We start from the raw sequence: 50,153 nt of genomic DNA on the forward strand, positions 1-50,153 counted from the left end.
CGCTGGCCCAGCTTCAACTCCCTGCGGTGGCCACCGGGCCGAACGTGCGGGCGCTGGTAGGTCCTCTGGTTCCGGTAGGACAACTGGATCCTCGTACTCTGGGTGAGGCGACGGTTTCCAACGACTTCAGACCGGACCGCGTGCAGAGCTGGAGTTTCGGGTTCGAGAGGTCCCTCACCAAGAACGCGGCGTTTGAGGCCCGTTATGTGGGCAACCATGCCACGGACCTCTTCCAGTCCGTAAACGCCAATCCCATGGTTGGCTCGGCCGCGAACCCCGGTCTGGCGCAGTTCTTTCCTAACCTGCTGCCGCCGGGAACAACGGCATGTGCCGATGCCACGGCGGTTGGATTTGGCCGCGTCAACTGCGATCAGGGAATCGTTTTGCAGCGCAACAACGGCGGTTACTCTGACTACAACGCCCTGCAGTTGAATTTCCGCGCCAACAACCTATTCAGGCAGCTGACTCTGAACACCGCTTACGCCTTCAGCAAGACCACGGACAACGTAAGCGAGATATTCAACACGTTCGGGGGCGGCAACACCGTTTCGCTGGCCCAGAACCCCTTCAACACCACCACCGCCGAGCATGGGCTCTCCGGGGTGGATATCCCGCACCAGTTCACCATCAACTTTGTGGAGCAGTTGCCTTTCTTCAGAGACCAGCACGGCTTTGCTGGACATCTGCTCGGTGGCTGGGCAATCTCCGGCGATTACATTTGGAACTCCGGACAGAACTACACCCCGTTCATGGCGGTGTTCGCCAACCTTACGGCTGCTGGTGATTTCTATGACCAGGGCTTCCTGAACAACTTCAACGCCGGCGGCCTGGGCGTGGCCCGTCCGTTCCTGGGCAACGCCAGCGCTCCGGTCAACACCGTGGGCATCTTCGCAGGCGATGCTTGCTTGCTCTTCGGCGGCGGCTGCGCGCTTCCGGCCACGCAATTGGTAAGCCTGAATGCGCTCAACGCCAACAACCCTGCGGTGGTCTCGGTGACCAAAGACCAGGTGCACTTCATCGCCAATACCGGAGTCGCCCAGACCGTATTTGGGACGCCGTTCGGAAACGTCCCGCGCAACGCTCTGCGTGATGCTCCCAGCAATTTCCTCAATCTCAGCGTCTATAAGCGCGTCAAGCTGGGTGAACATGTGGCCTTTGAGTTCCACACTACCTTCTTGAACGCTTTGAACCATGCCAACTTCCTGGGCGTGAATCCCTTTGTGGAGAATGCCGGCAACCCCAACTTTGGGAACGTTTTTGCCACCCCGAGCAAAGACATTGATCTCTTCAACGGCGGCACGGACGGCATTCCGGGCTCCACCCTGGCCGCGGCTCGTCGCATTTATTTTGGAGGAAAGATCACCTTCTAAGGCTGTTTCACTTTGCTGACTCAAAGGCCCGTCGTTCCGGCGGGCCATTTTTTTTCGGCGAAGCTCGCGGTGAAGAAAAGGTCGGGTCGAAACGCGGTCAGGGCACGGGATCAACAGTGCCGAAGGGTACCGCACGCGTGCAGGAGGAAAGGCGTTTGACGGACATCAAGACGCCCCGGCGGATGCCGTACTTGCGCACGGCTTCCACCGAATACTCAGAGCATGTGGGCGAGTAGCGGCAGGCCACAAACTTCCTGGAAAGGGGCCGTCCAAAGTGCTGGTAACCGTGGACTGCCCCCACAAAGAGCCTGCCGGTTATTTGCCGGTCCGGCGGACGTAGCGAATCCGCAGCCGCCAGCCCCAGCAGGGCCAGCATCAGAACCAGGTAAGTTGCCGGCTTCTTTAAGCGTTCCCGCAATGCGGACATTTGGCGCTCGCCTGCAGCCGCTTGTTGTTGCAACTGGCACACTGAATCAGATTGCCCTGGGGCCGCGCAAGGATGTAGATGACCAATCCAATGAGGCCGGTGAACATCACCAGGATCATCCACAGGACTGCATTGTCCAGCCCGCGGTTCTTGGCGTCCTTCGCCACCCAGACCAGTAGTGCGATGTTGAGCGCCAGAATGGCGATGAAGATGAAGATCATGAACGCACCGCAGCCAAAACAGCCTGCTGCGGCGGCAGCGTCGTCAGGATTACTCTGTGCCCAGAGGGCCTGACTCAGCAAAAGCATCGGTAGAACCAGCAAGAACCCACGCAATTTGTGCATTTAGTTTCCCCCAGGAGAGTTTCGAACGCGGCGAGTGCGCCATTCCTCGTTCATCGGTTTCAAAATGCCACTCACTCTACCGGAAGGGCGAAGTTGTTGGCAAGGGAAAACAGGGTTATGAGCGCAGGAAGGTGAATCCCCCTGCACATTGCGCGCGCGCGTCGAAGAACGTGGCAACTTCTTCCGCCGCTCCCGCCTTGTGCAGGTCTTAATTGGATGGGTAAAGGGCCGATGCCGCGGCCGGTCAAAGGTCACAGTCAGCGAGTGATCCCGTGTCGTGCGTGACACGTCCGTCTCCCAACTGACACAAGATTATCTCTTCGAATCCCGTCAATTTCGGCCTTTCCGCCGCTTCTTCAACTTGGACAACAAAATGCTTCTCTCCCACGCGAAGCGTGGACCTATGGAGAGCAAAAAACACAGCAGCAAAGAAACTGCGAGAAAACATGGCGGCTACCTCGCCGCAAGTTGTATAGTCGCAAGTCGAGCCATGAAAGCCTTTGCCCGCTTGAAGTGGCGATATGTGATCGCGCTGGCCCTGGGCCTTGCCGTGGGTTCGGTGGGCCTTGTGTATTGGCAGGCAAGCAGAGCTTTGCGGGTGGCGACCCATGAGGTCCGCGTGCAGGACGACTTGCCCTTCGTCACCGCCCGCCTCACGCCTGTCAGCAGCAGCTTTGAATGGATCAGCGCGCCCGCGGCCTTCACCGGCGCTGCCGTCTACAAAGGCGACTTCTACCTCTGTGGCGCTTCCGGGCTCTTTCAGTATGACGCCCACGGCGTGTTGCTCAAGCACTATCGCCCCGGACAGGACCTCCCACCCGCTCCCCTTCTGCGCATGGCCAGCGGAGTGTTAAAAGACTCTAAAGAGCCAGAGCTTTTCCTCACCACGGCCGGCCAGGGCGTTCTGGTCTTCAACGGAACAGACTTCCGCCAGTTCCTGCCCACCGCACCTGAGCTGCGGACCATCACCTCTATTCTTCCTTTGAGTTCCGGGCAGTTGCTGATCGGCACCCGTAAACGCGGAGTGCTGGTGTATGACGGAGTCCAGCTCAAGCAGTTTCACCCTGCGCTTGCCGCGCTGCACGTGACCGAACTGGCCGGCAGCGAAGCCGATCTGTGGGTCGGGACGCAGGACCAGGGCGTAGTCCATTTTCAGGCGGGACGAGCCGAGGCTTTCGCTGAAGCCCAGGGCATGCCTGATCCGCAAGTGTTCTCCATTGCCTTGCTGGACAGCAAAACCTACGTGGGCACGGCCGCGGGAATCGCAGAATTTGACTCCGGCCGCTTTGTCCGCGTGCTGGCGCCAGGAATTTTCGCCCGCGCTCTCTACGCCGGCGGAGCCAGCGTCCTTAGCGGCGGCCCCGCGCAGGGGATTGCCGAGATCAATCCTGAGCCGCGGCGGCTCAAAGGCCTGCTGCAGACCACGGCGACCACCATGTCTGACGTCGAACAGATCTTCCGGGAAGGTGACACGCTCTACGCCGTCACTCCCCGCGCGCTCTTCGCCAAACAGGGCGAACATGGCAACTGGCGCCGCGTCCTCTCGCCCGACGCCACCCTCCTGGCGGACCGCAACATCTCAGCCCTGGCCTTGGACTCCGGCAACCGTCTCTGGGTGGGCTACTTTGATCGCGGCCTCGACCTGTTTGCCCCTGACCTGCGCTCCGCTACGCATATAGAAGATGACAACGTTTTTTGCGTGAACCGCATTGTGTCCAATTCCGCATCTGGCGCCATGGTTGTAGCCACGGCCAATGGCCTAGTTCTGTTCGACCAACTCGGACGCAAACAACAAGTGCTGGGCCGCAGTGACGGCCTGATGGCTGACCACATCACGGACGCGGCCCTTTATCGCGGCGGCATGGTGCTGGCCACGCCCGCCGGACTCACTTTTCTGGATGCCAGCGGCCCCCACAGCCTGTATGCCTTCCATGGCTTGGTCAACAACCACGTTTACACCGTAGCGGCCGACGGAAAAGAAGTTGTGGCCGGCACGCTGGGCGGAATCTCCGTGCTGGAAGACGAGAACGTTGCCGCCAACTACACCGTGGCCACGCGCGGGCTCACCCACAACTGGATCTCTGCCGTGGTCCGCGATGGACATGATTGGATTGTTGGCACCTACGGCGGAGGCATCGTGCGCCTGCTGGCCAACGGGCGATTTGAGCCGTTTGAAGTCGCCACCGGCAAGTTTGAGGTCTATCCCAACGCCATGCTGGCCACCGGCAATCATGTTCTCGCCGGGACGCTGAGCCAGGGACTTTACGTTTACAACCGCAACTCTAATCGCTGGACGGTCATCACCGAAGGCTTGCCGTCGCTTACGGTGACCGCGCTGGCCTACGGCAACGGAACCATTTACGTGGGCACAGACAACGGTCTGGTCCGCATCCCGGAGCAAAATCTGCCATGAAACGGCTGCTGGTCATGCTGCTGATTTTCTGCGCGCTGTCCCCCGCCGGCTGGGGCGATGCCGGCGTTCTCATTCCTCGCGACAAGGCCCAGCCGGACGCGGCCATTCTCTCGCTGGAGGAGATGGAGATCACCGTGCGCATTGACAATCGCGATGCGCGCGTCTTCGTGAAACAGATCTTCGCCAACCACACCGGGCGCATCGAAGAAGGGAACTACGTCTTCGCGCTCAACAGCCGCGCCGTGGTCTCTGACTTCGCCACCTGGGACGGCCCTGTCCGCCTTCCCGCGGTGATTCTGGAACGCAAACGCGCGGAAGAGATTTACACCAATCTGAAATGGCAGGCCATTGATCCCGGCCTGTTGCAGATGGGCGAGCGCACCGCTGACGAAGCCAGCAAGACCGCCGTCTTCAGCGCCAAGATCGTTCCCATTCCCGCCTACGGCACCAAGCGCCTGGAGTTTGAATACCATGAGAGCATTCCGGTGGAGAGTTTCAAATCGTATTTCGCCATCGCGCTCAAACCGGAAGCCTATCATTCGCAGACCGCGCGGCGTCTGACCATCCATTTTGAACTGCGCTCGGAACACGCCATCCGCGACTTCAAGCAAATCAGCGCGGCTTATCCGCTCAAGATCACGCAGAAGAACGCCAACAGCATCACTGGCGAATTCACCGGAGACAACGTTGTTCTTGCGGAAGACTTCAACGTCCAGTATGACCTTGACTCTGGCGGCGGGGACACACTGCATGTGCTGACGTATCGCAATCCTGATTCCGGCCAGCCTGATCCCACGGAGACCTCGCCACAGCGCAGCACGAACGAACCCGGCTTTGTGGAAGTGGAAGCCTTGCTGGCGGCGAAGAGCAGCGGTGCGCAGGCGGCGCGTCCGCCCCACAACGTGGTGGTGCTGTTTGATAACTCGCTCTCCATGCAGTGGGACAAGCTGGAGCGCAGTTATGAAGCAATGCAGAAAGTGCTGCATTCGCTCACTACGCAAGACAAGTTCAATTTGCTGCTGTTCAACAGCAAGATCGCTAACTTCCAGCCGGCCCCCGCCGCAGTGACTCCGGTGAGCTTGCAGCAGGCAACGGACTTTGTCCGCAACAGCCGCTTGCGCGGCGGGACTGATCTTCAACATGCCCTGGAAGCAGGCATGGCGCAGTGCGCGCAGGGCTCCAACAACTATCTGGTCGTCCTGACGGACGGCGACGCCACCCGCGGGACCATCCACAGCGGCAAGCTTGCTGCCTGGTACGCGGAGAAGTGGAAGGCGCTGCCGGATGCCAACCGCCCCAAATTGTTTGTCTTTGCCGTGGGCGACGACGCCAACCTTCCTCTGCTGCGTATGCTCACCCGCAATGACGGGCTACTCGAAAACGTGCTTTCCACTGAGTCGGCGGACTTCAAGCTGAATGCCTTCATTTCTAAGATGGGCCTGAACCCGATCGGCCAGTTGCGTATGGACGTGGATCCGCAGGCGGCGCTCGACCTTATTTATCCTCTGCAGGACACCTCGTTCGCCGGCTCCATGGCCGCCTGGGTCGGGCAATACAAGTCGCCCGCCGGCAAGGTCAACTTTGACGTCCGCGGCGTGCGCGAAGGCCAGGCCTTTGACATTCACGGCTCAGCCTCGTTGCCGGAGAAATCGCTCGACCACCCGCAGCTTCCGCGCTTGTGGGCCAAGGCCCGGGTGGACGCATTGCTCGAGAAGATGGAGCGCGACGGCGAAGACCGCGCCAGCATTGATGAGATCATCCGCCTGGCGCGCAAGTACAAATTCGTTACGCCCTATACTTCATTCCTCGCCGTGCCCCGTGCGCTGTTGCGGCCACGCGTGATTCGCCCCGGCGATCCGGTGCTGCGCGTGCGTACCGATCCGGAGATTGTTTCCGTAGTCGCTCTGTTCCCGTTCGGTCTCACCAAACCTCTGCGCTATCTGGCCAAAGAAGACATGTGGCAAACGCGTTTCCTCGCTCCGGTGGACATGGAAGACGGCACGCACGCGGTCCGGCTGGTGCTGCGCGACCGCAGCGGCAACGTGTATCGCGAATCCAAGACCTTTGTGATCGCCAGCAAGCCGCCCACTCTCAAGATTGTGCTGGACCGCAAACGCTTCCGAAGAGGCGACGCCATCCATCTCAAGATCAACGCTTCGGCCAGCACGCGCACGCTGATCGCGCAACTGGAAGGCGCTGCGCCCGTCCGGTTGCGCTGGAATCCGGACGCATCCGCCAGCACCGGTGACGTGATGGTCCCTGACGAACTTGCTCCCGGCACGTATCGCCTGACGGTCACCGCGGAAGATATGGCCCACAACATCGGCGCGCAGGAGGTGCAAATTGAAGTTCTCCCGTAAAGTTTTCATTCAATCCTCCATCGTTGCCGCGGCGGTTGTTGCCGGTGCGATGGCGGCGCGGGCTGCCCTCCCCGAGTGGATACAGAACATAGAAGCGCGCTCGCTGATTGAGGGCGCCATCTTCCGCACCATGCAGTTGCCCGGCGGGCCAACCGCGGTGCGTCGTCCGCCGGCAGAGACCGTTCCTGCATTGGGTGAGCTGATCAAGCAGCGTCCGCAGCAAGCCGATCTCTACTCGCTGAAAGCGCTGGAGGAAGAACAGAAGCTGGACTTCTCCGCGGCGGAGTCCGATTGGAAGCTGTACCTGCAGAATTCCTCTGACAAAGCCCCGGCGCAACTGGCGCTGGCCGACTTCTACCATCGTCGCCATCGCCCGCAGGATGAAGTCAACGCGCTCTCCGCCTTGGGACGCCTGCCGTCACCGCCAGCGGAAAAGTTCACCAGCGTGACTGACCAGCAATCCTGGCGCGCGTTTGAGCGAATCTTCCAGGTTATTTCCGCGCAGGCCCTGGGAAGAAATATCTCTGAAGAGCAATACAACGCGTGGATCGCACGCTATCCGCAGGAGCGCGGCCTCTATGGCCGCTATTTCGAGTACCTGTTGAACGAGAAAGACTTCAAGTCCGCGAACGACCTGGTCGCCAAGTACCACGCCAAGTTTCCTGACGACGAAGTCTTCCCAACAAAGACGCGCGCTCTGCTGGCCTACCGGCAAGGCTCGGTGGAAGAAGGCTTGGCGGTCTATGACAAGAGCTTCCAGCCGCTTTGGCCGCCGGAGCTGGTAAAAGATTATTTTGACCTGCTGAAAGAGACGCGCAGCCAGCGCAAGTTTCTCGATCAGTCGCGCGCCGCGCTGGTCCGCAACCCTGACGACCTGAACGCCGCCGCCCGCATCTTTTATTACTACCAGCAATTGGGCAACTTCCAGGCTGCACAGCAGACCATAACGGACTATCGCCTGCAGAAGGACGCTCGCAAGGCGCAGTGGACTTCGCAGGAGCTCTACACCTTCGCGCGCCTGCTGGAAGACGTCCATCTGTACCCGGAATCTGCGCGCTATTACTACGCGCTCTACAACGGTGCAGGGCCTGATGCCTCAGCTCCAGAGAAAGCCCTTGCCGGGCTGTCGCGCATTCTGCTGACCGCGCCGGAGCAGCAGATTCGCCTGGGGTCGGGCGACTTGTCCATGTATCGCGACATCGCCAACATGGACACCGGCCCCGGCTACTTGAACGGCATACTGTCTTTGCTGCTGAACACCACGCAGCCGGCCGCGCATTATTCTGAGGAAGAGCAGCGCGCCGTGCCGTATTTCCACCGCTCACGCGCTGCTGAACTTCTTGCGCTGCTGGACAAACGCTTCCCCAGTTCGTCCTCCCGTCCCGAATTGCATGCCCGGCTGATTGAGGCCTACGCGGGCTACGGCCAGAGTGACGCCGTGATTCGCGCTGGACGCGAATTTCTGTCGGGGTTCCCGTCAGCCCCGCAGCGCAACCAGGTCGCGCTGTTGATGGCGGACGCCTTTGCCCGCACCAACAATACCAAAGAAGAATTTGCCATTTACGATTCCATGCTGCAGGAGCTGGCGCGCAAGGCGGAAGGTGTCCCGCTGGGAGAGCGCTTCAATGAAGCTCCCGCAGCTCCGCAATACCAGGACAACACGCAGAACAACCAGAATGACGCCGAAGGCGAAGGTGACGACGAATCCGGCCAGCGGCCCACGCCGCGCGGCAGACCGATTTCGCAGCAAGGCGCGTTTGCTGTCTCGAAGTCTCCTTCTGCCACACAGGCCGGTGTTCGCTCGCCCGAGTACCAGCGCGTTCTGGACCGCTACATTGGACGGCTCGTCTCGCTTAAGCAGATTCCCGCCGCGCTGGTAGTCTGGCGGCAGGAGTTGGACCGCAATCCCAACGACCCCGGTCTCTACGAGCGATTCGCCGCCTTTCTGGAGAGCAACCGTCTGGGGACCGAAGAAGAAGCGGTGTACAAGCGCGCCATCCAGCAATTCCCGGGCAAGAACTGGTATCACAAGCTGGCGCGTTGGTATTTGACCAAGAAGCGCAACCAGGACCTGCAAGCGTTGTCGTACCAGGTGCTGAAAATCTTTTCCGGCAGCGAGCTTGAAGCTTATCTGGACAACGTTGCCGGCCAGCCGGGCCAACTCAGCCTGGAGTTCAACCAGTTCGCCCATGAACGCTTCCCGCACAATTTGGCTTTTGTCCGCCACTTGATGGAACTCTATCGATCCAAACAGTTCCGGAATGACGCCTTATGGGAAGCTGTGCTTCGCCAGCACTGGTTTGAAGATGACGCGTTGCGCAACCAGTTCTTTGAATTCCTGTCTCGCACCGGAAAGTTGGACGCCGAACTCCAGGGACTCACTGCCAGCGCGTCTCCGGCAAAAGGGGACTGGACGGCCCCGGCGGTCGCGAATCCTGGGGGAGTGCGCTTCATAGCCGAAGCCGAGCTGTGGCGTTCGCACTTTGAGGCGGGAGCGCCCGTGGTCGCCGCCGTAGCGCAACAATATCCAGCCGACGCCGGTCTTGGACGCCGCGCTGCTTCGGTCTACCGCTCGCTTGCGTACTTTGAACCGAAAGACACTGAAGTCGCGGTGCAAATTGAATCCAACTTGCTGAAGGCCTCGCCCGCGGACCGCGACACGCTGGCCCGCATCGGCGACATTTATTCTGACCGTGAGCTGTTCAACAAAGCCGTGCCTTACTGGAACCAGATGCCGGGCACCGAACCCGGCAAGCCGGCCAGCTACGAAGAAGCCGCAACCGTCTTCTGGGATTATTACTTCTTTGACGACGCGCTGCGTCTGCTGAACCTGGGCCGCACCAAGCTAAGCGACGATTCGCTTTACAGCTATCAAGTGGGCGCCATCTACGAAAACAAGCGCGACTACTCGCGCGCCGTGGATGAATACGTAAAAGGGTCATTGGTGAGCGGCGCCTACTCTGAGTCACGCGGCAGGTTGTTGCAGCTGGCCACGCGCAAATCGTCGCGCGACTTGGTGGATGCGGCCACAGACAAAGCCGTCATCGCCTCCAAGTACGATCTTACGGCGATTGACCTTCGTGTGGCCGTGTTGGAAGCGCAATCGCGCAAAACTGACGTTGCCGTTTTTCTGAATACCGTGCTCGATCGCAGCAACTCGGTTGAGGTGCTGGAAGCCGTCGAAAACATGGCTAAAGAGAAGTCGCTGGAAGCTGTGCGCCAGCACTCGCTGGAACGGCAGGCGGCGGTGAGCAATGATCCCATCCGGCGGCTGGAGTTGCGCTACGCCCTGGTGACTTTCTACGAGCAGAAGAAGGACGTGGCCGCGGCCCAGCGCAACGTGGATGCGCTCTACCAGGAGAATCCCAAGATCATGGGCGTGGTCCGCTCCACCGTGGACTTTTATTGGCGCAACAGACTCCAGCAGAAAGCCATTGACGTTCTGTTGCAGGCGGCCAACAGCGCTTATCCTGCTCTGAAAACGCAGTTCACCTATGAGGCCGCGCGGAAGATGACCGAGACCGGCCAATATCAGCCGGCCCGCAAGCTGTTGCTGGGGTTGCTGGAGAACAATCCTTACAACGCTGAGTACCTGGCTGCCGTGGCCGATACTTATGCCCGCTCCGGCGACCAGGCCGGCTTGCGCGACTTCTACCTGGAAAAGATCAAGCTTTTCCAGAAATCCACGCTCTCCCAGGATGAGCGCAAGGCGCGCATTGCCGCGTTGCGTCGCGGGCTGGTTCCCGCGCTTACCTCCCTCAAAGACTACGCCGGCGCTGTGGACCAGTATGTGGAGATCATCAACGCCTATCCAGAAGATGCAGGCCTAACCACGGAAGCGGCGTATTACGCGCAGCGCTACCAGCGCAAAGACCAGCTATTGAGTTTCTACGCCAAAACTGTCGCGGCGTCCCCCAAAGATTCGCGCTGGGCCGTGGTGCTGGCGCGCGTGCAAGCCAACTATGAAGATTTTGACGCTGCCATCCGCACTTATTCGCAGGCCATCAAGGTGCGGCCGGACCGCACGGACCTGATGACCGCACGTGCCGCGCTGGAAGAGCGCTTGTCGCGCTTTGATGACGCCGCCGCTGACTACGCGTCTCTGTACGAACTGGCGTATCACGACACCAAGTGGATGGAGAAAGTCGCTGAGATTCGCGCGCGCCAAAGCAAGCCCGACCTGGTGGTCCAGGCGCTAAAGACGGCTTTGCTCGATGGACGTCCGGAAGCTGCGGGTAAATATTTTACTGTCGCAGAACGGCTGGATGGCTGGGGCATGCTGGCGCAAGCGCGCGAGTACGCGGAGAAAGGCGTCAGCGTTGCCGGCGACGATCTGCTGGCCAACTCTGACAACCACGCCGGAGCCCAGGTGTACACCCGCATCATGACCCGGCTGCGGCAACAGGAAGCTGCTTACCAGAGGTTGCAGGCCGGCGTCGCCGGCGCGCAGCAGTTGCCGTCTCTGGCGCAGCAGGTGGGCAAGAACGGTTTGGATGCAGTCACCAACGCGGAGCTGCGCAAGAACCTGCTGCTCACGCGCACTAGCAACGCCCACAGCGGAATGGCGGCCTGCATGCGCGAGATGGGAACAGTCGCCGCCAAATATTTCACGCCGGAAGAAAAGCTGGCGATGGCGCGCGCGCTGGATGCCAAGAACGCCGCCCTGTCGCGCGAACAGGCGTATGAGTACCTGATGCCGTTGGCCGAGAAGGCCGGGTTCGCGGAGTTCCAAGTCAAGCTGCTGTATGAACAAGCGCAAGCCGGAAGACAAGATCGCCCCTGGTTGCAGACCCTGGAGCCGCTTCAGGTGCGCCGCTTGCGGCTGATGGAACTCGGCGGACAGTGGGAACGCATTGCCGGCGCTAGCCGTCAAGAAACGAAGATGGGTTATCTGCAGCGTTCCGCCCAAACGTTCAACATGGCCGGCAGCAGCGACGACGAGTTGCGCGTCTACCGCAAAATGGACGCCATCAGCCCGCTCTCGCAGGACCGGTATTTTGAATTGCTGCTGGCCAAGGCGCCGCAGGAACTGGAAAGCATGGCCGCGAGCAAGCTTCGCCGCGATGCCGTCGCCAACTTCCTTCTGGCGCACTCGGACTTGAACCGGAGTCTGTCCGCCATCCACGCCGGACGCCTGGAGCGTCCCGCCGTGTGGGATTCGGCTTATAGTGCGCTGGCTGGTTTGTATTTCACTGATCTTGATATCAAAGCCGCGTCGTCGCAAACCCAGAGCGCTTTCCAGACCGCTCTGAGCGACCGCACCATCGGCGAGCGTCTGGGCAAGCCCGTGGACCGCAACCAGGCTTTGGCCGGCGACATATGGTTCTACTACGGTTCGCGCTACGGCGAGTACCTGGGCGCCACCAAGAAAGGCGATCCTGAAGATTTCTTGCCGGCGGAGATGGAGCACACTCCGGCGCGGCCGGCTGCGTACTTTAGCGCTGCTTTGTACTATGAGGACTCCGGCGACCAGGCGCGGGCCATTGCGGACTACCAGCATGTGATGGAACTGGCTCCGCAGCGCCTTGACGTCCACAACCGGCTGGCCGGGATTTACTGGAAGCAAAAGAAAAACGACCAAGCCATTGCCGAATGGAAACGCGTGGTTGAGTTGTTGAAGGCGCAGGCCGGCACGCGCGGCACGCCGGAAACATTCTGGGGAGATTACTCGGCCACCGTCAACAATCTGGCCACAAGGCGCCTGCTGGCGCAGTTCCAGCCGGACATCGTGGAGATTCTGCATGCTTACGTCCGCAACAACGGCGTGTACCGCGTCCTGCCTCTGTTGCAAAGCACGCTGCCCAAGCTGGAGAACTCGGCCGCGGCCACGGCGCTGGCGCTGGACCTGGCCAACGATTCGCCGGAGAAGCTCTCATTCCTGCGGCGAGTAATCTCCGCCACCAATCTCCATCTTGATCCCGAGCCTCTGTACGCCCGAATTCTAACGCTGGCCCAGGAGCAGGTAGAGAAATCAGAAGGCGGCACGCGCGAGTATGCCCAGGGCCAGCTTGAGGGATTGCGCGTTGAGTGGCTGCAATATCTCTTCAAGACCAAGCAGTACGACCGCGCGCGCGGCGAGCTGAGCGCGTTGCCCAAGGAAATGTGGGATTCGCAGCAGGCCGCGCTGGTCCCCCTGCAGCTCAAGCTGGCAGCGCTCAACAATACGCTGGGACCCCTGATTGAAGGCTATCGCGCGGACGCAGAGCACGCTCCGGCCAGCGACGTTCTGCGCAAGACGGCGACTGAGCTGCAGCAGGCGGGCGACAAGCAATCCGCGCGCACGATTCTGGAATTTGTGTTTGCCCGGGAAATTGAGAACCACAATCTCACCGCCGCCAACATGCTCGGCCTGGCGGACATCCGCATACAGTCCGGCGATCTGGAGAGCGGCGCGGCGCTGTTGCGCCGCATGGCCCTGGTGGTTGGCAATCCCTTTGAGACCCAGGACCCCGCCGCGGCGCTGCTCATGCGCACCGGACATCCAGCTGAAGCTGTGGGCTTCCTGGAAGAACTGGTCAAAGCTGTTCCGTGGAATGCTGACTATCGCGTTCGCCTGGCGCAAGCGCGGCTGGCGGCCAACCAGAATCCTGATTCAAGTCGCAAAGAACTGGCCGCCGTGGCTTCCAGCCCTGGGGCTCCGTACGAAACCCGGCTTAGCGCGGCCCGTTCTCTGACTGCCGCGGGAACCGCCGATCTCGGCAGCAGGGAGCTGACGTTGCTGGCGCGAGGCGGCCAGATCAGTCCCGGCGAAGCCAACCAGCCTTTCTTCTTTTCTGCGCGGCTGAAAGCCGCTGAGAACCTGCCGGCCAGCGCGCGCATCGTTCTGCTGCGGGCGGCGCTGGAAGACTATCCCAGCGGTGACGCTGCGCGCGTGCCTCTGCTCAAGGCCGCAGGCGCCAATGGAGATTACGAGCTGGCCATTGCCGTGATGAAGCCTTTCCTGCAGAACAGCATTTTTGAGTCAGCTTACGGCAGGCGGCGCACTACCGATGAAGATGATGAGCTGGTGGACGACACGACGGCCTCCGACGGATCGCTGCGTGACTTCATGAAGCTGCCGGCAAAAGAATGGGCGGAGATCAACCGCGATCTGGGCCAGGCGTTCGAGAAAACCGGCGCTCCGGACCAGGCGCTGCTGTACCTGCGCCGCGCCTACGGTCTGGAAACCGACGCGGTGGTCAAGTCGCAAATCAACAAACAGGTGCAGCAGATTCGCGCCGCGCAGCGCCGCCGCACAACGAATGCTGCACGCCGGCCCATGGTGCGGACGGAACTGGAACAGGAGCACGTGGTACGCCCGCGTATTCCGGAACCAGGACCATCCACTTCGCCACCGCCGGCTGCGGCGCCGGCACGGAAAGGAGCCGGGCTATGAGATCGAAAATGAGACTGTCGCTCGTCGCGATGCTCGCTTTGTGTATCACTGGGGCCGTTGGTTGGACGCTCTACCAGGGGCCCGCAGGCGCCGCCCGTCCGCTGGACCAGTTGGTGCCGGAAGGCGCGCTGTTGTACATCGAAGCCAGGGACTTCGCCGGCCTGATGAAGGACTGGAACGCGTCGCCGGAGAAGGCCCAGTGGCTGAAGAGCGACGACTATCGCGTGTTCTCGAATTCACGGCTCTTCCTGCGGCTCAGCAAAGCGTCTGACGAATTTGCCGTGGCCGCCGGTGTTCCCCCGAACATGAAGTTCCTGGATGACGCCGCGGGCAAAGAGAGCGCGCTGGCCATCTACAACATCGGCGAACTGGAATTCCTGTACATTAGCCGCATGAGTTCTGGGAGTTTTGTGCAGTCGCCGCTGTGGCAGTCGCGCAACAAGTTCCAGCCGCGCACGGCGGGAGGCAAATCGTTTTACACGCGCAAGGACGAAGCATCCGGACGCGTAGTGGCTTTCGCCGTGGCCGACGACTACCTGGTCCTGGCGACGCGCGAAGACCTGGTGGCCGGCGCACTCGAGTTGCTGGGCGGGAGCAAGGGCCATACCATCCGGCAGGAAGGCTGGTACACCAAGGCCCTGGCTGCGGCGCCTCCGGCGGCGGGCGACTTGCGCATGGTGATGCATCTGGAAAAACTCGCGGTGACGCCGCACTTCCGCACTTATTGGGTGCAGCGGAACATTACGGAGATGCAGAGCTATGAGAGCGCTGTGTCAGACCTCTACCGCCAAGGCGCGGCTTACCGCGAGGAGAGAGTCATCCTGCCGGCCAAGAGCAGCGACGAAGACACATCACTCGCGCAGTCAGCGCAGGCGGTGACCGGACTGCTGAGCATGGTGCCCAAAGATTACGGGTTCTATCGCGCCGGCCAAACAGACGCCAAGAGCAGCCTGGCGGTGGTGGAACAGAAGATCATCGCGCCGCATTTTGGAGCCGCGCCGGCTGAAAAGCTGGCTCCGCAAGTGCAACTTGGCGGCGGGCAAACCGGCTCCAGTTCTGACCTGGAGACGCGCATTGACGTTGAGCCTGCATCGCGCACGGTGGGCGGGAACGCGCGCGAAGGATTGCAGAAACAATTTGAAAGCGCCAATGTGCAAGCCATGCTGGTGGTGCAGTCCACGCGCAAGAACACAGACGGTGTGCTGCTGGACAATCCTTCCGTAGTGGTAATTGCGGCCGCCAACGACTGGGATTTTCCCGCCTTGCAGAAAGCGCTGCAGGATGTGCTGGCGCCGGGCATGACGGCGTCACGCCTCGGCGTCCAGTGGCGCGAAGTGAAAGATGCCGGCGGTTATTTCGAACTTGACGGGCTTTCGCCCCTGCAGATGGCCGCGCGCGGCAAGCTGCTGCTTTTTGCAAATGACGCGGCGGCTCTGTCCGCGGTGCTGCAGGCCAAGACTCCGGCGGGTTCGCCGGTGAACTATGCCGCAGGTTTCAGCCATAGTCGCGAACGGCAGAACTTCTATGAGTTCACGTCGCTGGTGGACCGTGGTTCAGGCGCGCCTGCCAACGAACCGCAATTCTTCTCCCGCAATGTGGCCAGCTTCAGCCGCAGCTTTGCCCGCGTGGAATCTGAAGAAGTGGTAGTGCGCCAGAATAAGGATAGAATCCAGCAGACGGTAACCTATCATTGGACGCAGTAACCAAAGTGAAGGCGGCGCGAACTGGATTGCTGCTGCTGTTCTTGTGGCAGAGCGCGCTGCCGCCCTGCGTCTCCGCCGGCGATCTGCACGCGCAATCCGCGGCTGCGGTCTTCGCGCGGCAATTTACCAGTCCGGATCTCTCCTACATCGCGCTGGACGAGAACGGCCAAGTCGTGGCCCAGCGCTGGCCGGATGCCGATCGCATGGTCCCCGTCGGCTCGCTGGTTAAGCCCTTCGTGGCCGTGGCTTACGGTCGCACGCACGCGTCGTTTCCACGCTTTCGCTGCGAAGGCAAGAAGACATGCTGGCTGCCGCGCGGACACGGCAACCTGGGCATCGCCCAGGCGATCGCCTTCTCCTGCAACTCTTACTTCCGGCAATTGGCAGCAAACTCCGCGCCTGATTCTGCTGCCTCCACGCTGGAACGTTTTGGCGTAAGTCCGGCCAACGACGGCCTGAGCGGAAGCGCCGCCCCGCTGGCGTTGGTCCACGCCTACTTGGAACTGGCGAGTCTGGGCGAAGAACGCGCTGTGGCTCCTATCCTGAGCGGCATGACCATGTCCGCTCAGAAAGGAACTGGCAAAGCGGTGAGCGCGGAGTTGCCGCGCACGGCAGCGCTGGCCAAAACCGGCACCGCACCGTGTACTCACGCGAAGAAAGCTCCCGGCGACGGCTTTGCCGTAGTGATGGCGCCGGCCGGGCATCCGCGCTTCGTGCTGCTGGTCCGCGTGCATGGCAGGCCCGGGGCAGCCGCTGCAGACGTGGCGGGGCGCATGATCGCGGCTGTTGACGGCGATGGTGCGTCTCGATGAAGCGCTTCCACCTCGCTGCGTTCTTCTTTCTGGCGCCGTTCAGCGCCCAAGCCGGCGACGTCAGCATCGGCGTACTGGGATTGTTTCATCCCAGAGAGATCGTCGTCGCGCCGCGCGCCGGGCATGTGCTGGAATGCTTGGCCGGCGGCAAGCGATGGACAGTCACTGCGCCGCTCCGTCTGCGACTGGAAGGTTCCGGGGCAAGAATCATTTTGGACGATAACGCCGCGCCAGTCCCCGCAGTCCGCTGCGACGATGGCCAGAATGGACCCGCAGAGTTTTCAGTAGCGGTTCCGGAGAAGATCTCGCGGCGCTACGCCGGCAAACTGGAAGTGGAAGCTCAGCGTCGCGAGTTGTTGATCACCGTCAAGATGGAGATGGAGACCGCCGTGGCGTCTGTGGTCGCCGCAGAAAGCCCGCCGGATGCTCCCATGGAAGCGCTCAAAGCTCAAGCCGTGGCGGCGCGATCGTTTCTGGCGGCCGGGAAGGGCCGCCACCACGGATTTGATTTCTGTGACACCACTCACTGCCAGTTCCTGCGTGAGTCGCCCAAGTCAGGGTCGCCGGCCGCGCGTGCAGCAGCAGAGACGAGCGGCATGGTGCTGGCTTATCGAGATGAGGTCTTTGCCGCCATGTACAGCGCGAGCTGCGGTGGGAGAACTCATTCACTGGAGGAATTGGGAATCCCGGTGCGCGATTATCCTTACTTCGCGGTGCCTTGCGAGTATTGCCATCGCCATCCCGAACGTTGGGTGGCCGCGCTCAGCGCGGAAGACGCCGCGAGTTTGAAAGGCACGGAAAGCTCGCGGCTCAAGCTGGCGCGGAAGCTAGGCTGGCAGACCGTTCCCAGCAATTCGTATGCAACCCATCGCCAGGGCGATCTGGTATTGGTCAAAGGCACGGGCTCGGGGCACGGAATCGGCTTGTGCGAGCGCGGCGCGCTTGACATGGCGCGGCAAGGCGCGCAGTTTCAGGAGATCCTGGCGCATTACTATCCGAACACGGCGGTGAAGCAGCTGCCGTGAGACATCATCCCGCCTGAGAGTGCACGGCCTTCAGGTACGCGTTGATGGCGGCAGCGTGTCCCACGATGAAGCGCGAAACAAAGCGGAAGACCGGATTGTAGACTTCGCCGTTCTCGGTGATGGTCAAAGAGCAGCCCTCCGCGGTGGGAGTGATCTCGTACGTCCACGTTCCGCCGAAAGGCAGCTTGGGGTCGGCAATCCGGGTGACCAGGCGGCGCGGCGGCACGGACTCAACGGCCTCAAAGGTGATGGTCTGCCCGCGCAGGTCGGTTTCGCGCCACATGCGGTGACCATCGCGCGCCGGGAGTTCCTGGTACTTCACCAAGTCCTGGCGCCAAAAGGGCGGGCCGCTGACCAGTTTCCAGACAACCTCCGGCGGCCGCCGCAGAGTTGTGGTGCGCGACACGGTGTGGTTCTTGGGCAGCATGGCTCCGGTGACCACGACCAGCATCAGCGGCACGGCAATAATCAGGGCGATGATCAAGATCCATTTCATGGCATACCAAGATAATTTGATTCGTCAACGCAGGGTAGATATTTTCTCATTTTGGTGGTTCGTGCCGGGTGCGCCAGGCCGCGGCCGAGAAACCCGTTTCGAAGCTGCACGAACGCAAAGGTCGTGGGCCGCGCCGGGCTTCCGAGCATGTCCGTAGAAATCTCGACAATGGGATTGCGGGCGGTTACACTCTGCAATCACTTTCAAAACAAAACTACAACTCAAGGAACCAACAGCATGAAATTCCTGAGCCACCTGGAACCTGTTGTTTACGCCGCGCTGCGCATTGTTTGTGGGTTTCTGTTTTCGTGCCATGGCGCACAAAAGCTGTTTGGAGCGTTTGGCGGTCACGCCCAACTCCATGATTATTGGATGTTAGCGGCGGGAGTGATTGAGTTCGCCGCAGGCATCCTGATCCTGCTGGGGGTGTTGACGCGCCTGGCGGCGTTCATCGCCAGCGGCGAGATGGCGTTTGCTTATTTTCTGAAACATTCCGGATGGGGCATGAACTTCTTTCCCATCATGAACCATGGTGAGGCGGCCGTGCTGTATTGCTTTGTGTTCTTCTTTATCGCCTGCCGGGGCGCCGGGAAGTTTGCCGCGGCGGACAAGAGCTGAGCGGCGGGCGCCTTACGCCATTGCCGACGCGGCCAAAGATTCCTTGTAAGCATCCAGTCCGCGACCGAGTTGCTGGAGAGCGTCGCGGACGGCTTCAGTCGGAATGCCCACGCCGACCCTGAAGCGGCCGGGCGATTCAAAAAAGTGGCCGGGGACCACGGCGGTATCAAAATCGCGGCGCAACAGCTCACAGAGAGCATCTACGTTGCCGCGCTTCAGGCGCGGGAAAACGATGGTCCCGTGTTCGGGCCAATAGTATTCCAGGTCGTCGCGTTGCCGCAGGAACTCATGAAGCAGAGCGCGGTTCTCGTCGAGCATGGCCTTCATGCGCGCGGCGATCGTCGGAAGGTTATCAAAGGCGACCACGCTCAACAGTTCAGCAGGATAAGGGTACGTGGCCGCGTGAACGTCATGAATGCGCCAAATGCGGGCCGCCAGTTGCGGCGGCGCAAGCACCCAGCCACAACGCAGGCCGCTCAGGCCGTACGCTTTGGTAAGGCTATTAGTGATCAGGAAGCGCTCCGGAGCCAGATGGAAAGCGGTGTGCGGGGCGTTCTCAAACAGCATTTCGCGATAGACCTCATCCACGATGACAAATGCGTTGCTCCTCCCGGCCAGCATCGCAATCTGACGCAGGACGGCATCCGGCGTCTGCGCTCCGCTGGGGTTATGCAGGTTGCACAAGACTATGGCGCGGGTGCGGGGAGTCAGATTGCGTTCAAGATCGTCCAGATCAATGGCGAAGTTGTCTTCCGGGCGGCGCAGGAAGCGCTTGATGGTAAGTCCCAGATAGCGCGCCGCGCCCAGGATGGGATCGTAGGCCGGCTGCTCGATCAGCACTTCGTCGCCGGGCTCGGTGGCGGCGGCCAGGGCCAGATAGTTGGCGAAGGACGTACCCATCGCGCTGACCACCGATTCCTGCGGCACACGGTAGCGCCGGGCAATCGCTTGCAGCAGGGGACCGTAGCCATAGCCGTCCGGCCCGTTGATCTCCAGCTGGTCCATGGTCACGCCCAAATCGGCAAGCGGGAAGCCGGCAACGCCGCTGGTGGCCAAATTGTGTTTGGCCGCGGAGCGCAGCTTGGCCCACTCCATGTATGGCGATCCGGCGTTGCTGCGAACATATGTCATGCGCGTGCTGTCCTCCTCCAAATGTAATACACGGGCACGCCGGCGGCCAAAATGGCAAAGCCTATGACCGTATCGGCGGGAAACTTGTAAATCGTCACGGCAACCACGGCAGCGCAGGCCGTGCAGAAAAGCGCGGTGGTGATGGGATGGCCGGGCATGCGGAAAGACGGTTGTTCGTCCGTCCGTCGCCGCAAGACGAACAAGCATCCGGCGGTGAGCGCCCAGAACATGGCGTCCATGGAGATGACGTAGTTCAGGATTTTTCCGTAGCTGCCGGAGAGCAGGATCACCATGGTCCAGACGCTTTGCAGGATGATGGCGACTACCGGAACGCGCGTGCGCGGGTGCACCCAGGCAAGCTGGCGGAAGAACACACCGTCTTCCGCCATGGCAAAGTAAACGCGTGGCGCGGTGAGCACGCTCTGGCTGAGAAAGCCAAGGGTGGACGCGGCAATCCCCAGCGCGATCAGCGTGCCTCCTGCCGGCCCCAGGGCGAGCCGCATTACGGACGAAGCCGGAGTGGCGCTGAGTGCCAGGCCGTTCACGCTCAGCACTCGTACATAGACATAATTCGCCGAAGTGCAAAGCAACGCCACACCGACCACGCCCAGCACCAGGGCGCGAGGCAGGTCGCGGCGCGGGTCTTTCATTTCTCCGGCGACAAAGCTCGCCGTCTGCCACCCGCCGTAGGCAAACACCACTGGCACCAGCGCGGCCCCGAACGACGAGAACAATCCGGAAGAAACAGGCTGATCGAGCAAGGGTTTCCACGGAACGTGAACGCCATGCACCAGGAAGGCTCCGGCGCCCACCAGGATGGCAATAGCAACGATCTTGATGACCATCAGGCCACTTTGGACGGTCCCACCCGCGCGAACTCCCAGGCAATTCACCACGGTCAACAGGAGCAACGTAATCAAAGCGACCACGGAAACTTGCCAGTCGGCGGCGTGCCGTCCCATGAGCTCGAAGAAATAACGGGCGAAGGTAACGGCCACGGCGGCCATTCCGCCGGTCTGGATTACCAGCAGCAGGACCCATCCGTACAGGAACGCTACCAGAGGATTGTAGGCGTCGCGCAGGTAGGCGTATTGTCCGCCGACCTGAGGCATGCGGGAAGCAAGCTCGGCCCATATGAACGCGGCGGTCAAAGCGAGCAGGCCGCCAGCGACCCAAGCGCCCAGCACCAGAGCGGGCGTGTGGACCCGTTGCGCCACGACATATGGGTTAATAAAGATGCCTGCGCCGACGATGCCGCCCATGACCAGCATGGTGGCATCGAAGAGGCCGAGACGTCGCGCCAGAGGCGGGGAAGAGGCGAGGGGCGGAGGCGCGTCAGCGCTCATGCGCGACGATCAGAAGCCAGGCGGCTCACGCCTTGGCTCTTTTTCTGCGTTTGCTGACGGCGAAGCGCGCCAGCAGACGCTGCCCCAGCATGCCGAACAGGAAGGAGAGAGCAAACAGCGCGCTCAGATAGGAAGGCCCGTGGCTGAAGCGGGCAACAAGATATTCGTGGATAGCGAATCCGGCCAGCCCGGCGACCGCGCCGAACAATACCGGGGTAAGCATAATGACCACGTTGGGGACAATGGAATCATTCTTGCCGGTCATCAGCGAATGCGCAGCGGAGAACGATGATCCCAGCAATCCGAACAAAAGCACCGGCGCCACCATGCGTACCGGGCCAGTCAGGAGCAGAAAAGGGAGCAGTGCGACGGTGGCTGCCGCGCAGATGATCAGCAGAATGCGCAGATGGTCGCCGGCCAGGCGGGTGCGGTAATACTGGTTGGTGGAAAATTCGTCGCGCAGCTTCATGGCGTCAGCCAGACGGTCGGCGGTGATCTGCTCGTCAGGTACGGACAGCAAGGTCTCCATGGCGTTTCCGCGCCAGGTGGTGATCTTCAGCGCTTCTTCGCGCAGGATGGAAGCACGCGTGGCCAATTCACTCTTGTTGAGACCAAAGACGGCAAAGCGCTGCGCGGCATTCAGACACACCAGGCCGCCTTCAATGTCATTGCTGTCCAGGCAGCGCAGTACGTTGTCAAGCTGGTCATGCGCGGCGGCGGTCCAGGACTTGTCAGAGAGGCCGCTGCGCCGCTCCAGGAAAGCCAGTTCCACGCGGAAGGCCTGCGCTTCGCGCAACAGCCGGGCCAAAACCCGCTGATCTTCCAGCGACGCCCTTCTCCGCGGACGGGGCGAAGACATCGGCGGATCCACGCGCAACTGCGTCTGCGGCATGGGTTCAACGTTTGCCTGTGCTGGGCGCGGCGCCGTTCCCAGATGGGAAAGCAGGGCTTTCTCCTGCGTATGACTCAGCCGCTGGATTGCAGCCGGAACTTGCATCCACACCGCTTCGCCGATTTCTTCATTTTCCGCCACGCTCTTCTCCTGAAGCACTGACATCTTCCAGAACATGACTACTTTGGGAGTGCCGTTATCAGCGTAACTGATGGTGCCCAGATAACTGCCCAGTTGGCAGGAGCAGCCGGTTTCCTGCTCCACTTCACGCAGGGCAGCTTCCTGAAAGGATTCGCCGTCTTTCACCTGGCCCTTGGGGAGCGTCCAATCTTTTTCCTGTTTGCGGTAAACGATAAGGACTTCATCGCCGCGTTCCGACGCGCGCTGGATAATTCCGCCGGCAGCCTTGATGACCGGGTTTTCCGCGGGAGCAATAGAGGTCGCCATAGTTTAAGCAGTTCTAAATCCTGGATTGTAATGCCAGAGGGCGAAAATGCAGCCAAGGGAGTTGGGAAAGTTTTCCACAGGCAGGGGTGGGAAGATCGCCGACATCGCGCGACATCGCCGACATCGCGCGTCATCGAAACCCAGCACGCACAAAAGCGTCGCGTAAACATCGCGTGGGAAGGCCTGCTCCACCCCGCCACCGCGTACGGTAGCTCTCGAACCAGCTTAGTCCCTGGGAGAAAGGTTCGGCGCATCGTATTCCTCGTAGCCCCTGAGGATTTTCCCCACCGGAGCGCGCCGCAAAAAATAGATAAAAGGATGAGGCAGGGGGCCTCTGTCCATGCGCTCAAGCTCATAGTGTTCGCCGGCAATGCCGATGGTGAGACTGGGATTGCTCCATGAGGGACGCGCATGCGCGGTGGCAATGCGCCAGCGGCCGTCGGGGAGCTGGGTGGCGATGTCGGGCGGGAGTGAGCTAAGGCGCTGGGTTTCGTGGCGACGGCGCAGCCGGTCCCTGGCGCTGAAGAACAGCGTGACCGGCAGGCTGGGCACAACCTCAGAGCCGATCAGGGCGGTGAAGAAGCGGGCGGCGCCTTCCAGGCAAAAGTAGAGCAGCAGAAAGGACAGCGGATAGAGAAAGAACTCAAGTGTGATGATGATCAGCACGCCCGACTGCACAGTCTCCGAGGCATGGGCTGTCTGCGGCGCCCAGAGGCGCGTGCGGCCACTGGCAAAATGCCAGTAGCGGACTGCCAGCAAATAGGCAAAGAGCAAAAACTGCAAAAGGCCGGTCCAGATGGCGGCGCGGAGCACCACTGGCGGAGATTCGGCGCGCCAGTCGCGGCGGATTCGCTCGGGGCAAAAAGAGAGCAGGACGTCGCGCAGCAGAGATTGCATAAGAAAAGGTAACCGTTCCGGGCGACGCGAGGGAGAAAATAAGTTGGAGACGCGGCATGCCGCGTCTCTACGCACAAGGATCCCAAGCGGGGCAGCGAATGGTTTTTGGGACGATGACCTAGTTCGTGCTGGAGTTGGCGAAGATAATACGTTAAAATGAGCAGTTTTTATGGAACGGCCAAAATGGCTGCCCGGGGTTTGCCCGGAACTCGATCTTTGAAAACCAGCATGAGAGTGAATCAGCTACAAAGCCATGGCAAGAAAGGGTTTGGACGATCAACCGACCGGTGACCGTTCGGTGACCGGCCGGTGACCGAACGATGACCGGCCTGTGCCCGGCCGATCGAATGACGCCTGGGCCTTTGTTTTCAACCGAAATGTGTCTATACGGGGAGGCCATCGCCGGAATCGCGCGGCATCGCAACGAAATCGCACGAAATCGGAAGACCAACCCCAGTGCCGGGGGGGTGCAGCTCACAACACGGGTATCGCCGGGGACAATTCGCCTAAGTCCTTATATTTTGGGGATGAAGCTAATGGGGGTAGAGGTCCTTCGACTCGCTCCGCTCGCTCAGGATTTCGCCTGCGGGCTCTCACCCCAGCGCACGAAAAGCGCGTCCGCCGGGGACCCCGAGGCTCGCGCTGCGTTCACGCCCGCAACCCGGCTCAAGATGAACCGGGAGGGATGGGGCTACTCCGCGCTGACTTCTTCTGAGTGGCCCAAATACGCCCGGCGCACGTGCTCGTTGTTGAAGAGCGTGGCACTGGGGCCTTCCAGGGTAATGCGTCCCACTTCCATCACGTACCCGTAGCGGGAGACCTGGAGCGTGTAATTCACATTTTCACCCACCAGCAGAATGGTGACGCCTTGTTTGGAAATTTCGCGGATCAAGCGGAAGATCTCATCCACCAGCATGGGCGCCAGTCCCAACGTGGGCTCGTCCAGCATGAGCAACTGTGGTTCTGACATCAGGCCGCGTCCGATGGCGCACATCTGCTGTTCGCCGCCGGAGAGCGTGCCGGCCATCTGGTGGCGCCGTTCCTTCAGCCGAGGAAACATTTCGTAAACCCGGGCCAGGCCGGAGGGGACTCGCTTGCGCAGCTCCGGAAGAAAGCAGCCCATGCGCAGATTGTCCTCCACGGACATTCCGGGCCAGAGCTGGCGGCCCTCGGGGATCAGGCTAATGCGGCGTCTGACCCGTTCGTGGGGAGCCATTGCTGTGATGTCTTCGCCGGCAAAGGTCAAGCGTCCGCCGCTGACCGGCAACACGCCGGCGATAGCGTTCATGGTGGTGGTTTTGCCGGCCCCGTTGGCGCCGATGATGCAGGTCACGGCGCCTTTGGCCACCGAAAAAGAAACTTTCCACAGCACCTGGATCACGCCGTAACGGACTTCCAGGTTCTCCGCCACCAGAAGTTTTTCTGCGTCTTTTTCTGCGTCAGGGTTAGACACTGAGGCCGCTCTCCAAGGTGGGTTTGCCCAGATAGGCATTGATGACTTCTTCGTTGTTCTGTATTTCTTCCGGTTTGCCTTCAGCCAGTTTCTGGCCGAAATCGAGCACGGTAATTCTGTCGCAAACCGACATGACGGCCTTCATGTCGTGCTCCACGTACATGATGGTGGCGCCGCTCTCACGGATGCGGTGCAGGAGCTCGAGCATGGACTTGGTTTCAGAGGAGTTCAGCCCGCCGCAGATTTCGTCCAACAGCAGAAGATCGGGATGAGTGGCCATCGCGCGCGCGACCTCCAGACGCTTCTGCTCGCCCAGTGACAGCACGGATGCCAGCAAATTGGCTTTCCTGTCCAGCCCCACCTGTTGGAGCAGTTCCATGGCACGTTCTTTTGCCGGGGCGGTCCGGGTCACGGCATGGCGTCCATAGTGGACGGCCACCTGCACATTTTCCAGCACGGTCATGGCCTTGAACGGCCGCACGATTTGGTACGTGCGTGCCACGCCCATCTTTACCAGCTTGGAAGACTTCATGCCGGTAACGTCATGGCCGCGCAGTTTCACCTGGCCTGACGTGGGGGCAAATGTCCCGGTGATCACGTTGAAGAGCGTGGTTTTTCCCGCGCCGTTGGGACCAATGAAGCCGCAGATCTGCCGCTCAGGAACGACAAAGGTCACGTCTTTCAGCGCGACGACGCCGCCAAAGCGCTTGGTCAGTCCGGTCACTTCCAGGATGTTCATGCCGGTTGTTTCTCCAGGAATTTTCGCGTCCTCCCGGCCAATCTGCGCAGCAGGCCGAGCAGGCCGTCCGGCTCAAACAGGATGATCAGTACCAAGAGTGAACCATAAAGGAGGAGATGGATGTTGGGGAAATTTGCGACCAGCTCCTCTTCCACAACGCCGAAGATTACACCCCCCATCACTGCTCCCCACACCGTGCCGATGCCGCCAATCACAGGCATCAGCAGAATCGAGATACTAGTTTGGAAGGAGAATACACCTCCAGGATAGATGAATAGCGCATAGCGGGCAAAGACCCCGCCGGCGATTCCGGTGAGGGCCGCGGCAATGGCATGCACCCATAGTTTGGAGACGTATGGATTCACTCCTACGGACGCTGCAGCATCCTGGTCCTGCTTGATGGCGCGCAACGCCAGCCCAAATTTGCTGGAGGCGATGATGCTTGAGACGAACACCGCCAGCGCCACCAGCCCCAGGGCGGTGTAGTAATGCTCAAGCTGCCGGAAAGGGCCCGCTTCCGTAAGCCGGTATCCGCTGGCGCCGCCGGTGAAATCTACGTTGTTCATCACCACGCGCACGGCTTCGTTTACGCCGATGGTGGCAATGGCAAAATACGGGCCGCGCAGCCGGAACGTCGGGAGTCCTATCAGAAATGACGCTAGCGCTGCGATTGCCGCCGCACAAAGAAAAGCAAACCATGGGCTCCTGCCGGCGTTGATCAGCAGCGCGGTAGCGTAAGCGCCCAGACCGTAGAACACGGCAAAGCCGAACGAGACCTGCCCGGTGAAACCGCCCAGCAGGTTCCAGGCAAGGCTGGTGGTGGTCCAGAGCGCAGTGATAAAAATCAGCTTCACTACGTTCTGGCTTGGCCCGGCGACCGGCAACAGGGCCAGGGCAAGCAGCAGAAGACAGGGAAGGATGACCTTCAGGCGGTCACCTGCTGGCCATTGGCTCATGCCGCCCGCCACTTTTTCTCCAGCAGGCCCGCGACCCCCTTCGGCAGCACCAGCAGCGCTACCACGAGCAGGACGAAGGAGACAACCGGTTGATAGCTGGCAGGCAGGTAAACGCTGGTCCACCCATGCGAGTACCAGGGAAATGGGACGTTGATGCTGAACGTCTCAAGGAAAGCCAGGATCACCGCGCCCAGCGCCACGCCGGACACCGATTCCAGCCCGCCCAGCACGATGATGACGAAAGCGCGCAACTGGAAGGCGGCGCCGAAATCCGGCGTGAAAGGAAAAAGGATGGCCAGCAGCGCTCCAGCGAAGCCGGCGAAGGCCGTTCCCAGCCCAAAGGTGAGCATGGCGGTCCGGCGATCATCCACGCCCACGATCTGGGCGGCATAAGGGTTCTGGATCAGCGAGCGCATGGACCGGCCAAACCAGCTGCGGTTAAAAATCACTTGCAGGAGAAACAGCGAAACCAGGGCTGCGGCGAAGACCACCAGGTTGACCTTGGGTATGGTGATTTCGCCAAACCGTACCGACGAAAAAGTGAGTGGCGTGAGAATGGAGTAAGCCTGCGTCCCCCAGACCAGATAACCAACATTCTGGAGGACCTGCCAGAAGCCGAACATCAGAAGAAGAGAGGAAAGCGTGGGCGTGTCTGACTTAGGCAGGCGGCGCGCCAGCAACCAGTGGACTCCGGCCCCAAAGACAAAGAAAACAGGCAGGGCGAGTACCGCGCACAGGACCGGCGGAATGTGAAACCGGTTAAACACTTCGTATGCGAAGTACGCGCCCAGCATCAGGAACCCGGCGTGGGCCAGGTTCACAATCTTCATCACGCCATAAATGACCGTCATCCCCACCGCCATTGCGGCGTAAATGCCGGCCAGCAGCAGGGCCGAGATCAACAGGTTGAGATAATCAACGGCGGTCAATGGATCTCCGGTGTCTGGTCTACGGCATCGGCGCTACGGCCGGGCCGGTGGCGGCATCCTTGGGATAAACGATGTCCACTTTGTCCCCAGGCTTGTTCTGGGTGACCAAAAACGGATATCCCGCCTGGCCGTTCGGGCCAAATTTCAGCACCTGTCCAGGCAATAGCGAACCTTTCAGCTCCGTGGTGGCCAGCTTGTCGCGGATTTTCGTTTTGTCCAGGGTGCCGGCCTGCTCAATGGCCTGGGCCAGGATGCGCATGGCATCGTACGCCGTAGCGGCGTACCAAGAGTCCACCGGACGGTTGTACATCGCCTTGTAGTCGGCCGCGAACTTCGCTGCTTGCGCGTACGGTAGTTTGTCTGACCACCAGAGCGCGGCCAGGATGTAGTCCGTGCCCGCGCCCAGGGCTTTGCGTGCGTCCGCTTCCGGACCGCGCGCGCCATAGCTGATCACCTGGTGGTGCAGCCCCGCCTGCAGATACTGGCGCTGCATGGTGATGTAGTCGGGAAGGTGCGCGTCAGAAAGGAAAATGTCACCCTTGGCAGTCTTGATTTTCTGCAGAACGGCGGTAAAGTCTGTGGCCTTGTACTCGAACTTTTCGTTCAAGACCACATCGAAATATCCCGGATGCGCTTTGGTCCATTCCAGAATGCCGTCTACATAGTCTTTGCCGTGGTCGGTGTTCTCCACCACCATGGCGATCTTGAGCCCTTTCTTGAGCTTGCCCTGGTCTACCAAGCTGCCCAGGAACTCGGCAGTCGTGGAGCCCAGGAGCTTGATCGGGCTGAGCACGCCAAAGGTGTACTTGTAGCCGCGGCTGAAAATGCTGGTGGCGGCGGCGCCGGCTGTAAGCCAAGGTGTCTTGTAGCGGTCCGGCATCACGGATTCGGCTTCACCCAGCGGCGTGGAGTAGCCGCCGATCACGGCGGTGACGTTGTCTGAGGTCATGGCGCGCTCAGCCAGCGACGAGGACTTGGCCTGATCGGTGCCGTCGTCATAGAAGACCTCTTTGATCAGCAGTTTCTTGCCTTTGTCTTTGACGAAAATGCCGCCCTTGTCGTTGATCTGCTTGATGGCGAGCTCGATGCCTTCCTTCTGGTACTGCCCGGGTTTGGCTTCCGCACCGGTGATGGGCATGACGACGCCAATGGTGATGGCATCCTGGGCCGCTGCAGCCAGAGCACCCAAGCTGCTTGCCAGCAATGCAAATAGCAGTACGCGACCAATACACGCGCGAAAATCGCCTGACTTCTTCATGGCTTCCTCCTTGAAAAATGAGCGGCCTTGGCCCGGTGTGCGGGAAGAGCCGTGAGTATCCTCGCCAGCCTCGGGCGAAAGATGGCGTGCTGCATAATATAGCCGCGCCCGCGAGATTAACAAGAAAAGAGTTAAGCCGCGTGAGGCCCGGCAAATAAATATCGCTAGACGATATTATTTTCAAGCAGATGACTTGATGCCATGCGTCTTCGGGCGCCTCCCGCGACGTGCGCCGCGCGCCATGGCGCATGAATTGCCTTACCGTGTTCGCCGGCAATGGAGTTAAGTGACTGGGAAGAGACGGGCTTAAGCCGGCCAGCGTTCGTGAAAGCAGGGAGAGGGTCCGGTCGTCTCACAACCCTGATGTGAATCAGACAGAGTCCGGTTTTTCTCTTTCCGCTTGACAACTCCGGTAATCCGACTACCCTAGGTGGCCTAATCGAAGGGGCCCGGTTCCCGTCCTGTGGAGCAGGACGGGAAAGTGTTTCTCAGGTACAAGCAACGCAAAAATTCAATGAGGTCAGGCTCTGGCCAGTCTGATCTTTTTTTCCAGGAGGGCCGTATGTCGAGTGTTCCCATGCAGGTGACATCGTCAGACCAGATATCCACGGGGAGAATCTGGCTGGTGATTTTGGCTTCCGCGGTCGGAACGATGATCGAGTGGTACGACTTTTACATCTTCGGCAGCCTTGCGGCTATTCTGTCGCTCAAGTTCTATCCCGTCGGCAACGACACATTCGCGTATATCGCATATTTGGCGACGTTCGCGGTAGGCTTTGTCGTGCGCCCATTCGGGGCGCTGTTTTTCGGCCGCATCGGCGACCTGGTGGGCCGCAAGTACGCTTTTCTGGTGACATTGAGCATCATGGGCGGCGCTACGATCTTGATCGGTCTCCTGCCCACCTATGCCACAGCCGGCTGGTTCTCGCCGATCGCCCTCATTCTCATCCGCGTTCTGCAAGGATTGGCGCTGGGCGGCGAGTATGGCGGCGCGGCGGTGTACGTTGCCGAGCACGTGCCGGACAACCGGCGCGGCTTCTACACCAGCTTCATCCAGATCACGGCGACTCTGGGTTTATTTGTTTCCATTTTGGTCATTTTGGGGACGCAATCGTACATGAGCAAGGAAGATTTCAGCCGGTACGGCTGGCGTATTCCTTTCCTGATCTCGGCCTTCTTGCTGGCCATTTCCATTTACATCCGCCTGAAGATGGAAGAATCGCCGATTTTCGCCACCATCAAAAGCGCTGGCATGAGTTCGATGCAGCCTTTGAAGGATGCGTTCACCAACTGGCCGAACCTGAAGCAAGTGGCCATTTCGCTGTTCGGCGCCACCGCCGGCCAGGGCGTGGTCTGGTATACAGGACAGTTCTTTGCGCTGTTCTACATGCAGACCGTGCTGAAGATCAATCCCAAGACGGCCAACTACATCATCGTATGGGCGCTGTTGTTTGGTATGCCGCTGTTTACGGTGTTTGGCGTGCTTTCAGACAAGATCGGACGCAAGTGGATCATGATGCTCGGCTGCTTGTTCGCCGTGATCTCATATCTTCCGATTTATCACGCCATGCATGATGCGGCGGGCAACAACGTGACCACCTTCACGTCATCCAAGGCCAAGGCAACCGGTGCGACGGTGTTGACGGCGATGACTGTTGATGCGACAGGAAAGCCTGTCCCCGCCAAAGAAGCGGCCAATCCAGACACCAAGAAATTGATCTTCCTGGTCTGGTTGCAAATGATTTGGGTGTGCATGGTGTACGGTCCGATTGCCGCATACCTGGTGGAGGCATTCCCGGCCAAGATCAGGTACACGTCATTGTCACTGCCGTATCACATCGGCAACGGCGTGTTCGGAGGCATGCTCCCGTTGATCGGGATCTGGGTAAGCGCCTCCACCGGCCATATCTACGCCGGCTTGTGGTATCCCATGATCGTGGCCGGCATCACGTTCGTGGTGGGCTCGATCCTGTTGCGTGACACCAGAAATGTCAAGATCTGGCAGGAGGCCGCTGCGGCAGGAAAGTGAACCGCAGATGCCGCTTGCAGACATCCCAGTGGCATAGGTGTAGGATAATCTGTTTCGGACTGGCGGGTGGCAGCCGTTGCCACCCGTTAGTCGTTGCAGGCCCAACCCCCGCGGGCCATAGCGAGTTCGCGCGATTTGATTTCGAAACCAAGAGGTCAAGGCCATGGCTGACGCTCGTGCAGTGAAGGAAAAACAACCGGCAACCGAGGTAAACGAAGCCCAGATCGCCGTCCATTGGCGGGAAGAAGAATACTATTACCCCAGCGCAAAATTCATTGGCCAGGCCAACCTGACTGATCCTGCCGTGATGGAACGCTTCGGAGAGGAGAATTTTCCGGAGTGCTTCCGCGAATATGCCGACCTGCTGAGCTGGGACCAGTACTGGCACACCACACTGGACACCAGCGACGCGCCTTTCTGGAAGTGGTTTGCCGGGGGCAAGCTCAACGTCTGCTACAACTGCGTGGACCGGCACCTGGACAAGCACAAGAACAAAGCCGCCTTTATTTTTGTCGGCGAGCCGGAAGAAGAGCCGCCGCTGTCCATTACCTACCAGGAGTTGTATTACCGGGTGAACGAAGTCGCTGCGTTGCTGCGCGATTTCTGCGGCTTAAAAACCGGCGATCGGGTGACCATCCATATGCCGGTGGTGCCGGAACTGCCCATCACCATGCTGGCCTGCGCGCGGCTGGGCATCATCCATTCGGTAGTGTTTGGCGGTTTCAGCGGTGAAGCCTGCGGCATGCGCGCCGCCGATTCCGGCAGCAACGTGCTGATCACCATTGACGGCTACTACCGCAGCGGCAACATGACGGACCACAAAGAGAAAGCCGACCTGGCTGTGGCCACCGCGGAAAAAGAAGGTCAGAAAGTCGAAAAAGTCCTGGTGTGGCGGCGTCAGGCGGGCAAATATCATTCGGCAAAGCCCATGGTCCAGGGCCGCGACTTCTTCGTGGACGAAATCCTGAAGAAGTATTCCGGCAAGACCGTTGATCCGGTTTCCATGCCGTCGGAAGCGCCGCTGTTTCTGATGTACACCAGCGGCACCACGGGCCGACCCAAGGGATGCCAGCACGGAACGGGCGGATATCTCGCCTACGTTGCCGGGACCACCAAGTACATTCAGGATGTTCAGCCGGAAGACGTCTACTGGTGCATGGCGGACATTGGCTGGATCACCGGCCACTCTTATATCGTTTACGGTCCACTGGCGCTGGCGGCCACCAGCGTGTTGTATGAGGGCGTGCCCAATTATCCTGATGCGGGACGTCCGTGGCGCGTGGCCCAGCGGCTGGACGTGAATATCTTCCATACCTCGCCGACGGCCATCCGCATGTTGCGCAAGGCCGGTCCCGACGAACCCGCCAAGTACAACTACCACTTCAAGCACATGACCACGGTGGGCGAACCCATCGAACCGGAAGTGTGGAAGTGGTATTACCAGGTAGTCGGCAAAGGCGAAGCGGTCATCGTGGATACCTGGTGGCAAACCGAAACCGGAGGGTTCCTGTGCAGCACCAAGCCCGGCATTGATCCCATGAAGCCGGGCAGCGCCGGACCGGCGGTGCCGGGAATTTATCCCGTGATTTACGACGAAGAGAGAAAAGAAGTGAAGCCGGGTTCAGGCAAGGCAGGGAACATCTGTATTCGCAATCCGTGGCCGGGAATGTTCCAAACTATCTACGGCAACCGCGAGCGCTTCGTCCAGCAGTACTACCAGAAATACAACCGCGACAAGACGAGCAAGAAATGGCAGGACTGGCCGTACTTCGCGGGCGATGGCGCGGTGCAGGCGCCGGACGGCTACTTCCGCATTTTGGGCCGCGTGGATGATGTAATCAACGTGGCCGGACACCGGTTGGGCACCAAGGAACTGGAGTCGGCGTGCCTGACGGTGCCTGAAGTCGCGGAAGCCGCGGTAGTTCCGGTGGCCGACGAGGTGAAAGGCCGAGTGCCCGAGGTCTACGTCGCGCTGAAGCCGGGCGTGCCCCATGGCGGGGGCATCATCGAAGAGAAGATCAAGGAAGCCATTGACACGCAGATCGGCAAGATCGCCCGGCCCAGAAAAGTCCATGTGGTGCCGGACATGCCTAAGACGCGTTCGGGTAAGATCATGCGGCGCGTGCTGGCCGCCATCTCTAACAATCTGGATACCGGCGACGTTACCACGCTGGCCAATCCGGACATCGTGGAACAAATCCGTGTGATGGTGCAGGGCGACAAGAAAGTGGTTCTCAAGGATGCGCCGGAAGATTTGAAGCGGTTTGGCGACGAGCGCTAACGGAACCGGCAAGCGAGAAAGCAGGAAGGGCAGTGGGCAGTATCTACGGAAGCAAGTTGTGAACGCTGGACACAGGAGGAACTTATGAAGGATGGCAAGAAGGGCAAGGGCGTATCACGCAGAGATTTCATCAAGATCGCCGGCGCGGGCGGCATCGCCGCCGGTCTGGGCCCCTATTTTTTGTTCCCGGAGCGGGCCGCGGCCCAGCAGAAGACCCTGAAGATTCTGCAATGGAGCCATTTTGTTCCCGCTTATGACACTTGGTTTGACGGGACCTTCGCCAAGCAGTGGGGCGAGAAACATAACACGAACGTGGTGGTAGACCACATCAACCTGGTTGACCTGAATACCCGCGCCGCATCCGAAGCTCAGGCCAAGAAGGGCCACGATCTCTTTATGTTCCTCTCGCCGCCGGCCGCGTATGAAAACCAGGTCATTGACATGAGCCACGTGTACCAGGAAGTGGAAAAGAAGCACGGCAAGAAGATTGACCTGGCGCACAAGTCCACCTACAACCCCAAGACCAAGAAATATTACGCGTTCTCTGATTCTTACGCGCCCGATCCGGGCAACTGGCGGCTGGATCTCTGGGCGGAAGCGGGTTTCCCGAAGGGACCCGATACCTATGATGATCTGCGCGCCGGCGCCAAAAAGATCCGCGACAAGACCGGCCATCCATGCGGCCTGGGGCTTTCCCAGGAACTGGACACCAGTATGGCGATGCGGGCGCTGTTGTGGTCATTCGGCGGCGCCGAGCAGGACATTGAAGGCAACGTCACCATCAACTCGAAAAACACCATTGAAGCGCTGAAGTACATGAAGGCGCTGTACGAAGAATCGGAAACGCCGGAGGTCTTCACCTGGACGCCGCCATCGAACAACCAGGCGATGCTGGCAGGAAAGGTTTCCTACGTAGCCAACGCCATCTCCATTACTCGTCAGGCGGAAAGAGAAAAACTCCCGATTGACAAGGACATCATGATCAGCCGGGCCTTGAAGGGCCCCGTCCGCCGCATTGCGGCCGAGCACGTGATGGACTGCTATGTGATCTGGGACTTCGCGGAAAACAAAGACGGCGCGCAGCAATTCCTGATTGACTATATTGACGCCTTCCATGACGGCTTTGTGGCGGGCCAGTTCTACAATTTCCCCTGCTTCCCCAAGACCGTTCCGGATTTGAAGAAAGAAATTGCCATCGATTCGCGCGCGACGCCGACCAACAAGTACGCTGTGCTGGGCGACGTGCTGGATTGGGCGACCAACGTGGGCTATCCGGGTTATTGTTCGGCTGCCATTGATCAGGCCTTCAAGAGCTGGGTGATTCCAACCATGTTTGCCACGGTGGCGAATGGGAAGGCGACTCCGGAAGATGCGGCCAAGACCGCGGAAACCGAGTACAAGCGCATCTTCGAGAGATTCAAGTAAACGAGGAATGAATGGCCGTCGTTGAAACCCGGAAGCTGACCAAGGTATTCAAACAAGGAGAGCTGGGAGCAGTTAACGAAGTAGATCTGGAGACCCGCGAAGGCGAGTTTCTGGTTTTCCTGGGACCGTCTGGTTCCGGGAAAACCACTCTCCTGCGCATGATCGCCGGCCTGGAAACACCCACGGCCGGCGAAATCCTGATTGGCGGCAAAGTGGTGAACGATCTCACGCCGCGTGAGCGCCGCATTGCCATGGTCTTCCAGAGTTATGCTTTGTATCCACATCTCTCCGTCTACAAAAATATTGCTTTCCCGCTGAAAGCACAGAACGTCCCCAGAAACCTGCATAAAGAGAAGGTGGAGTGGGCGGCTTCACTGCTGGGCATCGGCGCGTTGCTGCAACGCAAGCCGCGAGAACTTTCCGGCGGCGAGCGGCAGCGCGTGGCCCTGGCGCGCGCCATCGTACGCGAGCCCTCGGTCTTCCTGCTGGACGAACCGCTCTCCAATCTTGACGCCAAGCTTCGTCTCTCCGCTCGCGAAGAACTGGAGCGTTTCCATCGCCGCGTAGGCACCACCACGATTTACGTTACTCACGATCAGGTGGAAGCCATGGCCATGGGCGACCGCATCATGGTGCTCAATAAAGGCCTTGTGCGCCAGATCGGCACGCCGAAGGAGGTTTATGACGATCCCGAGGACACCTTTGTCGCTACGTTCCTCGGATCGCCGCCGATGAACTTGATTGAACACGGCGATTTGATTATCGGCTTCCGTCCGGAACATTTCCGGGTGGCTGAAGACATCAAGGATGCCGACAAAGTTACCTTCAAATTCCGCGTGGAAAACGTGGAATATCTGGGAGCAGAGTTCATCTTGTCCGGCTTGTTGACGGGCGGCAAGGCGGACGGCAAGAAGGTGATTGCACGCCTCCTCCTGGGCCACAGCTTTGAAGTTGGCACAACGTATGACTTTGCTGTTCCGCAACGGCAATTGAAATTCTTCGATCGCACCACGGAGAAGAAAGTGGCAGCGAGGGCCGTGGCATGGCAGTAGGCGCAGCCAAGATCAAATCGGCGGGCGCGGCGCAAAGTCCCCTGCTGGGATTTGCCATGTTCACTCCAGCGGTGCTTTACATCGTGCTGCTGATCGGAGCGCCGTTTGTGCTGGCCATCTTTTATGCTTTCAGTGATGCCCGCATCGGCAGCACGGGCCTGCATTATGTGGGGCTGGAGAACTTCCGCAGCATCATGCAGAGCCCGAGTTTCAAGAAAGCCGTCTGGAACTCGGTGATCTTCACTGTCTGCGCGCAGATCATCGTGCTGGTCTGTTCCAACATTCTTTCCATCGCGTTGGAAAAGCCCTTTCGGGGACGCGGGTTTGTACGCTTTCTCCTGTTGTTGCCGTGGGTGGCCCCGGTTTCCCTGGGCACGATTGGCTGGAAGTGGATCCTGGATTCCATCTACAGCGTGATCACCTGGCTGTTAATCTGGCTGGGATTCGTCAACAAGTTTTCGCCGCCCATGTGGCTGGGTGAGGAGAAGCTGGCCATGGCGTCAGTGATCCTGGTGCACTGCTGGCGCTTGATTCCGTTTTCCACGGTCATCCTGCTGGCCGGCAGGACGGCCATTCCCAAGGAGATTCCGGAAGCCGCGGCGATTGATGGCGCCGGTTTCTGGCGCACGCTTTTCCAGATCAACCTGCCCATGATGGTCCCGATTCTCGGCGTCGCGGTGCTGTTCGGCACGATATTCACGTTTACCGACATGGCGGTTGTCTATATTCTCACCAACGGCGGCCCGTATGATTCAACGCAAACGCTGCCCAATCTGGCGTTCAGCCAGGGCATTCAGGGCAGTGATCTGGCCGCTGGCGCGGCGATCTCAGTATTCCTGGTGCCCGTGCTGGTGTTGATTGCGTATTTGATGTTGCGGGTAGCGCATCGCGCGGAGGTCAACTAGTGACGGAAACCACCGCCATCGCGGCCAAGAAGCCTCTGGGAATCACCGTCGTCAGCGTGCTGTTGATGGTTTCCGCTTTTGTGCTCTTGGCGCGCACCATAACCTTGCACGTGGGAGGTTTAGCAGGCTCGTTCAGGATCATCGCGGTGGTGACTTGCCTGCTGCTGGCCATCGGCATCTGGAAGCTGCATCACGGCGCGCGGGTGCTCCTCTTCTTTCTCCTGGTATCCGACATCATCGGCTGCCTCATGGCGCTGTTCCTGTATGCCTTGCGGCAATCCCAGCACCGTCTTGCTTTCATATTGGTGGTGGAGCTCTGCGTTGCCGCAATTGTGCTCTGGTACCTGCAGTCGCCGCGCGTCAAGCGGGCTTTTGGCGGCCTGAATCCCTGGCCGTCCACGGTGAAGATGCTGGTCCTCACCGTATTCACCGGGTTGCTGGCGTTTCCTTTCTACTGGATGGTGATTGCCACGTTCAAGCAGAACATTGACTTGTACGCGATGGACAACAATCCCTTCATCTTCAATCTTCCGCCCACGCTGGACCACCTGCGCTTGCTCTTCATGGAAACGCGCTACGTGCGCTGGTTAGGCAATACGGCGCTGGTGGGGTCCTTGGTAGTGATCATTACGTTGCTGCTCTCGGTCCCCGCGGCGTACGCGCTGGCGCGCCTTACGGGCCGATGGGGAGAGCGTCTGGGCATCGGTATCTTTCTGACGTATCTTGTCCCGCCGACGCTGCTCTTTATTCCGCTGTCGCGCGTGATCGCGATTCTGGGATTGCAGGACACCATATGGTCCCTGGTATTGGTGTATCCCAGCGTAACCGTGCCATTCTCCATCTGGCTGCTGATGGGCTTCTTCAAATCCATTCCCAAAGAGCTGGAGGACGCGGCCATGGTGGACGGGCTCACCCGCTTCGGGGCGTTCGTCAAGATGGTGATCCCGATCTCGACCTCGGGAATTCTCACGGTGGTGATCTTCACTTTTACCCTGGTCACGCAAGAGTTCGTGTACGCGCTGACGTTCATTTCGCCGGAGTCGCAGCAGATGGTCGGCGTGGGCATTCCCATCTTTCTGGTGCGCGGCGATGTTTACTTCTGGGGATCGCTGATGGCGGCGTGCCTGATTGCGAGTTTGCCCGTGGCTTTTCTCTACAACCTGTTTCTCGACCGGTTTATCGCCGGGTTTACCGTGGGCGCTGTCAAGGGATAAGTCGGAACTTGCTTCCGGACGCGATTTTCAGCGTGTTTCTGAGAGCGCGGTTGGCGGTGGAAAGACCTGCACCATTTTCTAAACAAAAGACTTGACAGAACTGCCGTCTGGCCTGAAAGTGTTTCGCGCACTTCCATGTCTCCAACGGTAAGCGTGTGGCTGCGAGGGTAGAAGTGCGCTGAAGCAGTTGCAGAACGGACAAGTCAGGACGTCTTCAACAGGAGAAACCCATGAATTGGACGCAGGTGTATGATCCTCTCGGGCACTGGTGGCTTTCGACGCTCGTGGCAGCGCTTCCCATCATCGTGCTTTTCACCTTGCTGGCGGGGTTGCGCGTCAAGCCGCACTGGTCCGCCTTGGCGGGGGCAGCCACCGCCGTGTTAATCGCAATATTTGTCATCCATATGCCGCCTGAATTGGCCGGCATAAGCTTTGGTTTTGGCGTCGCCTTTGGGCTCCTGAAAATTGCCTGGATCGTGGTGGCGGCCGTTTACCTCTATGACATTGCGGTCGATACCGGGCAATTCGAAATTATGAAGGCGTCCGTTGCAGGAATTACACCGGACCGCCGCCTTCAACTCCTGCTGGTTGCCTTCTGCTTTGGCGCTTTCATTGAAGGGGCCGCAGGGTTCGGCGCCCCAGTGGCGATTGCCGGCGCTTTCATGATTGGCTTGGGCTTCAAACCGTTTCACGCTGCCGCACTCAACCTGATCGCCAACACCGCGCCGGTCGCTTGGGGCGCCATTGGCACTCCCGTTCATACTCTTGCGTCGGTTGTTGGCAATAACCCGACGGAGTCTGACCTGAACGCCATGATTGGACGTATCCTCCCGCTTACCGCGATCATTGTGCCCTTCTGGCTAGTGCGCGCGATGGTGGGGTGGAAAGAGACCTTTGAGGTTTTCCCAGCCATTGCGGTGGTAGGCGTGTCTTTCGCCATCACGCAATATTTATGGGCAAACTACATGGACAGTAATCTGGTGGATATTGCTTCAGGCGTGGTCTCCCTCGTTTGCACGGTCATATTCCTGAAGTTCTGGCACCCCAAGAATATCTGGCGTTTTGAAGATGAACGAGAAGGCGCAGAGGGCGCTGTGTCCGCGGCGAGCGGAACCTCTGCGACGCGCACGGCCACCACCGCTGGCGGCCACAGTTTCGAAATCCATAGCTACTCCGCAGGCCAGGTGGCCAAGGCATGGCTCCCGTTTGCGGTCCTATCCCTGTTCGTGCTGTTATGGGGACTTCCCAAAATCAAGGGCCCCTTGAATGACGCCACGACGCCCAACTGGAAAACCAATAAGGGTTGGAACGTTCCCAAACTCAATAACGCAGTTAGCCGCGATGTGCCTGTGGTAGCTGCAACCACCCCGCCGGAGAAGCGGCGCGAGGCGGCAAAATATGACTTCAACTGGCTTACAGCGACCGGTACGGCCTGCTTCCTGGCTGCAATCCTGGGTGGGCTCCTTTCCGGCGTAGGCCCCGGGCGACTGGTGCGGATTTTTGGACGTACGCTTTATCGAATGAGATTCGCTGTGATTGCCATCTCTGCCATGCTGGGGCTGGGCTTTGTCACCCGATATTCCGGTACGGACGCCATACTAGGGCTCGCGTTTACGCGTACGGGATGGTTCTATCCGTTCTTCGGGACATTCCTCGGTTGGCTGGGTGTGGCCTTGACGGGCAGCGATACATCATCCAACGCTCTGTTCGGCAGTTTGCAGAAGATCACTGCACAGCAGCTGAATTTGAGTCCGACCCTCATGTGTGCGGCCAACAGTGCGGGCGGCGTCATGGGCAAGATGGTGGACGCGCAATCCATCATTGTCGCTACCTCGGCCACCAACCAGGTCGGCAACGAAGGCATCATCTTCAAGTTCGTAGTGTGGCATTCCATCGCCCTGGGAGCCATCGTCGGCTTGATTGTCATGATGTACGCTTACGTCTTCCCGAACCTGATTCCGCACGGGCTTACCTTTATCAAGTAAGAGTGAGCTTCTCAGGACCAGAAACGCCGTCCGAAAGGGCGGCGTTTGTTATTTCCACAATCCTTCAATTTGGTGTCCGATTCAAGTCTGAAGAGACGGGTCTTCGGAGATCTGGCGGAGAGGGAGGGATTTGAACCCCCGATACCCTTTCAGGTATGTCCGCTTTCGAGGCGGATCGTTTCAACCACTCACGCACCTCTCCGCGCCGTGAGAATTCGTGGTCACCAACTATTTTAGCAGGTGGGGCCAAGCCTAGGCAGCCAAGCGTCCCGTTCGCCCTAACGCCGGTTGCGGAAGAACTCTTTGAGCAGTTCCGAACACTTGTCCGCCAAAACGCCTGAAGTTACTTCCATCGTGTGGTTAAGTCCAGGATGGTTGATCACTTGCAACAGGGAACCGGCCGCGCCAGCCTTAGGATCACTGGCCCCGTACACCAGACGCGTCACTCGAGCGTGAACCAGCGCGCCAGCGCACATGGCGCAGGGCTCAATGGTGGCCACCATCACGCAGTCCGCTAGGCGATGGTTCCCCAGCCTCTCGCCGGCTGCGCGCAGAGCGACGATCTCTGCGTGCGCGGTGGGATCGTGGTCGCGAAGGTTACGGTTCTGTCCCCAACTCACCAGCTCGCCATCTTTGACCACCACCGCACCCACGGGCACTTCGCCGGCCTCGGCCGCCAGGCGGGCCTGGCCCAGCGCGAGTTCCATCCAGGCGGCGTCGGCTGCGGCGCCTTTCGCCGGCGGGGATTCGGGTTGGCGAGTATCTTTCGGCATCGAAGAGGAATTGACCCTACGCGTCCCGATTCTACCGCAGAGCTGAATGCCGAGAGGCCGGACCAGCACTACTCATGCCGGCTGCTGTTGCGTAGCGCAGTGGATGGCGCCCAGTCCCCAGATGAAATCGCCGCAGTGGATGCCGACGATCTCATGTTTCGGCAACACGCCGGCGATGATGTTGAGCGCTGTGCGGTCAGCAGGATCATTGAACGTGGGCGCCAGCACCAACTCATTGGCGATGTAGAAATTCGCGTAACTGGCCGGCAGTCGCTGGCCTTGGAAGACCACAGGCCGCGGCATGGGGAGGTCAACGATCTGAAGCTTGCGGCCGTGCACGTCAGTGGCTGCGCGCAGGCGGCGCAGATTCTCCTGTAGCGGCTCGTAGTTGGCGTCGCCGCGGCTGGGCTCGACCACGGTGAGCACCGTGTCCGGCGCGACGAAGCGGGCAATGTCGTCCACGTGGCCGTGCGTGTCGTCGCCCACAATGCCGCGGTCCAGCCAGATGACTTTCTCGACCGCAAGATAGTCGGCGAAGATTTGCTCAAGTTCTTTCCGCGAGAGTCCCGGATTGCGCTGCTGCACTTTGCTCAGCAAGCATTCTTCGGTCGTGAGCATCAGGCCCTGGCCGTTTACATCAATGCTGCCGCCTTCCAGGACCACGTGATACGGCTTGCCGTTCCGCAGGATGGCGGGCGTGAACTGCCGCAGCTTGAGCTTGCGCGCGATGCGGTCCGGCAACTGGTTGTCATATTTCCAGTTGGAATACTTGGCCCAGGCGTTGAAGCGCCAGTTGGTGGCGGCAACACGGTTGTCGCCAGAGTCGCGAACCAGGAAGATCGAGCCGGAGTCGCGCGTCCAGCCGCGATTGGTTGGCCAGGCATGGAACTTCACCCGCTTCAGATCAATCTGGGCGCGGCGAAGAACGTCGCGCGCCTGGGCTTTCACGGCAGCGTCACGCAGGACGATATTTACGTCTTCCACGCGCCCCAGGTGGCGCACGATGTCGGCATACACCCAGGGGATGGGGCCAAATTTTCCCGGCCAGTCAGAGCGGTTCTGCGGCCAGCCAATCCATGTGGACGCGTGGCGCTCCCACTCGGCGGGCATGCGGTAGCCAAGTGCGCGAGGGGTTTCAGTCGTAATACTTTTCGGTCCCATCACGCGACGATGCCTTCACTGTATGGAAGGACTGGCAGCGCAAACTCACGCAGGTGAAACCACTCTGTAGGTCCAACACCTTGAAGTGTCAAGTCACGGAACTGCCGAGAAAACGCCTCAAAACAGCATGGTTGGGCTGCGACCTTTGGGGTCCTTCGACGCGCGCTCATCGCGCGATGCGCGACGCGCACTTGCTCAGGATGACAGGACGGAGAGAGTAATGTCACCATAACCATTCTCGATGGCGCCGTTGCTCTCGTTATCAATCCAAGAACCTCTGGGTGATGCCGCCGTAGCTGTCAATGCGGCGGTCGCGCAAGAACGGCCAGTTGCGGCGGACGTCTTCCAGCAACTTCAAATCGCATTGGCCGATCAGGATCTCTTCTTTGTCGTGCGAAGCCTGGGCCATAATGCGGCCGAAGGGGTCGCACAAGAACGATCCGCCCCAAAACTCCAGGCCTTTGCCGGGGGCGCGGCTGCCGCGAATATCGCCGAACTCGTGGCCCACGCGGTTCACCACCGCGACAAACACGCCGTTGGCGATAGCGTGTGCGCGTTGCATGGTCCGCCAGGCGTCATGCTGGGCTTCGCCGTACTCGGCCTTTTCGTCCGGGTGCCAGCCGATGGCCGTGGGATAAAACAGGATGTTCGCGCCTTGCAAAGCCGTAAGTCTGGCGCCTTCGGGATACCACTGGTCCCAGCACACCAGTGCACCCAACCGGCCGAACGTGGTATCAAACGCCTTGAAGCCGAGATCGCCGGGCGTGAAGTAAAACTTTTCGTAGTACAAGGGGTCGTCCGGAATGTGCATCTTGCGGTAGATGCCCTTGAGGCTGCCGTCGGCTTCGATGATGGCGGCGGTGTTGTGGTAGAGGCCGCGCGCGCGCCGCTCAAAGACTGACGCCACCACAACAACCTTGAGTTCGCGGGCGATGGCCGCCAGCGCGTCAGTCGTGGGGCCGGGGATTGGCTCAGCCAGGTCGAAGAGCGCATGCTCTTCCCGCTGGCAGAAATACTGCGTGCGGAACAACTCCGGCAGGCAGATGACCTGCGCTCCCTGCTTGGCCGCCTCGCGGACCTTTTCGCAGGCCCGGCGAAGATTCAAGTCCGGGTCAGGCGAGCAGGACATCTGGATTAGGCCGACGGTGAAGCTGTCAGAAGACAATCGCATTCCCCCGCAATTGCGAAGATTGCCAAAATTGCCAAAATCGCCGTAATTGCCAAAATTGAAAACCAGCACGACTCATCCGCAACCGCATTCTAACAAACCACTCCGTTTGACTCTCGCGTAACAAACCAATTACTTTTTCTTGTTTCCCATTTATCTCCCCTGAGGTGACCCGTTGGCCAAGAAGCAAGAAGGCGCAGGCATTGATCGCAAGCTGCATGACCCGGTAAAAGACAAGCTCTCTCCTGTGTTTCCGCTGGATCTGTCCAAAGTCAAAAGCATCAATGACCTGATTCGCGGCATGGCGGACACGGCTTTCACCGGGCGCCAACTGGGCGAATCGGTAGACGTTCTGGAGGCCATGGCCCGCGACAAAGAGTGCTTCGTGGTCATGACCCTGGCCGGCGCCATGACCGTGGCCAAACAAGGGCTGATCATCTGCGACCTGATTGAACGCGGCCTGGTCAACGCCGTGGTCTCCACCGGAGCCCTCATGGCCCACGGCCTGGTGGAAGCCACCGGGCAGAAGCATTATCGCTACGACCCCCGGATGAACGACGTGGAGCTTTACGAAGCCGGCTACAACCGCGTCTATGACACGCTGGAGCCGGAAACCAACCTGGACCACGTTGAGCTGGTGATGGAAGAAGTGCTGGGCAAGTGGGACCCGCAGCAGACCATGTGTTCCTGGAAGCTGAACCGGGCCATCGGCGAGCATCTCAAGCGTCACGCCAAAGGCCGGGGGATTCTCAAGTCAGCGTTTGAAAAGCAGGTCCCGGTTTTTGTTCCGGCGTTTACTGACTCCGAACTGGGTCTGGACGTTGCTCTGGCCAATCGCATGCGCGCCCGCAAAGGGCAGCAGCAACTGCACTTTGACCCATTCCTGGACCTGAACTATTTTGCGGAAACGCTGTTGCGACAGCCGCGCCTGGGGATTTTTACCATTGGCGGCGGAGTGCCCCGCAACTGGGCGCAGCAGTTTGGGCCGTATTGCGAACTGCGCGTGCGTCGCGCGGGAGAAGACGTTCCCCTCAAGCGGTATCACTACGGGGTGCGGGTATGTCCGGAGCCGGTGCATTGGGGAGGGCTGTCAGGTTCGCCTTATTCAGAAGCAATCTCCTGGGGCAAGTTTGTTCCGCCGGCGGAAGGCGGCAAATTCGGAGAAGTTTTTGTGGACGCTACGGTCGGCTTGCCGATTATGGTCGCAGCGCTGTTGGAGCGGCTGGGGAAGAATTACAAGAAGGCTGGACCAAAAACAAAATCCTGAGCCAAACCAGAAAGAACGATTACTCCGCGGTCCTTGCCAAGGGACGGCGTCGGTTGGCGGCCCGCAATGTCTTGGGCGCGGCCGGGGGCTGCAGCGGCCACAGCGCTCCGTTGGCCAGCCATACAAAGGTCTCTCGCGGGGCAACCGGGAATGCGAGCAGCTTGCCGCGCAGGGCTTCGGGCGTCCAGCGTGGTTCCGGACGATGCCGTGCCGGAATGTAGAACGCAATTATCTTCGCCATGACGACCTCCTGGCTGTGACCGCTTTGGCTGGAAATGCTTTCAACCCAAGCTATCGGCACTCTTACAAGCATGTAGCGTGCCAAAAGAAAAACCGCCGATTACGGTAGGACTAAGTGATTGGATTGCGCCAAATCACTCAATTCCTATGCGTTATTTGATTCATACAGCGCAGGGAAGTTACGGCAGGATTTAGTTGGCCGGTGCACCCAGGTTTCGAAGCCCGTAGGGGCCGCTGCTCTCGGCGGGGTGCGTCCGGCACTCAGCGAGATAGTTTCAGCCGGCCAGATGAGCGTGCGTGACGTTGCATCCCAGGAACGTGGCTAACTCCTCGCGGAACAACTGCCACGCTGGTTCTCCTGCCAGGAGGATGTGATTGCCGCTGGCGAGCGGAACAAACCTGGCGCCCGGAATCTCCGCTGCCAAGATCCGGCCTTCTTGCGCGGGCGCCACCCGGTCGCGATCGCTATGGAAAACGATGGTGGGCACGGACACCGAGGGCAACAGCGAACGCACGTTGATGTCGTCACAAGCTCGCATGGTCTTGACCAGATTCGCCGGTGCGACCGAGATGAGTTGCAGATCGTTGAACCAGCGTTGGTCTTCAGGTGTGGCTTGTTCGGGAATGTAGAGGTTAGTCACCATCTGAAAGAACGAGGGGTTGGTTTTCCCCCAATTCACCTGGACCAGGGTTTCCAGGGCGCGCCGCACCTCAACGGCGTCGGAATGTTCCCGGTGGTGGGCCCCTCGCGAATACCCACCCAGCAGGACCAGATGGCTGACGCGCTCGGGATGCCGCACAGCGTAGGCAATGGCGATGGCCCCGCCCTGCGAATGACCCATCAATGCAAACTTCTTGAGGCCGGCGGCGTCCACAACGGTTTCCAGGTCATGCACCCAGGCTTCGAAGGAAATATCCTCCATGTCCCATTCGGAGAGACCGTTGCCGCGCCCGTCGTAACGCACAATGCTGTGGCCCTCGGCCAAATCCCTGATCCAGTGCCGCCAGATGGGGCTTCCCCATTCGAAGTCCAGGTGATTGAAGCAATTGGCGACTTTGACCAGCGGATAGCCCGTCCCCACTCTGGCGTATGCCAGGCGCACTTTGTCCGGGGTGACGCAGAACCGGATCTCCTGGCGGTTTGAGGGCGCCGTAGACGCAGGTTCCGCTTCGCGAACTTTGGCCAGTGGCTGTGGTTCCGGCATGCTCTCGACAACCGGCGCGGCAAAGCGATATCCCACGCGCGGCACAGTTTCAATGAAAGATTGGCCGTTGGCCTGCTCCCCCAGCGCTTTGCGCAGCGTGGAAATATTGCGGTCCAGGTTGTTTTCTTCCACGGTGGTCTCGGGCCAGACGGCGCTCATCAAGTCGCGTTTAGAGACCAGCGTTCCGTGCCGTTCCACCAGGACCCGCAATGTATGAAATGCCTTGCCCGTCAGCGGCACGGAGCGGCCTTCGCGCAGCAACCGGTGTTCCCTTAGCTCCAGCCGGAAGGGGCCAAATTCATAGACGGTATGGGCTCTCTCGGAAGTCATGCTGTCAGAAAAATAGCAGAAAAGAATCAGTCTTGCCAAAGGACGCCAAGTCACGTTCAGAGAGTTAATGGGAAGCGACGGGAAGCGCTCTGGCGCACTTGGAGATTGTAGCCGACAGGCGGCCCGACGGAGAAAATAAGCTCGGTCGAAACCTTGGGCGCGGGCGCTGGGAGTTGGGCAGCGACAAGTGGAACGGGACCGACAGTGCGGAATTCAGAACGCAAAACAACATAAAGGAGATGACCAGGATGAGTGCGATTGCGAAAGAGATACTGACCACCGCTGAGGTTGAGCAACTTAAGATTCGCCTGAAGACCACGTGGATGGCCGGCGACTATGACCGCTTCGCCCGCTACATGGAGAAGGACGCGGAGGTGTTTTTCCGGCGGCTGGGCGTCACGCCGGGAACCCGCTTGCTCGACGTGGGTTGCGGGGCCGGACAACTGGCTTTGATCGCCGCCCGGGCGGGAGCACAGGTGACCGGTTGCGACATCGCCACCAACTGGATCGAAAAGGCCCGGGCGCGCGCGGCCGCCGAGGGACTTGCCGCGACCTTTCAAGAAGGGGATGCCGAAGCACTGCCGTACGAAGATGCTCAGTTTGACGCGGTGGTCAGCATATTCGGAGCCATGTTTGCGCCGAACCCGGAGCTGGTCGCGGCCGAACTCACCCGCGTATGCCGTCCCGGCGGAATGATCGCCATGGCCAATTGGACACCCGGCGGGTTCATCGGGCTAATGTTCAAGACGATTGCCCGGCATATCGCACCCTCCGGCATGCCATCGCCCGCGCTGTGGGGGGACGAAGCGACTGTGCGGGACCGTCTCCAGAAAGGAATTGCCGGTGTGAAGTGTGCGGTGCGGGTCTATCACTTTGACTATCCGTTCTCGCCCGACGAGGTAGTGGAATTCTTCCGCATCAACTACGGTCCCATGGCGCGCGCTTTCGCATCACTCGACGGGAATGGCCAGGCGAAGCTGCGGAACGATCTGGTGAGCCTGTGGTCCGCGTACAACAAAGGCGCCGGCCATACCACCAAGGTTGAAGCCGAATACCTGGAGGTGGTTGCGACACGGGGCTGAAGATGCCACAACGTTGCTATTCAAAAATCAAGATCGCGGACGCAATCACCGTGATCCACTTCCCGTGCTTGTCACCCACGCCGCTCTGCGTCATGTTGGTGGTGCGCACGATCTTGTTGGAGATGCGGTAGATCTCTTTTTTCTCGTCCCAGGACTTGTCGGGATCAAACTCCACGTTGAGGGTGGTCGCGAGCATCTCCGCGGCCAGTTCCTCGGCGTATTCGCCGGCTTGCTCGTCGGTCTCGCCGAAAGAGTGGTGCTCGCTGAGATAGCCGTAGGTGCTGCGGTCGGCGGGCATGGCCAGGCCGATGCTGGCTGCGGTGAGCCGGTGCGGCTCGCGCGTGGAGTTCTCCGCCACCACGGCGAAGGTGACTTCGCCGGGATGCAGAAACTTCACGCCTTCCTTGCGCGAGATCAGCTTGCAATGCGGAGGGAAGATGGACGAAACCCGGACCAGATTCTGCGCGGCAATGCCGGCATCACGCAGCGCAAGCTCGAAAGACGTGAGGCGTTCCTTGTGCTTGCCGACTCCCTTGGTCAGAAAGATCCGCTTGGGAACCATGTCTAGCCCCAATGTGTGTGCCCTCCAGAAAAATGGTTTTTAATCGAATGAAAAAAATAACACACGCAAGCCGGGAGCGCGGGCAATTTGCGCGATGGTATCCACGTCGTCACAGATGGCCAGGGCCTGGATGAGGCTCTCCTTGTCATCGGATGAAGTGGTGCTCTGGTAGAGCTGTCTTAGTTCGCTGTGCGCGTCCATGGCGCCAAGCTGGTGGATGGCGGAGCGCCGCAATTCAGGATCTTTCTCCGAGCGCAGGACTGCCAGGACGCTCTCCTTCGCATCGGAGGTCATGAACGCCTGCAGGACCGCTCTCTTCACCTTGGGGTCAGATGCGCTGTTGTAGATCCCCTGCAGAACCGGGATGTCCTCCTTGGCGTCGGTAATGCCAAGCTGGTGGATGGCCTTGACCTGCAAGTCCGGTCCGGACTGCCCTTGGGCGACCTTCTTTACGATGTCCTGCGCCTTGGGAGAATCGCTCTGGGCGAGGACAAACAGTGCCCGGTCCTTCAGCCGCATGGAGTGATTGGCCTTGAGAAACTCCGCGAGCATAGGGATGGCGCGCTCGGAGTCGGAGTTCATCAGGCCGTTTAGTGCCAGCAGCTTCAGGTCCTCATCCTGCTCCTTCTCGGGATTGGCAGGCTGGCCGCTGGCCTGACGGATTTCGACCTCCAGGGCCCCGGCATCCTTGAGCCAGGTGCTGCGCGCGTACAGGCGTCGCAGGTCGGCGATGACCTTCAAAGCGTCGGAACGGCGCGCCAGCTTGTTTAGCGCATAGGCCTTCCAGTAGAGCCCGGCGTCAGCACGATCGCCCTTCAGGTCGGCGAGCTGGGTGAAAGTGTCGACCGCGTGCTGCCAATCGCTCTGGTTAAGCTGGTCGCTGCCCGCCTTGTAAAGCTGGTCCTCGCGCGGGTTGTCGGTGGGACCCATGGCGGGAAGCAGCGAGTTGGACGGCACGGGCGGCGTCTGCTGCGCATACGCCACAGCGGAAGCGAATAAGACTGCTGCAATAAGAAACGTCTTGCACTTCATATGGTTGGCCTCGATGTAGACGGATTGTCCTTGGGTTGATTGGGTCGAATCTGACTCTGCACGTTGGACTGCACGACGCGCACCTTGAACAACAGTCCCTGCGACTCGATGCGGCGCTGGATCTCCTGCAATTGCGCCTCGTTCAGCGGCGTGGGCTGATGGGCAATGTCCACCAGCACACGCTCCAGCTCATCCAGAACGGCGGCGGTAGAGGTATCGCCGATGTTCTGCGCGGTCTGGCGATAGAGGCGGTTGGCGGCAATCAGGTCGTCCGCCCGCTGGCGCTCGTCCCCGCCGGATGGCGCATGCGTCAGCTCGACCAGCAACATCTGCGAGCGGTCGGGGTGAGCGCCGAGAGCCAGCAGCAGCACGCGCTCGCGCACCTGCTGCGCCGAGGCAGTTGATTGCGGCGCCGGATAGCGCCCCAACGCTGCGGAAGCTGCCACCATGGCCGGCGCGCGGACGCCTCAGGCAGGTGGGCGCGAATGCGGTTCCAGACCACAGTGCCGTAATCGCCGGGCCGCTCCGGAACCGCAGGCGCAGACACCGCCTTCAGCAGACGCGAAAGCTCTTCAAACTGGGCGCGGCACTGCGCGCACCCCGCCATATGGCGGGCTGCGCCGGCGACAGGCTCACCGTAGAAGTGCAGAATCAGTTCGTCGTGGCTGAGGTGGTTCATCGTGCGGGCCTCACTACGGGTTCGAGCGCGCGGCGCATCTTGTTGACCGCGCGCAGCACGCTCTGCTTGGCGGCGCCTTCCTTGACCTGCAGCGCGGCCGCAATTTCTTCGATGGGGCGGCCCTCGAAGTGGCGCAGTACGAAGGCGGTGTGTTCCACCGGGCTCAAGGTCTTCATGGCCGTGTCGATTCGGGCCTGCAATTCGCCGCTATAGGCCAGAGCTTCGGGACCCGGGCGAGGGGAGAGCAAGCGCTCCTCGGGCGGATCTTCATCGTCCTGGGCGACCGGAGCCGGCTGCGGTTGGGTCTTGCGGCGCTCCAGCGTGGTCAGGGAACAGTTGGTGGCGATACGGAACAGCCAGGTGGCCATGCTGGACCGCGATTCGAAGCGGTCCAGGCCGCGATAGGCGCGCAGGAAGGTTTCCTGCACGACGTCTGCCGCGTCGTCCTCGTTGCCGGTCATGCGAAATGCCAGTGAGAAAACCATCTTGCTGTACCGCTCCACCAGGACACGGAAAGCTTCTCGGTCACCGCCGAGTACGCGGGTCAGGGCCGCTGCGTCTTGGCTTTCCATTCGTCCCATTAGACCGGCCGTCGCGAAGACGGTTAGTAAGGCAGATACGAGATTCGGGCTGGGAATGGTTATACGCCCGGGGAGCAAGAGCCAACCCGTCGGCCATCGGTTCGATTCCGGGAATGTGAGCGACTTAATGTGACCGTTATCACCGCCAACCGGCCCTGGCCCGCCTATCATTCGTGCTATCACAGGTTGGG

General features: G+C 60.1%; 38 protein-coding genes and 1 tRNA gene (1 of these 39 only partly in view). 17 read left to right on the forward strand and 22 right to left on the reverse strand.

Features of this window, described 5'->3' with window-relative positions; translation table 11 throughout:
• A protein-coding gene (locus LAO20_18025; protein MBZ5533331.1) for a carboxypeptidase regulatory-like domain-containing protein crosses the window boundary here: on the forward strand, window positions 1-1,370 show its 3' portion. Its footprint begins 2,026 nt before the window's first position; only the last 1,370 of its 3,396 coding nucleotides appear in the window; its start codon lies off the left edge, out of view; it ends in the stop codon at window positions 1,368-1,370.
• 97 nt (window positions 1,371-1,467) lie between these two features.
• On the opposite strand, the gene yidD is transcribed toward LAO20_18025, so the two are convergent.
• On the reverse strand, window positions 1,468-1,746 hold the full coding sequence (yidD, locus tag LAO20_18030; protein ID MBZ5533332.1) for a membrane protein insertion efficiency factor YidD: 279 nt from the start codon (window positions 1,744-1,746) through the stop codon (window positions 1,468-1,470).
• Between the two features lie 26 nt (window positions 1,747-1,772).
• Complete coding sequence (locus tag LAO20_18035; GenBank protein ID MBZ5533333.1) at window positions 1,773-2,141, reverse strand: PLDc N-terminal domain-containing protein; 369 nt, start codon at window positions 2,139-2,141, stop codon at window positions 1,773-1,775.
• Window positions 2,142-2,631: 490 nt separating this feature from the next.
• Between LAO20_18035 and LAO20_18040 the strand changes: the two genes are divergently transcribed.
• Genes LAO20_18040 through LAO20_18065 form a run of 6 tightly spaced genes read left to right on the forward strand, consistent with a single transcriptional unit; the run spans window position 2,632 to window position 17,829 of the window.
• A complete protein-coding gene (locus LAO20_18040) occupies window positions 2,632-4,554 on the forward strand; it encodes a hypothetical protein (protein ID MBZ5533334.1) in 1,923 nt (640 codons plus the stop codon).
• Window positions 4,551-6,914, forward strand: coding sequence for a VIT and VWA domain-containing protein (locus LAO20_18045; protein MBZ5533335.1), 2,364 nt, complete (start codon window positions 4,551-4,553; stop codon window positions 6,912-6,914). The genes LAO20_18040 and LAO20_18045 overlap by 4 nt, the downstream gene beginning before the upstream one ends.
• Window positions 6,898-14,289, forward strand: coding sequence for a hypothetical protein (locus tag LAO20_18050; protein ID MBZ5533336.1), 7,392 nt, complete (start codon window positions 6,898-6,900; stop codon window positions 14,287-14,289). The genes LAO20_18045 and LAO20_18050 overlap by 17 nt, the downstream gene beginning before the upstream one ends.
• An 8-nt stretch (window positions 14,290-14,297) precedes the next feature.
• Complete coding sequence (locus LAO20_18055; GenBank protein ID MBZ5533337.1) at window positions 14,298-15,992, forward strand: hypothetical protein; 1,695 nt, start codon at window positions 14,298-14,300, stop codon at window positions 15,990-15,992.
• The gene (locus tag LAO20_18060) at window positions 15,980-16,804 is read left to right on the forward strand and encodes a hypothetical protein (protein ID MBZ5533338.1); all 825 of its coding nucleotides are present in this window, start codon (window positions 15,980-15,982) and stop codon (window positions 16,802-16,804) included. Before LAO20_18055 ends, LAO20_18060 begins: the two co-directional genes overlap by 13 nt.
• On the forward strand, window positions 16,801-17,829 hold the full coding sequence (locus tag LAO20_18065; protein MBZ5533339.1) for a SpoIID/LytB domain-containing protein: 1,029 nt from the start codon (window positions 16,801-16,803) through the stop codon (window positions 17,827-17,829). Before LAO20_18060 ends, LAO20_18065 begins: the two co-directional genes overlap by 4 nt.
• Before the next feature lie 4 nt (window positions 17,830-17,833).
• Here LAO20_18065 and LAO20_18070 read toward each other — a convergent pair whose 3' ends face one another.
• Window positions 17,834-18,325: an SRPBCC family protein gene (locus LAO20_18070; GenBank protein ID MBZ5533340.1), complete on the reverse strand. Its 492-nt coding sequence runs from the start codon at window positions 18,323-18,325 to the stop codon at window positions 17,834-17,836.
• A gap of 237 nt (window positions 18,326-18,562) precedes the next feature.
• Between LAO20_18070 and LAO20_18075 the strand changes: the two genes are divergently transcribed.
• A complete protein-coding gene (locus tag LAO20_18075; protein ID MBZ5533341.1) occupies window positions 18,563-18,943 on the forward strand; it encodes a DoxX family protein in 381 nt (126 codons plus the stop codon).
• 12 nt (window positions 18,944-18,955) lie between these two features.
• Here LAO20_18075 and LAO20_18080 read toward each other — a convergent pair whose 3' ends face one another.
• The 9 genes from LAO20_18080 to LAO20_18120 all read right to left on the reverse strand — a co-directional run bounded on the left by LAO20_18080 (window position 18,956) and on the right by LAO20_18120 (window position 28,991).
• Window positions 18,956-20,074: a pyridoxal phosphate-dependent aminotransferase gene (locus LAO20_18080; GenBank protein ID MBZ5533342.1), complete on the reverse strand. Its 1,119-nt coding sequence runs from the start codon at window positions 20,072-20,074 to the stop codon at window positions 18,956-18,958.
• Window positions 20,071-21,420: an amino acid permease gene (locus LAO20_18085; GenBank protein ID MBZ5533343.1), complete on the reverse strand. Its 1,350-nt coding sequence runs from the start codon at window positions 21,418-21,420 to the stop codon at window positions 20,071-20,073. The genes LAO20_18080 and LAO20_18085 overlap by 4 nt, the downstream gene beginning before the upstream one ends.
• A 25-nt stretch (window positions 21,421-21,445) precedes the next feature.
• Window positions 21,446-22,759 carry an NUDIX domain-containing protein gene (locus LAO20_18090; protein ID MBZ5533344.1) on the reverse strand — a complete coding sequence of 438 codons (1,314 nt, stop codon included), beginning with the start codon at window positions 22,757-22,759 and terminating at the stop codon, window positions 21,446-21,448.
• Window positions 22,760-22,984: 225 nt separating this feature from the next.
• Window positions 22,985-23,656, reverse strand: a complete 672-nt coding sequence (locus LAO20_18095) for a hypothetical protein (GenBank protein MBZ5533345.1) — start codon at window positions 23,654-23,656, stop codon at window positions 22,985-22,987.
• A gap of 691 nt (window positions 23,657-24,347) precedes the next feature.
• The gene (locus tag LAO20_18100) at window positions 24,348-25,148 is read right to left on the reverse strand and encodes an ABC transporter ATP-binding protein (GenBank protein MBZ5533346.1); all 801 of its coding nucleotides are present in this window, start codon (window positions 25,146-25,148) and stop codon (window positions 24,348-24,350) included.
• Entirely contained in the window at window positions 25,102-25,848 is a 747-nt protein-coding gene (locus tag LAO20_18105; GenBank protein MBZ5533347.1) for an ABC transporter ATP-binding protein, read from the reverse strand. Before LAO20_18105 ends, LAO20_18100 begins: the two co-directional genes overlap by 47 nt.
• On the reverse strand, window positions 25,845-26,804 hold the full coding sequence (locus LAO20_18110) for a branched-chain amino acid ABC transporter permease (GenBank protein MBZ5533348.1): 960 nt from the start codon (window positions 26,802-26,804) through the stop codon (window positions 25,845-25,847). The genes LAO20_18105 and LAO20_18110 overlap by 4 nt, the downstream gene beginning before the upstream one ends.
• The gene (locus tag LAO20_18115; protein ID MBZ5533349.1) at window positions 26,801-27,733 is read right to left on the reverse strand and encodes a branched-chain amino acid ABC transporter permease; all 933 of its coding nucleotides are present in this window, start codon (window positions 27,731-27,733) and stop codon (window positions 26,801-26,803) included. Before LAO20_18115 ends, LAO20_18110 begins: the two co-directional genes overlap by 4 nt.
• Window positions 27,734-27,752: 19 nt before the next feature.
• Window positions 27,753-28,991, reverse strand: coding sequence for an amino acid ABC transporter substrate-binding protein (locus tag LAO20_18120; protein ID MBZ5533350.1), 1,239 nt, complete (start codon window positions 28,989-28,991; stop codon window positions 27,753-27,755).
• Window positions 28,992-29,553: 562 nt separating this feature from the next.
• Here LAO20_18120 and LAO20_18125 point away from each other — a divergent pair.
• The 7 genes from LAO20_18125 to LAO20_18155 all read left to right on the forward strand — a co-directional run bounded on the left by LAO20_18125 (window position 29,554) and on the right by LAO20_18155 (window position 39,882).
• Complete coding sequence (locus LAO20_18125) at window positions 29,554-31,020, forward strand: MHS family MFS transporter (protein MBZ5533351.1); 1,467 nt, start codon at window positions 29,554-29,556, stop codon at window positions 31,018-31,020.
• Window positions 31,021-31,183: 163 nt separating this feature from the next.
• On the forward strand, window positions 31,184-33,301 hold the full coding sequence (gene acs / locus LAO20_18130) for an acetate--CoA ligase (protein ID MBZ5533352.1): 2,118 nt from the start codon (window positions 31,184-31,186) through the stop codon (window positions 33,299-33,301).
• Window positions 33,302-33,385: 84 nt separating this feature from the next.
• A complete protein-coding gene (locus LAO20_18135) occupies window positions 33,386-34,726 on the forward strand; it encodes an extracellular solute-binding protein (protein MBZ5533353.1) in 1,341 nt (446 codons plus the stop codon).
• Between the two features lie 11 nt (window positions 34,727-34,737).
• On the forward strand, window positions 34,738-35,778 hold the full coding sequence (locus LAO20_18140; GenBank protein ID MBZ5533354.1) for an ABC transporter ATP-binding protein: 1,041 nt from the start codon (window positions 34,738-34,740) through the stop codon (window positions 35,776-35,778).
• Window positions 35,769-36,683, forward strand: coding sequence for a sugar ABC transporter permease (locus LAO20_18145; GenBank protein MBZ5533355.1), 915 nt, complete (start codon window positions 35,769-35,771; stop codon window positions 36,681-36,683). The genes LAO20_18140 and LAO20_18145 overlap by 10 nt, the downstream gene beginning before the upstream one ends.
• Before the next feature lie 407 nt (window positions 36,684-37,090).
• On the forward strand, window positions 37,091-37,897 hold the full coding sequence (locus LAO20_18150) for a carbohydrate ABC transporter permease (GenBank protein ID MBZ5533356.1): 807 nt from the start codon (window positions 37,091-37,093) through the stop codon (window positions 37,895-37,897).
• A gap of 230 nt (window positions 37,898-38,127) precedes the next feature.
• Entirely contained in the window at window positions 38,128-39,882 is a 1,755-nt protein-coding gene (locus tag LAO20_18155; protein ID MBZ5533357.1) for an L-lactate permease, read from the forward strand.
• A 112-nt stretch (window positions 39,883-39,994) separates the two neighbouring features.
• Here LAO20_18155 and LAO20_18160 read toward each other — a convergent pair.
• The 4 genes from LAO20_18160 to LAO20_18175 all read right to left on the reverse strand — a co-directional run bounded on the left by LAO20_18160 (window position 39,995) and on the right by LAO20_18175 (window position 42,987).
• Window positions 39,995-40,084, reverse strand: a tRNA-Ser gene (locus tag LAO20_18160).
• 76 nt (window positions 40,085-40,160) lie between these two features.
• Window positions 40,161-40,589 (reverse strand): tRNA adenosine(34) deaminase TadA, encoded by a 429-nt coding sequence (gene tadA, locus LAO20_18165; GenBank protein MBZ5533358.1) that lies wholly within the window; start codon window positions 40,587-40,589, stop codon window positions 40,161-40,163.
• A gap of 138 nt (window positions 40,590-40,727) precedes the next feature.
• Window positions 40,728-41,816: an agmatine deiminase family protein gene (locus LAO20_18170; protein MBZ5533359.1), complete on the reverse strand. Its 1,089-nt coding sequence runs from the start codon at window positions 41,814-41,816 to the stop codon at window positions 40,728-40,730.
• Window positions 41,817-42,078: 262 nt separating this feature from the next.
• The gene (locus LAO20_18175) at window positions 42,079-42,987 is read right to left on the reverse strand and encodes a carbon-nitrogen hydrolase (GenBank protein ID MBZ5533360.1); all 909 of its coding nucleotides are present in this window, start codon (window positions 42,985-42,987) and stop codon (window positions 42,079-42,081) included.
• A 172-nt stretch (window positions 42,988-43,159) separates the two neighbouring features.
• Between LAO20_18175 and LAO20_18180 the strand changes: the two genes are divergently transcribed.
• On the forward strand, window positions 43,160-44,251 hold the full coding sequence (locus tag LAO20_18180) for a deoxyhypusine synthase family protein (GenBank protein ID MBZ5533361.1): 1,092 nt from the start codon (window positions 43,160-43,162) through the stop codon (window positions 44,249-44,251).
• Between the two features lie 19 nt (window positions 44,252-44,270).
• Here the strand turns inward: LAO20_18180 and LAO20_18185 are convergent, their stop codons facing one another.
• Both LAO20_18185 and LAO20_18190 read right to left on the reverse strand, forming a co-directional pair.
• The gene (locus tag LAO20_18185) at window positions 44,271-44,492 is read right to left on the reverse strand and encodes a hypothetical protein (protein ID MBZ5533362.1); all 222 of its coding nucleotides are present in this window, start codon (window positions 44,490-44,492) and stop codon (window positions 44,271-44,273) included.
• Between the two features lie 274 nt (window positions 44,493-44,766).
• Entirely contained in the window at window positions 44,767-46,026 is a 1,260-nt protein-coding gene (locus LAO20_18190; protein ID MBZ5533363.1) for an alpha/beta fold hydrolase, read from the reverse strand.
• Between the two features lie 248 nt (window positions 46,027-46,274).
• Here LAO20_18190 and LAO20_18195 point away from each other — a divergent pair, with 248 nt between their 5' ends.
• Window positions 46,275-47,108 carry a class I SAM-dependent methyltransferase gene (locus tag LAO20_18195; GenBank protein ID MBZ5533364.1) on the forward strand — a complete coding sequence of 278 codons (834 nt, stop codon included), beginning with the start codon at window positions 46,275-46,277 and terminating at the stop codon, window positions 47,106-47,108.
• A 16-nt stretch (window positions 47,109-47,124) separates the two neighbouring features.
• On the opposite strand, the gene LAO20_18200 is transcribed toward LAO20_18195, so the two are convergent.
• The 4 genes from LAO20_18200 to LAO20_18215 form a co-directional block, all read right to left on the reverse strand.
• Window positions 47,125-47,670 carry an arginine decarboxylase, pyruvoyl-dependent gene (locus tag LAO20_18200; protein MBZ5533365.1) on the reverse strand — a complete coding sequence of 182 codons (546 nt, stop codon included), beginning with the start codon at window positions 47,668-47,670 and terminating at the stop codon, window positions 47,125-47,127.
• 39 nt (window positions 47,671-47,709) lie between these two features.
• A complete protein-coding gene (locus tag LAO20_18205) occupies window positions 47,710-48,702 on the reverse strand; it encodes a HEAT repeat domain-containing protein (protein ID MBZ5533366.1) in 993 nt (330 codons plus the stop codon).
• Window positions 48,699-49,151 carry a hypothetical protein gene (locus LAO20_18210; GenBank protein ID MBZ5533367.1) on the reverse strand — a complete coding sequence of 151 codons (453 nt, stop codon included), beginning with the start codon at window positions 49,149-49,151 and terminating at the stop codon, window positions 48,699-48,701. Before LAO20_18210 ends, LAO20_18205 begins: the two co-directional genes overlap by 4 nt.
• Before the next feature lie 226 nt (window positions 49,152-49,377).
• Complete coding sequence (locus tag LAO20_18215) at window positions 49,378-49,953, reverse strand: sigma-70 family RNA polymerase sigma factor (GenBank protein MBZ5533368.1); 576 nt, start codon at window positions 49,951-49,953, stop codon at window positions 49,378-49,380.
• Window positions 49,954-50,153: the final 200 nt, after the last annotated feature.

Source organism: Terriglobia bacterium (assembly GCA_020072815.1).
In the GTDB taxonomy this organism is placed as follows: domain Bacteria; phylum Acidobacteriota; class Terriglobia; order Terriglobales; family Acidobacteriaceae; genus Angelobacter.

What these genes read in the sequence shown, in the direction of transcription:
- LAO20_18110 (MBZ5533348.1), bottom strand. Translation starts at nt 26,804, where the DNA reads ATGAGCCAATGGCCAGCAGGTGACCGCCTGAAGGTCATCCTTCCCTGT.
- LAO20_18170 (MBZ5533359.1), bottom strand. Translation starts at nt 41,816, where the DNA reads ATGGGACCGAAAAGTATTACGACTGAAACCCCTCGCGCACTTGGCTAC.
- LAO20_18075 (MBZ5533341.1), top strand. Translation starts at nt 18,563, where the DNA reads ATGAAATTCCTGAGCCACCTGGAACCTGTTGTTTACGCCGCGCTGCGC.
- LAO20_18070 (MBZ5533340.1), bottom strand. Translation starts at nt 18,325, where the DNA reads ATGAAATGGATCTTGATCATCGCCCTGATTATTGCCGTGCCGCTGATG.
- LAO20_18185 (MBZ5533362.1), bottom strand. Translation starts at nt 44,492, where the DNA reads ATGGCGAAGATAATTGCGTTCTACATTCCGGCACGGCATCGTCCGGAA.
- LAO20_18135 (MBZ5533353.1), top strand. Translation starts at nt 33,386, where the DNA reads ATGAAGGATGGCAAGAAGGGCAAGGGCGTATCACGCAGAGATTTCATC.
- LAO20_18035 (MBZ5533333.1), bottom strand. Translation starts at nt 2,141, where the DNA reads ATGCACAAATTGCGTGGGTTCTTGCTGGTTCTACCGATGCTTTTGCTG.
- yidD (MBZ5533332.1), bottom strand. Translation starts at nt 1,746, where the DNA reads ATGCTGGCCCTGCTGGGGCTGGCGGCTGCGGATTCGCTACGTCCGCCG.
- LAO20_18085 (MBZ5533343.1), bottom strand. Translation starts at nt 21,420, where the DNA reads ATGAGCGCTGACGCGCCTCCGCCCCTCGCCTCTTCCCCGCCTCTGGCG.
- LAO20_18080 (MBZ5533342.1), bottom strand. Translation starts at nt 20,074, where the DNA reads ATGACATATGTTCGCAGCAACGCCGGATCGCCATACATGGAGTGGGCC.
- LAO20_18125 (MBZ5533351.1), top strand. Translation starts at nt 29,554, where the DNA reads ATGTCGAGTGTTCCCATGCAGGTGACATCGTCAGACCAGATATCCACG.
- LAO20_18210 (MBZ5533367.1), bottom strand. Translation starts at nt 49,151, where the DNA reads ATGGTGGCAGCTTCCGCAGCGTTGGGGCGCTATCCGGCGCCGCAATCA.
- LAO20_18095 (MBZ5533345.1), bottom strand. Translation starts at nt 23,656, where the DNA reads ATGCAATCTCTGCTGCGCGACGTCCTGCTCTCTTTTTGCCCCGAGCGA.
- LAO20_18200 (MBZ5533365.1), bottom strand. Translation starts at nt 47,670, where the DNA reads ATGGTTCCCAAGCGGATCTTTCTGACCAAGGGAGTCGGCAAGCACAAG.
- LAO20_18065 (MBZ5533339.1), top strand. Translation starts at nt 16,801, where the DNA reads ATGAAGCGCTTCCACCTCGCTGCGTTCTTCTTTCTGGCGCCGTTCAGC.
- LAO20_18190 (MBZ5533363.1), bottom strand. Translation starts at nt 46,026, where the DNA reads ATGACTTCCGAGAGAGCCCATACCGTCTATGAATTTGGCCCCTTCCGG.
- LAO20_18150 (MBZ5533356.1), top strand. Translation starts at nt 37,091, where the DNA reads ATGCTGGTCCTCACCGTATTCACCGGGTTGCTGGCGTTTCCTTTCTAC.
- LAO20_18120 (MBZ5533350.1), bottom strand. Translation starts at nt 28,991, where the DNA reads ATGAAGAAGTCAGGCGATTTTCGCGCGTGTATTGGTCGCGTACTGCTA.
- acs (MBZ5533352.1), top strand. Translation starts at nt 31,184, where the DNA reads ATGGCTGACGCTCGTGCAGTGAAGGAAAAACAACCGGCAACCGAGGTA.
- LAO20_18145 (MBZ5533355.1), top strand. Translation starts at nt 35,769, where the DNA reads ATGGCAGTAGGCGCAGCCAAGATCAAATCGGCGGGCGCGGCGCAAAGT.
- LAO20_18055 (MBZ5533337.1), top strand. Translation starts at nt 14,298, where the DNA reads ATGAGACTGTCGCTCGTCGCGATGCTCGCTTTGTGTATCACTGGGGCC.
- LAO20_18195 (MBZ5533364.1), top strand. Translation starts at nt 46,275, where the DNA reads ATGAGTGCGATTGCGAAAGAGATACTGACCACCGCTGAGGTTGAGCAA.
- tadA (MBZ5533358.1), bottom strand. Translation starts at nt 40,589, where the DNA reads ATGGAACTCGCGCTGGGCCAGGCCCGCCTGGCGGCCGAGGCCGGCGAA.
- LAO20_18100 (MBZ5533346.1), bottom strand. Translation starts at nt 25,148, where the DNA reads ATGCCTATCTGGGCAAACCCACCTTGGAGAGCGGCCTCAGTGTCTAAC.
- LAO20_18155 (MBZ5533357.1), top strand. Translation starts at nt 38,128, where the DNA reads ATGAATTGGACGCAGGTGTATGATCCTCTCGGGCACTGGTGGCTTTCG.
- LAO20_18215 (MBZ5533368.1), bottom strand. Translation starts at nt 49,953, where the DNA reads ATGGAAAGCCAAGACGCAGCGGCCCTGACCCGCGTACTCGGCGGTGAC.
- LAO20_18045 (MBZ5533335.1), top strand. Translation starts at nt 4,551, where the DNA reads ATGAAACGGCTGCTGGTCATGCTGCTGATTTTCTGCGCGCTGTCCCCC.
- LAO20_18090 (MBZ5533344.1), bottom strand. Translation starts at nt 22,759, where the DNA reads ATGGCGACCTCTATTGCTCCCGCGGAAAACCCGGTCATCAAGGCTGCC.
- LAO20_18105 (MBZ5533347.1), bottom strand. Translation starts at nt 25,848, where the DNA reads ATGAACATCCTGGAAGTGACCGGACTGACCAAGCGCTTTGGCGGCGTC.
- LAO20_18175 (MBZ5533360.1), bottom strand. Translation starts at nt 42,987, where the DNA reads ATGCGATTGTCTTCTGACAGCTTCACCGTCGGCCTAATCCAGATGTCC.
- LAO20_18205 (MBZ5533366.1), bottom strand. Translation starts at nt 48,702, where the DNA reads ATGAAGTGCAAGACGTTTCTTATTGCAGCAGTCTTATTCGCTTCCGCT.
- LAO20_18040 (MBZ5533334.1), top strand. Translation starts at nt 2,632, where the DNA reads ATGAAAGCCTTTGCCCGCTTGAAGTGGCGATATGTGATCGCGCTGGCC.
- LAO20_18140 (MBZ5533354.1), top strand. Translation starts at nt 34,738, where the DNA reads ATGGCCGTCGTTGAAACCCGGAAGCTGACCAAGGTATTCAAACAAGGA.